This is a genomic window from Hungatella sp. SL.1.14, from assembly GCF_024460495.1.
Taxonomy (GTDB): domain Bacteria; phylum Bacillota; class Clostridia; order Lachnospirales; family Lachnospiraceae; genus Hungatella; species Hungatella hathewayi.
In genome coordinates, this window is record NZ_JANFYJ010000034.1 from 1 (window position 1) to 54,516 (window position 54,516).

The following is a 54,516-nucleotide window of genomic DNA, read 5'->3' on the forward strand; positions in this document are numbered from 1 at the left end:
GGCCTCCTGTATGTCCTCGCAGTTACGATAATAATATTTCCCAAAGAGATTATACTGGCTTTTCGGTACTTTGAGTTCCTGCTGTACTTTCAGCAACTTCTCATACACATTCATTACACGGCTATCGCCCATTACACATCTTTCCTCTCAAAATACAGTCCCAGACTGTTGAGCGCAGTTTCCAGTTCTTCCAGTTCCGATTCAGTACCGAGAACCGTATATATAACTTTTTTTGCTTCCGGTGCAACCGGCCAGACTCCGGCAAGTGATTCATCAACAGATTTCAACTCATCTACCGTCTCCCGGCGCGTCTCTTCTCTGATCTGCTGTTCCTGAGCTACCCGCTCACGTTCCTCACGGCGGATTCTCTCGATTTCAAGATCACGTTTTTTCTCTTCCTCTCTGCGGAGGATTTCGAGACGCTGGGATTCGTAATTGTTGATATATCTAACAGCGTTCGCAAGACTCAGGTCACGCTTGTACATTTCAAGCGCCTTCGGAACCACTTCGGAATCCATATTTTTAATGGTTGTAACCTCTTCGTATGACTTGCCGATCACCTCGATCATAGCCTTTTTAACCGCTGGTAATTTGACAGATGCATTTTCCCATTTTGGATCATAAATCTTTTCCAGGGGAAGGTATTCCAGCATCTCCCCGATCACGCTGTCATATAACGCCTGGATATCTGTCTTTCTCTTTGCCACCCTGACAGCTTCCATTTCCTTAAGCTGGCTGTCGATGAGATTGACCGGCTTGTCTACGATTTCAAGCAGCCCATCAACCCGTACCTTAAAGGCTTCATATGGCTTCATCCACTCTGCCTTAACCTGCTTCCGGCTGTCTTCGATCTCTTTTCTCAGCTTCCGGAGGTTCGCAAGCTCACCCTTCGCCGTGGTTCTCGATTCCTCGGTAAACACAGCGCCTTCATACTCGGAAAGCTTCTCCCGCAAGCCCTTTTCCAGTTCTTCAAAATTAACTTTTATAATTCCATTGGTCTGTGCGACCTCAAATTTTAATCCCTGCATAATAGCATATCCTCCATCTTCATTTCGTACTGGTTCCCGTTCAGCCGTATCCGTTCCGTGATCCTGTGCCGCTGCTCTGCTTTCCGCTGGCACTCGTCACACCTTCGGCCTTCTACGGGGTCGAGATAGCAACCACACTGGTCACACCGATATCTCATTTTTCTCACCCTCTTGATTTTCTGTGGCCCGTATGGTATCATGGGCCTGTAAAGTTTTTTCGTATTTGCCGCTGTGAGTTCGCACCTCACGCGGCTTTTTCCTTGCTTTTCCGTTTCCCCAGCCGTACGGGTTAAGCCCGGCCGCCGCAGCGGCTCTGTATGTACCGTTCTTTCTCTTGCTCATCCCACACCTCAAATCTGTGCCAGTGCACGGCACCCAATAATATTACCGCCCTCATCCCTCACCATCTCATCAACTATGTATAAGTCCTTGCGATCCGGCGCGGCCTGTGCAGTCAGTACAGATACAATGTAGGCAATTCCCGCTTTTGGATTCGGAAGATTGACCACCTTGCGTACCCTGTCTTAGATACCGGGATACCGCCGATGTCTCCGATCCGCTCCCGTGTCTGTTCCGCTCTGGCGATACCGGAAGAAGGAATTGTCAATATGACATTGTCGTCCTTGTCTAATATGGTAATTGCGTGTGGTGTCAGATTGATAAGCTCGGTATCGAGGAGACTCTCCAAATATCCGATCAACTCGTCCAGCCCCGTACCACCATCGTTTGTGAGTACGTCCATATAGTCGAGGCATCTAATCATGTCTGACGGAAAGCTTGATTCAGAATGAGCAAAAAATGTTATCCTAGCGTCTTCAACATCAAAGAAAAGGTATGCTCCGTCGGTGTCTCCGTCCGTATCATAGTCGTCATCGGCCTCGAGCAGTGTCTTAAAAATAGTCTGCTTGTCCCTCTTCCGCAGATCCGAAAAGTCCTTCGCGTCATCGGCCTGCATGATTTCCTTTGTTGCCTTCGCCCATTCCAGTACTCTGTTAATAGTCTCTTTCTTCATCTTTTTTCTCCTTTATTTTGTTAAAATAATAATTGCCATCAGTGCCACAATCACCACAGCCTCGACCTGCGCCGCCGTCCGGTAACTCCTACGGCCCTCGTACGCCTCGTGAAACATACGATTCCAATATCTGGCGCTAAATCCTGCAAAGTAGTTTTTCATATCCATTATCCTGCCTCCTGTTTTCCACGGCTTTTCTTCCACTCTTCGAACTCCCTCATATTATCCGGATTTTCAAAATATATCTTGATAATCTCACCGAGTGATCTTGCCATTGGATTTGTAGTGCTTTCCGGTATCTGTTCTATATTCACTTTAATCATTGTTATCGCATCCTTTCATTCCCCATATATTGCCATTTGGTTACAGATCTCCTATAATCTAAGTACAGGCGTTGCAGCGCCGAGTACAAAAGAGAGGGGATATTTGTATGGAAATAGATAAATTGGTTTCTTCACTTATCTGGACTACTTTGGATAAGAAAATCAATTGGGCTGAATCGTTATATGCACCACACCCATGCGTTGACTGCAACAGTTTTTCTTTTGAAACGCCGAACAAAAGAGTGATTATCTCAAAATGTTTTAATACTAATCCAATTTTTGATGATAATGCTGAAGCAGAATACTTTATATCAATAATGCCACTAAATTCTGAAAAAACAGATAATGCGTACACTTGTGAACAACTTGCAGAATTGTTTGATATCGTCACTGATTCAATGAAGCCAGATAAAGATATTGAAGAAATTATAAACTATCTAAATAATCTATAATCTCTTTGATATCATTTTTCTCTTCATCAGTTAATGGGCGACTACACTCTAATTTTCTACTCGTAATCTTCTCGTTTTTTTTCGGACCCTGATCCATTTTGCTATCAACTATTTTTGTGGTAACAGGAATATCCGTATTTTCTATTCGGGAAAGACCGCATTCAGTTCTTTTTTCAGCGATTGTGGTCTTTCCAGAATCGACATCGTCACAGTTTACAAACATCGTCTTCACCTCCTTTTCTTTTATGTAGTGTGTAGGCTTCGTATAAACTCACTAATTCACGATAGCAGGATTGATCTTTTAGTAAGTGCCAATCACTAGCAAATACACATATACGTATCTCTTTCATGCATATCTCGTTGTCTGCATAATAAGAAATTTCATGTATACCATTATCCCTTTACTGTCTATGTTGTTGCATATAAATACCTCCGTATAAACAGTTGTGGTAATTCTATCCAATCCGTTTATTGTATTTTTTTGTCATATCTCCTATAATCTAAGTACAGGCCATGCAGGGACAAGTACAAATGTGGAGGCTAACTATGGATAAACTTCAGGAGCATATCGTTCAGAATTGGCTTACATATTACAAGCAATAACGAAATTACTGAAACAAATAATGGAAAGCTGGGGTACCTGGACATAAAGTCAAGTTTATATCCCGGGTTTTCTTTTTTGAAGTTTCGTCGTTGCTCTTTAGATAGTGGTCTTTCAGGTACTACAACTATTCTGTGCTTCATCTCTATTCTCACCTCCTCGATTATCAACGTGCGCCGATCAGTTTGTTTTTTGCATAAGAAAATCTCTTGCGGTTTGAACCTGTCCATCGAAACGGCACTGCAATGTTTCTGGGAGTTCGTCCCAATGTTCAGCAATATAACGTAACTGCTCAAGACGTTTTTGCTCCTTAGTTTCTAGTACTCCTCTATGATCTTTCATATAGCTTCACCCCTTTCTTGTTGTTGTTAGCACTATTATAAGTCTTGTTAACACTCTTGTCAATACTTTTTTTGTTGTTGTTAGCACTTTTTGTTGACGTTAGCACATTTTTGTATTATAATAAAAGACATAAGAGAGGTGGTGTGAAAATGAAAGACAGAATAAAACAATTAAGAAAAGCGTTAGAATTAACCCAACAAGAATTTGCTGATAGAATAGGAATAAAGAGAAACTCGTTTGCCAATTATGAAACAGGACGCAATACGCCTATAGATGCAATAATCGTTTCCATGTGTAGAGAGTTTAATGTTAACGAGGAATGGTTACGAACCGGAGACGGCGAGATGTTTAATAAGTTGGATTCTATGGACATTACATATAATCATTTTGGGTATTTAATGGGAAATGGAACAGCACAAAAAAAAGCGGTGTTATCCGCTTTAGTCGAAATGGTTTATAGTGTGCCTGATGATAAATGGGATTATATTTTTAATCAGTTCGAAGGCTGCTTAAAAGAAGCCAGGGGAAGCAATGAATCTAGGGAGGATTAGAATTTCCTCCCCAATACCCCCATTGCTAACTGGTATATGCGTCTAGCAGAAATATTATCAAGTGTATCTACTAATTCATGTAACATTTTTTTATAGTCCATAAGAATCATAAATATGTACCTCCCTTTCCGAGAACATATGCCGTATGTATGTACTATACATATATTATAGCATATAGTCATTAAATTTGTGCATTTTATGCAAAATAATATATGGAAAAATCTGGCAATTGCCATTATTTTCCAATTAGTTGCAAATAAATCGCAAATATTCAAAGCGCCATGTATCAAACGCTCGGGAAAGGAAGCATGATACATTGTGGGATAACGCAATCGAACGTTTGTTCCTTTTATTCTATAAAAATTATATAACTATTAGGGCTAAAAATCAACCCCAAAAAAGAACATTTGTTCTATTGATAAATTATTTAGGAGGGAAATATAATGTCATATTATAGTGCTTATGATGTGAGTAAAAAAAGTCATTTTAAAACAGGAGTTCTCTGCCTAATTGGAGGCATAATAGGCATGCATCGGTTTTACATGGAAAAAGTATGGACAGGCCTTGCCATGGCTGCAATGTTAGTTGTAGGACTATGCCTCGTTCCAATTAATCTGACATGGGCTGGTATTGCATTTGGTGCTGATTTTTTGATGTTAGGTGTAGACTTCTTTTGCATTTGTCAAAACTTTGTGGAAGATGCAGATGGAAAAAAAATATCTCCAGATAATTTGAACAAGGATAAGGAACCTCTTTTTAATATGCTCTTAATGATAACATTTTCGGTATATAGCACTTTGTTATGTTACATATCTTATTATTTATTTATATTAACAGCGGTATTTACAGTTATTGCACTTATCTTTTTGATTATGGAGTTGAAATATATTAAAAATAACTGATTACATAAAGCCCCCTGTGCTGGTAACACAGAGGGCAAAAAGTAATATACCGGCAAGGCGCCGATACGATATAAAAGTGCACTTCTATTGTATCATTTCGCGACTTGTCTGTAAAGAAATACACAACATTTAAAGGAGGAAATGATACAGTGAACGCAGTAATATACGCACGCTACAGCGCCGGACCCGGCCAGAATGAACAATCCATCGAAGGGCAGTTAAGAGACTGCCGTGACTATGCCAAAAAGAACGATATCACCATCATAGATACTTACATAGACCGCCATATATCAGGTACAGACTTTGAAAACCGCACCGAGTTCAACCGACTTATTAAGGACTGCGAGCGCCATCAGTTTTCGGCTGTGATTGTATGGAAAGTGGATCGCTTTGGCAGGAACCGCGAGGAGATCGCCATGAACAAAGTCAAAATGAAAAAACATGGCGTGAAGCTGCTCTATGCGAAAGAGCATATTCCGAATGGCCCTGAGGGGATTATACTAGAATCACTGCTGGAAGGCATGGCTGAATATTACTCTGCGGAATTGTCGCAAAAGGTTAGACGTGGGCTGAGAGAGTCCATGCTTAAAGGACACGCACTGGGAGGTAATCTGATGCTTGGATATAAGATAATTAATAAGAAATATGTTGTAGATCCAGTAACATCTCCTATCGTTGTTGAGATTTTTGAGCGGTATGCTGCCGGAGAGACAGCAAAGGCCATAGCTACCGACCTTAATACCCGTGGTGTAGTTAATGCCAAGGGAGATCCCTTTAAAAATAATACCATATACTTTATTCTGCGGAATGAAAAATATATAGGCATATACCGTTACGGCGATATTGTTGTTAATGATGTGATACACCCCATTATAAATATGGAGTTGTGGGGGAAAGTCCAAATGATACTTGAAATGAATTCCCGCAACCGATCCAGGAGCCGATGCACTGCTCCGGAGGAGTTCCTTCTCACTGGAAAGATTTTTTGCGAATATTGCAAGCGGCCGATCATCGGGGAATCTGGGACAAGCCGGAATGGAGCAAGCCACTATTACTATAAGTGCTCTTCCAGGAAAAACAAGGGAGTAAAATGTGAAAAATCTACAGTCCGTAAAACTGATCTGGAGAATTTTATTATCTCTCAGACTATTGATAACGTGCTTCAGCCAGATACCATTGATTATCTGGCTAAAAAGGTTGTCGAAATTCAGAACTCGGATGCACAGGAATTACAGATGCAGTCACTCAGAAAGCAGCTCTCAGACGTACAGAAAGGCTTAAATAACCTTGTTAATGCTGTAGAGATGGGAATTATCACTGAGACAACGAAAGAGCGTATGATGGCCTTAGAAGAGCGTAAGGAAGAACTCAAAATCTGTATCGCCAAGGCAGAAATCAAACGCCCGAAACTCACAGAGGAGATGGTAGAGTACTGGCTCAATAAATTTAGAGATCAGGACGTTGACAGCACAGAGTTTAAGATACGGCTGATTAATACCTTTGTCAACTCAATTTATCTTCACAATGACTATGCTATCATTGTGTATAACTTCTGTGATGATGAGAGCGGACATCGTGCGGAAATCAGAGCTCAGCTTGATGATGCGTTAAGAGCAAAAAAAGAGGATCAAACGTGTTCGTCTGATCCTACTCAAGTGCCGGCGACCGGAATCGAACCGGTACGGGCGATTAGGCCCGCAGGATTTTAAGTCCTGTGCGTCTGCCAGTTCCGCCACGCCGGCATATGGATGGTGGTGGATTCGAACCACCGAAGCAATTTGCAGCAGATTTACAGTCTGTCCCCTTTGGCCACTCGGGAAACCATCCAGATTGCTTTGACAAGCAGTGATTATTTTATCACAGAGAACGTGAAAAATCAAGTAGTTTTCATCCGCTATCCCACATTTTTTCGTGCATTTTCTCCCAGCCCGTCATTTCGCCCGGCCCGGCGCTTTAATCTCTGCCGGACCAGTTTCATCCTACACCCGGTCCGTTGCAAGGAGTATGGCACTGTTGGCGGGCATAAAAACAGACACCTGGCCGTCTGCCACCTCATAGCTAATTTTCCCTACGTTGTATCCCGTCTCGTACGTCAGCATATGGCGTACCAGCGTATCGCCATCCGCCAGGCCCAGCTGCCATACAGGAAGCTGTACATCACGCTCTGCAGCCCGGTTATTGACTATCACGGCACAGACACTGTCTCCGCAGAAACGGCCGTACGCGATCAGCTGCCTTCCGGCCAGCAGCTGTTTTAAGGAACCGCGTCTCAGCGCTGCAATCCGGTGGTGAAGTCCCGTCATATATTTATGAAATTCAATCAGTTCCAGATTCTCATTGCCCCACGGATACGTTCTCCGGTTATCCGGATCCGTCCAGCCGCAGACTCCGGCCTCATCGCCATAGTAGATGGTAGGCGCTCCCGGCCAGGTCATCTGTATCAACACCGCCTCACGGAATACGCCGTAGTTGACGCCCTCGGAAGCTGCCTTCGCACCCTTCGTACTGATCCGTCCCACTGTCCGGTTCGTCCTCGTCAAAAATCGGGAGTGGTCATGATTTGACAGTTCGTTCATGGCCACCATCACTGAATTTGTCATCATACGGCTCATATGGTAATTCATGGAGCGAAAAAAGCTTTCTCCATCCCCGTAAAGACTGGGATTGCTCTCATCGCTGTGTTTCTCCATCCCTGTCAGGAACCAGGTCACAGGCTCCATAAATGCATCATAGTTCATCACGGTATCCCACTGGTCCCCTGCAAGCCAGCTGGAAGGATCTCCATAATGCTCGGCCAGCACGATCGCCTTGGGATTGGCCTCCTTTACCGCACTTCGGAAATCCCGCCAGAACTTGTGGTTGTATTCGCTGCTGTGCCCTAAATCAGCAGCTACATCAAGCCTCCAGCCGTCCACATTGTACGGCGGAGACACCCACTTACGGGCGATATTCATGATATATTCATACAGCTTCGGAGATTCCTCATAGTTCAGCTTCGGCAGTGTGGAATGGCCCCACCAGCCGTCATAGGAATCATTGCAGGGCCATGCATCATCTTTGTAAAATTTAAAAAACGTGTGGTACGGACTATCCTCCGACACATACGCCCCGGCTTCATAGTCGCCGGACATCTGATAAAGAAGCTCCCCGTCCAGCCATTTGTTAAAGGATCCGCAGTGGTTAAACACGCCATCCAGGATAATCTTCATCCCGCGGCGGTGAACCTCCTCTACAAACCGCGCAAAAAACGCGTCACTGGCCTCTAAATTCTCCTTCGCCGTGCTTCTCACCATATACTTGGTTGCCTGACGATTATCGGTGGCTCCGCTCTTTAAGGGTTCTCCGCCGTCCTTTACTATAACTCCGTAGTGCGGATCGATATGGTCGTAATCCTGACAGTCATACTTGTGGTTCGATGGCGACACGAAAATCGGGTTAAAATAGATGACATCCACACCCAGATTCTGGATATAATCCAGCTTATCCCATACTCCCTGCAAATCTCCGCCATAAAAACAGCCCACGTCCATCTGACTGGGATACCTGCTCCAATCCGATACGTGTTCCACATTCTGGTCAATATAAAAATACTCATTATCCACAACGTCGTTGGCCGGATCACCGTTGCAGAACCGGTCCACATAGATCTGATACATGACGGCGCCCTTGGCCCAGTCCGGAGTGCTGAACCCGGGAGCAATCCGGAAATGGAAGCTCTCCTGATTATCCATCGTCGCACCCAGCCGGTTGTAGTAACAGACCTCACTTCCTTTTACCACTTTAAAGCTATAGCTGAGTTTATCACTGCCAACTGTAATTTTATATTCATAGTAATCAAACTGGCCATCGGAGTCCGTCTTCTCCATAACGGCCTCTTTCAGGCTGCTGCCATCCTCTATATAACACACATAATCCACATTATTCCTGGCTGTTCGAAATCGTAAGTATACGTCGTCTCCGGCCTCGGGTTCTGTGGGAAATCGGAAATTTTCTGTCTCGTCGGTAAATAACGCCTCTCTGTTTAACGCCTCTGCCTGGAAGCACATATATTTATCCTTCCCTTTCTCAATTTACTCCTGTATCTATTTTATCTGATCAGGCCTGAATATACAACCCCGCAGGCTCTTAGTTTCTTCATTTTTTCATGCCCGTTCCCATGTTTTCTTCCAACCTTTTCAGTATTCCCGGCTATGGGCATAAAAAACGGTCAGCGGGGGAGCTGACCGTTTTTCGGAGAAGGTATTTCGTTTCTTATGGGGTGTAGCAAAAACTATATAATGTATTGGGGGGGGTTTACGATTATTAATATAGCATGCTTTCAGAAATAAGTGTGCACAAACATCATTTTTTTCATTCCTGTTTTTTAGTCATTTTTGATTTCTCCCCGTTTTACAGACAAAAAAATGCAGATACCAAGCGCCAATCTTAGGCATTTTACCGGGCATCTGCAAAATTCTGTTAAACAGGATCCATCTCTTAACCTTTAGATCTCCACAGGAAACAGGCTCTCAAACTCCTGCTGGCCGATCTTCTCTTTCTCAATTAAAAGCCTGGAGCACGCATGGAGTACCTCTTCATGCTTCATAATAATATCCTTTGCCTTGGTGTAGCAGTCGTCGATGATGCGCTTCACTTCGCTGTCAATCGCATTGGCCACCTCATTACCGTAGCTCTTGGTATGGGCCAGATCGCGGCCGATGAAAACCTCGTCTCCATCGTTATCATAGTTAATCATGCCTACACGGTCTGACATACCGTACTGTGTCACCATGGAACGGGCGGTCGCCGTCGCCTGCTTAATATCCTGGGAAGCCCCGGTAGTGATATCGCCGAAGACCAGTTCTTCCGCGATTCTGCCGCCTAAGTCCACCATGATATCCTGCAGCATCTTTCCCTTCGTGTTAAACATCCGGTCGCTCTCCGGCAGAGGCATGGTATACCCCGCCGCTCCGATACCCGTAGGGATAATGGAAATGGTGTGTACCGGTCCTTCATCCGGAAGTAAATGGAACAGGATTGCATGGCCAGCCTCGTGATAGGCAGTGATCTTTTTCTCCTTCTCGGAGATGACCTTGCTCTTCTTTTCCGCGCCGATCCCAACCTTGACAAATGCCTTGTTGATGTCGGCCTGGCTGATAAACTTCTTGTTGTCGCGGGCCGCATTGATGGCCGCCTCATTCATCAGATTCTCCAGATCGGCCCCTGTAAATCCTGCCGTAGTCTGAGCCACACGTTTTAAGTCCACATCCTCTCCCAGTGGTTTTTCCTTGGAATGGACCATCAAAATCTCTTCTCTTCCCTTAACATCAGGCGTGCCTACTCCCACCTTCCGGTCAAAACGGCCCGGACGCAGGATCGCAGGATCTAAGATATCCACGCGGTTGGTAGCCGCCATAACGATAATGCCTTCATTGACTCCAAATCCATCCATCTCTACCAGAAGCTGGTTTAAGGTCTGCTCCCTCTCATCGTGGCCGCCGCCCATACCGGTACCTCTCCGGCGGGCCACAGCGTCGATCTCATCGATAAAAATGATACAGGGCGCGTGTTTCTTGCCTTCTTCAAATAAATCACGGACTCTCGATGCGCCGACACCGACGAACATCTCTACGAAATCAGAACCTGAAATAGAGAAAAACGGAACACCCGCTTCCCCTGCCACCGCCTTTGCAAGCAGTGTCTTACCGGTTCCCGGAGGGCCCACAAGCAGAATCCCCTTGGGGATACGCGCTCCGACACTGGTGTATTTCTGCGGATTCTTTAAGAAGTCCACCACCTCGGCCAGTTCTTCCTTCTCTTCTTCCAGACCGGCTACCTTTCCAAAATTAACCTTATTGGTATCCTTGGCCATATGGGCCCGGCTGCGTCCGAAGTTCATCATCTTCGCGTTGGCGCTGCCCGCTCCCGCCCTGGCGTTCATCAGCATGAACATACCGACGAGAACCACGGCAGTCAGGATAATCGGAAGAACGATGGTCAGGAAATAATTCTCCTGAGGGACATTCTCCGTTGTATAGACGATTCCATTCCTGTCCAGCAGCTCCTGTGCTGCAATCACATCCGGAACATTCACGACTTTTGCCTGTTCTGTTGATCCGTCACTGATAATCAGCACGACCTGACCGGTAGGCGTCTGCTGGTTCTGCTTAACAGTGGCTGCGACTACGCTGCCATCCTCGATGGCCTTCATATATTCCTGGTTACTGATCTTCTCATTCTGCCTTGGAAACATGCTTGCTACGATCAGCATGATCACAAGAATCAGAACGAGACCTAACCCTCTAAATGGTTGCTGTTGTTTCAACGGGCTGCCTCCTTATTGCTGTTCTATTACTCCGATATACGGCAAATTCCTGTATTTCTGGTCATAATCAAGACCGTATCCCACGATGAACTGATCCGGTACGGTAAAGCAGGTGTATTTCACCGTAACCTGTTTCTTCACACGGCGTTCCGGTTTATCGAGCAGCGTGCACAGTTCAATGCTTTTCGGGTTTCTCTGCTTCAGGACCTCAATCAGATAAGAAAGCGTATTGCCGGAATCGATGATGTCTTCTACGATCAATACGTCCTTTCCTTCAATCGGTTCATCCAAATCCTTTACGATCTTAACAATTCCGCTGGATACAGTGCCTGCGCCATAGCTGGATACAGACATGAAATCCAGAGTCAGGGGCAGGCTGATCCTCTTGGACAGCTCGCAGGTGAAGAATACGCCTCCCTTTAAGATGCAGATCAGATGAAGGGGTCTGCCTTCGTAATCTCTGCTGATTTCATCGCCGATTTCCCTGATTCTCTTTGCTACTTCTTCTTCTGATAACAATACACGTATCTTATCATTCATCATTTTTTCCTCCGCCTATTTGTATTTGCAGTACCGTATGAGTATCGTCTGTAATTTTATAATATTCGCTGATCCGGTATCCGATGATCCAGAGAATGTGTGATCCGTCGGCCGCCAGCAGAATCTTATCGCGTTCTTCCTTCGGAATCTTTTCATCGATCATGAACGATTTGACTGTCTTTCTGCCGCCGCCGGCGAGTGTGATATAGTCTCCGGTTTCCCGATACCTCACAGAGAGCGTACTATTGATTTTATCATAATCAAACCATTTCGTATACCCGTTTTTGGGAATTTCCTGCCCTTTTTTGTAAGGAAATGTCGTTATAACGGGCGTTATTCCAGTTTCTTTGCCGCCGTTTTGAGAAAAAATCGTTTTTCCCTCTTTTTTAATCTGCAGTTCTCCATACGTCCGTAAGGCACAGCCTCCATCCGGCAGCTGAATCCGCCGTCCCACAGGCTTAAACAGAAGCTTCTCAGCCGCCTCCACGTGCACAGACGTAATATCCTTCAATGACTGATACGTCTCTCCAATCATCTGCCGGATGACGTACTGCCTGACAATGGAATCTTCCTGTTTCAGGATTTCTGCAGCAATTCCCACGGAACAAATGCCGCCCTCAGCCGTTTTCTCCCGAATACCGTGCTTCTCCAGAATCTGCTTTGCTGCCTCCTCAAAATAAGCATCCGCTGCCGCTGCCGTCTTCGCTGCCTGCAGAATATTGGAGACCGCCCCTTCATTAATCCGTTTCCTGACCGCCGGAATAATCTCATGGCGCAGACGGTTTCTGATGTAATCGGTCCCGCTGTTTGTAGAGTCCTCACAATATGATATCTCTTTTTCTTCCAGATATGCAAGAATCTCTTTTCTTGTGACGGAAAGCAAAGGGCGGATTATGGTATCCCGCACCGGCTTCATCCCGCCAATCCCCTTTAAGCCGCTTCCGCGAAACAGATTATAGAGCACCGTCTCTGCCTGATCATCCGCGTGGTGAGCTACGGCGATCTTCGACGCATGATGCGCAAGGCGCTGTTCCTCCAGGATCCGGTAACGCAGGTGCCTTCCTGCTTCCTCCTCTGACATTCCATTTACACGGGCGTATTCCGCCACATTTGCGTGCACACAAACAAAAGGCACTCCCAGATTCTCTGACAGTTCCTGTGCGTATGCGCTGTCACGGTCCGCCTCTTCTCCTCTTAATCCGTGGTGGACATGGACCGCGAAAAGCTCTATGTTCAGTTCGTTCTTCAGTTCATGAAGAATCATCAGAAGGCTCACGGAATCCGCTCCTCCGGACAGACCGATGATGACGCGGTCGCCGGGGACCAGCATATGGTTCTCCCCTATGAATTCCCTGATACTCTCCAGTATTTTTCTGTGCATGGATACACCGCCTTTGTAAATTTTTCCCGGTATAGTTATAAATATACCATAAAGAGGATAATCGTGAAAGTCCGACTCGAAATGTCTTCCTGAAATTTAAAAAGAATGCGGCAGGTACCGGAATAAAGAATTCAGAAGGCACAGCCTCTGCGCCTTCTGAATTCTTAATCTGATACCTGTCCGCACAGCTTCGGCTCCTGCCAGCGCTTTACAGGACGGGTCTGCTGTCACCGGTCCCAGATACCGGCTGTCAGTACGGTCATATCATCGCCTACAAATTCATGGAAGGAACGGGCAAAGAGAAGAATCCGGTCAGCCATGTCCTGAGGATTTTTTACAGGCATTCCGGCTATGAATTCCAGAAGCGACAGCTCCTTGTCCTCCCCGGGAAGAGCATCGAGGACGCCATCGCTGACCATGATGATCCGGTTGTCATCCCACAGTTTTTTGGATAGAAGAATCGGTTCTACCGGATTTAAGATGCCCATGGGCACCTCTCCGGCCTCCAGGAGCTCCACTCCGGTAGGTGTCAGTATATAGGTGGCCGCGGCTCCCAGCTTCATGGCTTCCAGAATTCCGGTATGTAAGTCAATGCAGGCCAGGTCAAGGGTTGCCGGATGCTGGACATTGCCGGTCAGCAGAAGAACCGTATTGACCAGTTTTAAGGCGGCCCGCGCAGAAAAACCGGTTTCCAGAAGTCTCTCTGTCAATTCTATGACCTGACGGCTCTCCTCTTCTGCGATTTCACCGCTTCCCATACCGTCGGAAAGACTCATAATGACCTGGCCCGGCATAATCTGGCTGAAGCTGTAGTTGTCTCCTGATACGGATTCTCCTGTCTTTATGGCCCGGGCCGCGCCGTAGACCATACGGTAACGGCCCTTTTCCACAAAGCGGATGGTGGCCGGCTGCTTCGTGATTAAGTTTCGGCCGTCGTGGGCGACACACCATTCATTTTCGTCCATGGCTTCCTCCAGAAGCTCCGCCGCCTCTTTCGCGGTCACGCAGCGTCCGTTTCCGGTCCGCATGGTGAGAAAGGCTTCTTTCTGGTGATTTTCATACTCCAGAATCAGCATTTTCTCGATTACGATGTGGCGGCGCCTGAATACTTTCTCTACGGCGTCAGCTTTCTCCGGGGTAATGTCCACCGCCTTTTCCATCTGGTGGGAAAATTCCTCCAGGATGACGGCAAGCTCCTTAAACTGTATGATCACCGCATCCCGGCTTTCCAGAAAACGGTTCTTCCAGGCTAAATTCATCGTTGCTTTTCCGAGACTGCGGTTCAGCTGGTCGACATACTCCTCCCGGCGTTTGCAGGTCTCAAGAAACATGCGGGGCATGTCCCCGTAATCCAGATTTCCCTTTTGCTCAAACGAGCGAATCAGATAATACAGATAGTAGTTGTTTTCCTGTTCCTGGCTGGAATAGATATTGCACTTGTTGCAGCCTGCGCATACCATGGCTGCGGCTGTCTGCATCGCCGCAATCCCATCTTCCTTCGTAAGTCCCTGTCCGGCGGACAATTCATCTGTACATGCTCTGGCCAGTTCCCCGAGAGAGCCTGCCATGTCATTTAATCTCTTCGCTGTATATACATTCACATCAGCCATATCGTGATGCTCCGCCTTACGTCTGAACACAAAAATTCCCTCCTGCCTGTTTTTATGCATACTGTTCCTAACGCACATTATATACAGGTTGGAGGGAAATATTTGTCAAATCTTAACACCCTGTCCCAAAAATATTACGACAGAATTCATTCTTTTTTTTTCGGTTTCAGCAGAATCTCGTCAGGGTTCACCAGTCCCAGCTTCTGCTTCGCCACCTCTTCTATGTACTGCTTCGTCTGGACATAGATCCGGTACTCTTCCAGCTCCTTCGAGCGTTCCAGTTCCTTGTCCCTCTGAGCGGTTAAATTCTCCTCACGTATCTGGTATTCCAGTTCCTTGTCCTTTAAGGAGGCGCCCTTGACCGTCACGATAACAGCCAGGCTGAATACCACGAAAGTGATACCAATCAGAGCCATACGGTTGCCCCATTTATCTTTTCGTCTTCTCCTAGATTTTCCAAAACTACTCATTCTTTTCATCACCAGCTATTCTATCGTTGCCGTTTTCTTCTGCGGCGGAAACACTTGTCTAGCTTCATTCTAAGATATTTCCACGTATTTTTCAAGAACTTTAGAAAAAACCTGCTGATCAGCCGGTCGTACAAAAACATTCCGGTAAAGACACCTGCGATGACGTATCCTCTTAAGCCTCCGTCATTCTGTTCATACAGCAGGGAGAAGGTCACCAGACTCGCATACACCCAGTATACCATGTCCTCCACGCCCATAATGACGGGAAGGTGAGGAATGAAGATGCGGAGGATTCTTAAAAAATCGTACGTCATCATAAGCCCTGCGCCCGTGGCAAAGCTGTAGAGCAGAAGTCTCACCTCATATAGAATATGGACGCTCATAGGACTCCTTTAGGCTCATTATTTGAATAATCTGGTAAACAGGGATTCCCCTGACTTTCTTAACGCCTCGTTGGAGGAATAGTTTAAACTGTCGATGGTACCGTCTAAATCCACCTCTCCTTTTTCCAGGGTCAGCCTGCTGACATGCAAGTCCTTCCCCTTGACAGTAAGAAGCCCCAGATCTGTATCAAGCACCACCTGATTCTCATCGAACGACACGACCTCCCGGATTCCCGTAACGGTTCCGGCCCCTCTGTTTTCCAGTGTAAGCTTATGCGGGCGGATATTCATCTTCTCTTCCATTAAAAAACCTCCTAATATACCTGTCTAAAGTATATTAGGAGGCGCGCCTCTTTATTCCTGTTAAATATAGCGATAAAGCTCTTTCGCTTCATCCTTTTTTACAGTCTCCGCCACATCCAGGACTTCCACCTTCACGGAGCTTGTCCCGAAATGAATTTCGATGATATCGCCTTCCTTAACATTTAAGGAGGCCTTCGCCGGTTTATCATTCACGACCACGCGGCCCGCATCGCAGGCTTCGTTGGCCACGGTTCTTCTCTTGATGAGCCGGGAAACCTTTAGGAATTTGTCAAGTCTCATGAATTATGCGTTCACCATATCCTTTAATGCCTTGCCAGCTTTGAACTTCGGTGTCTTGGAGGCCGGGATGTTCATCACTTCGCCGCTCTTCGGATTTCTTCCTTCTCTTGCTGCTCTTTCAGAAACTTCAAATGTACCAAAACCAACTAACTGGATTTTTCCGCCGTTAACTAATTCTTCAGATACTACATCTGTGAAAGCCTTAACTGCCTTCTCTGCATCCTTCTTGGACAGTTCTGCCTTCTCTGCTACTGCTGCGATTAATTCTGTTTTGTTCATTGATATCTTCCTCCTAGAATGTAGTATTTAACTACGATTTTTCTCGTTAATACGATACTATATCATTTATAGCTGTTTCTCCTGTTTTTGTCAAGGTTTTTTACGCCTATTTCTTTCCCATCTTCTCCCGGCATTTTATCTCATTCCACAATTCCAGACTTTCCTCTGGCGTAGCCGCTTTTGCATCACCAAATACATGCGGATGACGCCTCACCATCTTCTCGCAGATACCGTTTACCACATCAGCCACTGTGAACGCACCGTTTTCCTCCGCGATCCGGCTGTGTATCAATACCTGGAACAGCACATCTCCCAATTCCTCACAGAGATTTTCCATGTCCTGATTGTCAATGGCCGCCAGTACCTCTTCACTCTCTTCTTTCAGGCATGGTTTCAGACTCTCATGGGTCTGCTTCCTGTCCCACGGACAACCGTGCTCCGAGCGGAGTTCCGCCGTAATTCTTACCAGATCCTCAAATGAATACATAGATATCCCCCTTTTAACAAAAATCCGGGCCGGATGGGCTGCTGCACCATCCGGCCCGGGAACGATTTTCTCTACCAGAAAATTATACGCTTTTTTGTCAGAAAACACAAGCAAATGCCTGTTCCAGATCTTCAATAATATCATCCACATGCTCCGTTCCGATGGAGAGGCGAATGGTCTCCGGCGTGATACCGCTTGCCGCCAGTTCCTGCTCCGTCATCTGGGCGTGTGTGGTGCTGGCCGGATGGATTACCAGCGATTTGACGTCCGCCACATTGGCCAGCAGGGAAAATATCTTCAGGTGATCGATCAATTCCATTGCCTTCTCTGCTCCGCCCTCTATCTCAAAGGTGAAGATGGATCCGGCGCCTTCCGGAAAATACCGGTTGTAGAGTTCATGGTACGGACTCCCGGGGAGTGATGGATGGTTGACTTTCTTTACGTGGGGATTGGCGTTTAAATACTCCACAACCCGGAGGGCATTAAAAACGTGGCGTTCCACACGCAGGGACAGCGTTTCCAATCCCTGGAGCAGTAAAAAAGCATGCAGCGGCGCCAGTGTGGCTCCTGTGTCCCGCAGAAGTACTGCACGGATTTTCGTCACAAGAGCTGCCGGTCCGGCTGCTTTCGTAAAACTGACGCCATGGTAGCTGGGATTCGGCTCCACGAGCCCGGGGAATTTGCCGGATGCCTCCCAGTCGAAGCTTCCGCCTTCCACGATAACGCCTCCCAGCGCAGTACCGTGACCGCCCATAAATTTGGTTGCAGAATGTACCACGATATCAGCCCCATGCTCCAGCGGGCGGAAAAGATACGGGGTAGCAAAGGTATTATCCACAATCAGGGGAACTTTATGGGCATGAGCCACGGCGGCCACGGCTTCCATATCGATGATGCTGGAATTGGGGTTTCCCAGCGTTTCGATAAAGACGGCCTTTGTATTGGGGCGGATGGCCCGCTCAAACGCCCCGGGTTCGTCAGGATCAACAAAGGAAGCCGTCACACCGAATTCCGGAAGTGTGTGTGCAAGAAGATTATAGGTGCCTCCATAGATGGTGGAAGCTGCCACAATATGGTCGCCTTCCCTGGCAAGCGCCTGAAACGTATAAGTGATCGCTGCCGCTCCGCTGGCCACCGCCAGCGCCGCACTGCCTCCCTCTAAAGCTGCAACCCGCTGTTCCAGCACCTCCTCTGTCGGATTCGTCAGACGTCCGTAGATATTGCCTGCCGCCGAAAGACTGAAGCGGTCCGCCGCCTCTTTGCAGTTTTTAAATACGTACGATGTGGTCTGATAGATCGGAACCGCTCTGGCCCCTGTGGCCGGATCCGGTTCCTCCTGGCCGGCGTGGATCTGTAATGTTTCAAATCTTAACCCTTTTCTCTCTGACATATGCCTCCATCCTTTCCCCGTTCCTCATGCGGAACACGTTCGATTCATAGTATTCATATCTCTTTGCTATGTATTGCGTGTTATTGTACAGGAGACGGCATCGTCTGTCAATCTTTTTTTGAATATTTTTCCAATAAAACGGTATCCATATTACTTCATTTCCCTTATAATCAGAAGCATAAACAGGAGGAACAACACGATGAAACAATGGAACTTTTATTTTTCCGGAATTCTTTACGGTATCATCCGCGATCAGAACGGGGATGGAAAGGAACTGTATCACCGGACGCTGGATGTATTCACCAACACCTTTCACCCGGAGGAACCGCTTCACAACGATGATTTTTATGAAGTTCTGTGCCGTCGGAAACTGCGGGACTTCTTCGAATCACTTCCGGAGTATGAGATTCATGCCAAAGCAGGCGAAGAACGTTTTACGACCGCAGGCGGACAGGTCTTCACCCGCCGTTTAAGCGGTCACGGCGCTTCTGCCAGTGACTCTTACATTCAAAGGGAGGTCAAATTCCCTCTGGATTTGTATCTTTCAGACGGAAAGGTTTACGCAGTGCAGATGGCCGGGCGGGATTATACCGGTGTCCTGGTATTAAACGGGATGGAGGAACAGACGATCTTAAAAGAATGGACGGCTGATCCGGTCTGCGCGGTCCATTTTGCCGGTACTTACATGGTCCCGACGGCCGACGGCGAACAGCTGGCTACAGACGTCTATCTTCCCGCCACGACGGCTGACGGGCTCCAGCCGGAACCCACCCGCGGCTTCTCCGGGTCCTCCCCCCGGGTACCGGCGGTCCTGATCCGGACTCCCTACGGAAAGCACGACGGTGTCGAACAGTACTACCGGTTTGTTCAGCGCGGCTACGCGGTTGTCGTTCAGGATGTCCGAGGCCGGGAAGACAGCACCGGAGAGTGGATGCCGAATTACCATGAAGTTGAAGATGGAAGCGATACGCTGGACTGGATCGCGGACCAGCCGTGGAGCGATGGAAACGTTGGCATGACCGGCGGTTCCTACCTCGGATACGTTCAGTGGGCCGCGGCTGCCAGCGGCAATCCCCATCTGAAAGCCATGTTGAGCAGCGTCTGTGCGGGAAGTCCCTTTATCGATCTTCCCAGACGGGGCGGCTGCTTCACCTCCGGCTCCATGGCCTGGAACTTCGCCATGTCAGAAAAGCGGTTCCGTGAAGACCGCATGGTTCGCAGTGACTGGGAGGAGGTTTTAAAGCTGCGGCCTGTCAGAGACATGGCCAGAAAGGCACTTGGCATCGATGTTCCATTTTTAAATGAGTGGCTGAACCATCCCGACTACGATGATTTCTGGAGGAAGGCAAACTGGAGAGAGCGCAGCTGCGGTCATGTCGTTCCCGCCCTCGTCATGTCGGGCTGGTTTGACGACAACGGGATGGGAACGACCGAGGCCCTGGAACTGATCGATGCATTTTACCCCGCCGGAACGTACAAGGTTGTCCTCGGTCCCTGGAAACACAGCGGTAACGCCAATTACGACATTCACGGCATCTTTATGGGAGAACATGCGCTGCGGTACGATATGGATCTTCTGTGTTTTGCCTGGCTGGATCATTTTCTGAAGAATGAAGAGAATGGCATCGAGACAGGCGCACCTGTAGAATATTATACACTGGGTGATAACTGCTGGAAGCACGGGAAACACTGGCCTCTGCCGGAAGCAGTCTCCACCGTCTGGTATCTGGACCGGGAGGCTCTTACATTATGTAAACCCGCAATTCAGGAATCCGATTCCTACGACTATGATCCGGAATCTCCAGCTGCTCACATCATTGATGTTTCGGAAAATGAACTGGAGGTTCCGGAAGACTACACCGAGGAAGAAAAACGCAGTGATATCCTTTGTTACACTACGCCGGTGCTGGACCACGATTTAACCGTGACCGGAGACATCACTGCTGTCCTCTGCCTTTCATCCGACTGCCCCGACACCGATCTGTTTGTGCGGATTACGGATGTGGATGAAGCCGGAACCTCCATCAAGCTGGCAGATGGCGTCATCGATGTAAAATACAGAAACAGCTTTGAAAAACCGGAATTCATGGAACCGGGGCAAGTCTATGAAGTGCGCATTCGGACCACGAAGCTGTCCAACACATTTAAAGCCGGCCACCGGATGCGTTTTACCGTTACTTCCAGTGCAAAAAATTTCATGTTTCCAAACAGCAATACAGAAAACGGGTTCGACAGCGAAGTAAACCGAGTCGCCCACAACACCATATACCGCGGCGGAGCTCTGGCCTCCCACATCCTTGTGCCCGTGGAAAAAGATGTTTAATCCCCATATTTTCTCAATAGCAGCGGGAGCTTCCGCCATTTCTGACGATTTCCTGACAATTTACGTCACCGCCTGTTAAAAACAGGGACAATCTTATATAATAAGGATTAGTCAAAAAAGAAACCGGAGGGAAATATGAAATCATTTAATATCTGGAAGAAAATAGCCGCGGGAATCCTGTTTTTGAATATTGTTTTAACCAGTTTTATCGGACAGCCCGTGGCCGCAGAAGGAACGGAAGGACAGCCTGCCATACAGCGTATGGGGTTTTCCTCAAAACTGGCCATCGGACCGGGAAGCCAGCTCTTTGACGGCGGAAGCCTGTCTCTCTTAGCTGACCACGGCAACCGTCAGATGCTGTCCATGGTTATGCAGTCGAAGGATGGGACACTGGTCGTTATCGACGGCGGCTGGGACAGTGATTCTGCTCATTTGCTCGACGTGATCCGCTCCAGGGGCGGCCATGTGTCCGGCTGGTTCATCACCCATCCCCATTCCGATCATGCCGGCGCCCTGATTGAAATTTTAAATAATCCGGACAGCCAGATTACCATTGACAACGTCTATTACAAATTTACAGACCAGGAGTGGTATGATACCCATGGTTCCGGACGCGGTGACTTCGTGGTCAGCCTTCGGGATGCTCTGGCGGGGCTTCCTCCTGAGAAGCTTCATGGCGACATCACCAAAGGGCAGGAAATACAGCTGGGCGATATCCGGGCCGTCGTCATGAACGATCCCTATCTCCTGGATGTCACCTCCGTCAATAACAGCTCGGTCGTCTATAAATTTTATTTAAACGGCGTGAGCATCCTGGTCCTGGGGGACTTAGGGCCGGAAGGCGGTAACCTGTTGATGAGTGAATACACTCCCGCTGATTTAAAGAGCGATATCGTGCAGATGTCGCATCACGGACAGTACGGTGTAAACCGTGACGTCTATGCGGCCATCAATCCGCAGATTGCCTTATGGCCCTGCCCCCAGTGGCTCTGGGACAATGACAACGGCGGCGGAGTCGGAAGCGGAGACTGGAAGACACTGGAAACCCGCCAGTGGATGGAGGAACTGGGAGTTCGCGCCAACTACTGCATCAAGGATGGCGATCAGGTAATCTATTAATTCCCAATGTAAAAAACGAAAATAAAACGGCCTGTCGCCATGAAGCTGACAGGCCGTTTTATTTTCGTATCAGTCCCCGCCCGGGCCGTCCCTTCTGGGGCGTGTCGACTCGGGAAGCGGCTCCACATAGAAACCGTCCTTATATGGCTCTGTGTCCACTTCAGGAATATCTCTGTCACCGTAATCATCTTCTTTCGGATCATACAATGCCATTTCCGTCACCTCCTTCTCTGAGCTGTTATCAGCCTTCCATCTGTCTTCCAAGGAATCCTGCTGCCGTTGTAGCCAGCTTCGTTTCCATATCTCCAAATCTTGCTCTCGGCTCCCGGCTTAATAATGCAACCGCTCCTATGGCATCGCCTTCACAAATAATCGGCGCAATTACCTGAGCGGTGATTCCTTCCAGCGTTTCGCCGGTCAGCGGAATAAAATTCTTATCATCTTTTCCAGCCAGGACAACGGTTCTTTCGTTAATCACATTTTCCAGCTGCTTGCTGATCGTCTTCTGGAGCAGTTCCTTTTTCGATCCACCGGCCACTGCGATCACCTGATCCCGGTCGCTGATGCAGACGGTAAGTCCCGTGGTCTGTGCCATGGCTTCCGCATACTGAGATGCAAACGCTGTCAGTTCAACCATCGGTGAATATTTCTTTAAAATGATTTCGCCTTCCCTGTCTGTGAATATCTCTAACGGCGTCCCTTCTCTCAAACGAAGGGTTCTCCTGATTTCTTTCGGGATTACCACACGGCCAAGGTCATCAATTCTCCTTACAATACCTGTTGCTTTCATATAAAACTCCTCCATGGTGTACAATTTTATATCACTGATACTATTTTGCTACGAACGCTGAGATTTATACTCATGTCTGCCATTTTTCGTAATATATCCCTGTCGCTTTCCATTGAACGGAGTTTTTTTATATGAAAATGCGCCAGTTCTTATGAACTGGCGCCAGTGATATCAGGTTCTGCGATTGATGGCCCGTTCTGCCATACTTCTCCTTCCCTTCTACACTCTTTTATACGGTTCCGGTACTCCAACCAGGCACACCGGCGAGGCGCAGCTGATTTCCCGGTTCATATCGGTGATCGTACCATTTTCTTCATCAAAATGTAACATGGTAATCGTATGACTATCCTGATTGGCAGAAAGAAGTATGTCCCCGCACAGGCAGAAGTCTCTGGGCGTCTTTCCTTTTGTTCCGGTCCGTCCTGCCAACGTCAGAAGTCCCGTACCGGCGTCCACCGCATACACTGCGATGCTGTCGTGCCCCCGGTTGGAGGCACAGAGGTAACGCCCGTCTTCTGATAAATGAACAGCGGCACATGTGTTATTCTCCATAGATTCCGGCAGCGTGGAAACTCTCTGCAGAATTCGATTTTCCTCTGCGCCGCATTCCATCACAAAGAGTTCCGAGCTCAGTTCGCTCACCACATACATAAGCTCCCTTCTTTCCCGATTTAAGACAAAATGTCTCGGCCCCGTACCTTCCGGAAATATCATATCGTGTTTTTCGTCCGGAACCAGTTTTCCGTTCTCTTCATCAATCCGGTAATAGCGGATTCTGTCAATTCCTAAGTCTGCACACCAGAGTCCTGCTTCATCCGCTGAATATCCAACGTAATGTACATGCGGCCCTTCCTGCCTCTCTTCATTCGGCCCGTGACCGTAATGCTGTTTCAAATCACAAAGTTCTCCGACAGAGCCGTCTGCATTTAACCGGAACATGGATACGCTGCCGCTCAGATAGTTGGCTGCATACAGAAACCCTCTCTTCTCATCGGGAAGCAGATGGCACGGCAGAGTTCCAGCGGTTCCCTGCGTATTGAGAAGCGTCAGGGAGCCTTCGTCGATCCGGAACGCTGCCACGCCTCCGCCCTCCCTTCCTTCATAAGCCATATCCTCCATAACGGAATATAAAAACTTTCCATCGGCGGAAACCGCCAGATACGATGGATTCGACACTCCGGCGGCGGCAAAGACTTCTGTGAGCTGCGGCTCTCTGCCTTCTCTCCGCGTCAGCCTGTATCCGTGGATTCCAGCTTCCTCAGCCGGTCCATAGCATCCTGCGTATACGAAATAATTCTGCTTCATGATCGTTATCCTTTCCCTGTATGGTAATTTACTCTTTTCACCCCGATAAAAAGAAGCTGCGCACCGCCGATTTTACACAGCCGGTGCAGCAGCTCCCTTTCAAAATCTTTTAAGCATGCTCCTTACAGAATCCGGAACAGCCGCCTGCTTACGAAACTCTCACTACTCTTTCGCAGTCTTCATTGTCTGAATCAGAACGCTCCTTCCGTGACCCTTGGTGATACGTCCTTTGAGGAACATACATATGCCTCATGCGTCACCCTTGCCGCCGTGCTGTCAGGAACCGGAGCAACAAATCTGTTCTCAAACGATTCATTCCTTTGAATGGTCAGCTCATTCGAAACTCTCTGCAGAAGATACATACCTAAAACGTCCATGGTTACCACCTTTCTCTTGTTTTATGATTATGGAAATATAGCATGCATTGGGGATTTTCATCCCTTCTTCTACTATTATTATATCATAAAATAGGCTAATAGCAACCACTGTAAGCTTAATTTTTTATAAACACTTTTCAGAATACTCTTTATTTTTCTGTCAATTCATACAACTGTTTCAACAGTTCCTCTGCCTGCTCCATCATGCCGGCAGTGGTCTGGTTTTTCCGCCTGTCGATGAACGTAAAATACGGTTCTTCTGCCATATGGAACTTCAAATCCCCTCGGTACTGATCCACCATAGCCGGTATACCGGCCACACTCAGCTTCGCTTTTTGATACATGGTAAGGCGAATCTCCTGGCTGTTGATATTTACCTCGGTGACATAAGCACTGTGAGCCAGCGCCTTGATCCCAGCCACACGCAGAAGATTTTCCACCGGTTTTGGAATATCCCCGAAACGGTCCATCAGCTCATCCTGCATATCCATGTATTCATCTTCATTCTCAATACTGGAAATCCTCTTATAGATATCCAGCTTCTGATATTCATTCTTAATATAGGAAGTGGGAATATAGGCGTCGATGTCGCAGTCCACTACCGTTTCATACGTATCCTCTTCCCTGCGCTGGCCCTTTAACTCTAATACCGCCTGATTCAACAGCTTACAATAAAGATCATAACCGACCGCTTCCATGTGGCCATGCTGTTCCGCTCCCAGAACGTTGCCTGCCCCGCGGATCTCCAGATCCCGCATGGCAATCTTGATGCCGGACCCCAGCTCCGTAAATTCCCGAATAGCCTGAAGACGCTTCTCCGCCTCTTCCCGAAGCATCTTGTCGCGTTTATACATGAGAAACGCATAGGAGGTACGGCTCGACCGGCCCACGCGTCCTCTTAACTGGTACAGCTGCGAAAGCCCCATACGGTCCGCATCCTGTATAATCATGGTATTGGCATTGGGAATATCGAGCCCCGTCTCAATAATGGTGGTACAAACCAGCACATCGATCTCTCCGTTCACGAAATCAAACATGATGCGTTCCAGTTCATGCTCATGCATCTGTCCATGGGCAAAGGTGACTGTGGCTTCCGGTACGAGACTGGCAATGTGGCCTGCCACCTCGTCGATGTTGCTGACACGGTTATATACATAATATACCTGTCCGCCACGGGAAAGCTCCCGGTTAATGGCCTCCCGTACCATCTCGTCATTATACTCCATCACGTACGTCTGGATCGGCATACGGTCCACCGGCGGTTCCTCCAGAACGCTCATATCACGAATTCCCACCAGACTCATGTGCAGTGTCCTGGGAATCGGAGTCGCCGTCAACGTGAGAACATCTATATTTTCCTTCAGCTTCTTGATCTTCTCTTTATGTGCCACACCGAACCGCTGTTCCTCATCGATAATCAGAAGCCCTAAATCTTTAAACTGGACATCCTTTGACAGCACACGGTGGGTACCGATCACAATATCCACAAGTCCGCGTTTCAAATCCTCAAGCGTCTTTTTCACCTGAGACGGTGTACGGAACCTGGACATTAGATCCACACGCACCGGAAAATCCTTCATGCGCTGGACGAAGGTGTTGTAATGCTGCTGCGCCAGAATGGTAGTCGGAACCAGATACACCACCTGCTTTTCATCCTGAACCGCTTTGAAGGCGGCGCGCAGGGCGATCTCTGTCTTTCCATAGCCCACGTCACCGCAGATCAGACGATCCATGATCTTCCGGCTTTCCATATCACTCTTGGTGGAATCGATGGCATCCAGCTGGTCCTCCGTCTCCTCATAGGGAAACATCTCTTCAAACTCCTTCTGCCATACGGTATCCGGTCCGTACTGAAAGCCCTGCGTATCCTGTCTGGCCGCGTAAAGCTGTACTAAATCTTTCGCAATCTCTCTTACAGCGCCCTTTACCCGGGTTTTGGTCTTATTCCATTGATCTCCTCCCAGGCGGTTTAATTTGGGCTTCTTCGCCTCGGCACCAGCATACTTCTGAATTCCGTCCAGACGGGTAGCAGGCAGATAGAGATTGCCTCCGTCTCCGTATTCCACCTTTAAGTAATCTTTTATCACCCCGTCCTGTTCGATTTTCTCAATTCCGCGGTATATACCGAGGCCATGGTCCTCATGAACCACATAGTCTCCCACTGCCAGGTCGGAAAAGCTCTGAATCTTCGTTCCCTCGTAAGTGGTTTTCTTCCTCTTCCGTTTCTTTTTCTCCACACCGAACATGTCGCCTTCCGTGATCACGATAAACTTAATCATCGGATACTCGAAACCACGGTGCAGGTTTCCGTAGGTCACCAGAATCTCGCCCGGCTTCACCTCCACCTCTTCCCGGCTCTCATCCGGGCACCAGGCCCACAGGCTGTACTCCCGCAAATCGCTGGCAAGACGGCTGGATCTGGTTCTGGAAGCGGAGAGAAGAATGACACGGTATCCCTCCCGTTTCCATCTGGTTAAATCCTTTATTAGAAGCTCAAATCCATTCTGGTAGGAGTTTACATTTTTCACGGAAAGGCTGTACCGTTCCTTTACCGTAAAGCCGGAAAGTTTCTGCTCCAGTCCGGTTAAATACGCAGTCCGGTCTCTCTGAGCCTTCGCCAGCATTTCCTTCGCGGGATAGAGAAGTCCCGTTTGTCCGGGAAGCAGATAGCCGTGTTCGAGGCGGGATATCATACTCTCCCGAAACTCTTCCTCCACCGTGGCCCCCTTTTCCTTCAGCCGCTCCGGCTCATCTAAGTAGATAACCGTGTTATCTTCCGGAAAATAATCAAGAAACGACACGCTGTCCCTGCAGAAATAGTGGATATATCCGTCCAGTCCATGCTGCTTCCAGCCTTCCCTTAAGCCGTCCAACAGTTCCGAGACAATAGAATGGATCCGGGCCGCTTCCTCGGTTTTCAACTGGTTCCTTAGCTCTTTCTCGTATTTCTTAGCCTCTTTTTCAATGGCTTCCCGTCCGTCTGTGATCTGCTGCTTCGTCAGCACCATCTCCGTTGCCGGGTAGACCAGGACCCGTTCCAGTTCTTCAATGGAACGCTGGCTCTCGATATCAAAGGTACGAATGGAGTCCACTTCGTCGTCCCAAAGCTCGATGCGGACAGGCAGCTCCTCTGTCAGCGGAAAGACATCGATAATTCCGCCGCGGATCGAGAACTGGCCCATGCCATCTACCTGGGCCACGCGCTCGTATCCCAGTTCCACCAGTTTTTCCTTCCACTCTGCGATATCTAAGGTCTGTCCGCTCTCCACCTCGAGAATCTGTTTCTGTAAAAAAGACAGCGGAAGCAAATGATCCATCAATCCGTCAAAGGTAGTGACGACCACGCCGGACTTCTCCTCCATCAGCCGGCGGAACACAGCCATACGCTGTTTGGTCAAAAGATTACCGTGAATATCCGCATTAAAGAACAGTAAGTCCCTGGCCGGATACAGGGAGACTCCCGGTTCGAAATTGCGGAAGTCCTCGTAGATCTCCCTGGCTCTGGTATCATCATACGTAACCACCAGCTTCCAGGGCACCTCCTTCGCCGCCTCGTACATTAGGTGAACTTTCTGGGAATCCATACAGCCGCTTATTAAAACCGGCCCTTTTTTCCGGTTTAAATCACGGTCTAAGTCTTCAAATTCCTTCAGCTCTCTTAATGGACTTTCAAACACATCGCTCATGAATTCTCCTTATGCTTTCTGTTATAATGGTTCATCGCCGCATCGGCCCCCTCCTCGATCATCATGCAGGCCGCATCGGCTGCGTCCCGGTATGCCTCTTCCATGACAGCCTGCTGCTCTTTCGGAAATCTCCCCAGCACATAATCCGCTAAGTCCATGCCGCGCGGTTTTTCACCAACTCCGATGCGGATTCTTGGAAATTCCTGGGTTCCCAGATGGCTGATGATATTTTTTAAACCATTATGGCCGCCTGCGCTTCCTTTTAAACGGATGCGCAGCTGCCCTTCAGAAAGATTAATATCATCACAGAGAATAATAATGTTCTCCGGTTCTATTTTATAAAAATCCGCTATTTCCCGAATACTTTCCCCACTTAAGTTCATATACGTCTGCGGCTTTGCCAGAATCACTTTCTGGCCGCCAATATAACCTTTACCGTACAGCGCTTTATGCTTCTTCTCCGTCACCGTCGTTCCGGCCTTGTCCGCCAGAATATCGATGGCTTCAAAGCCTACATTATGTCTCGTCTTTTCATATTCCCTTGTTGGGTTTCCCAGTCCTGCGATCAGATACATATATTTCGCTCCTTATTATGTTCTATATTAATACATCTCCAAGTTCATACCAATTATTTCCGTGAATAATGCCGCACGAAAATTTTTTGTTCATAATCATGTCAAACCCTCTGCGCCTATAGCGGAGTATTTGACTTCAGAACGCCCGAAAAGCGCTAGATTTCCTGATAGGGGGCATCTAACGCTGGCTGGTTTACTCATTTTAACAGTTTGGAACCTTAATGTAAAGGGGGACGAGAGATTTATCATGATGGTTTTAAAAAGTACTTGAAAAATGGGTAAAATTCGATTATAATAGACTTAAAGAAAGCACCCACTCCAAAAGTGGATGCTCCAGGGGTTGTTAAATGTCCTTACGGACACCGCCCATCCTGTTGGCAGACAGGATGGGCATTTTATTTGCGCTTATTTCTCTTATCGAGAAAGGCGATTACCGCTACAAGCAGGCTTCCAAAGGACATCAATAGTGCTAATATCCCTGTAAAGATCGATATAATCTCATATGCTGTCATAGACGATACCTCCTTTCCTATGTATTCCCCAAAGGGGGTTACCAGTTCTGGAGGCGGCCACTCCTGTCATGAGTGCTTTCCTGTTGTTTATTTTACCACAATCAGATGTATTTTTCAATTGTTTTGAAATCACTTCATAACTGCTTATTACCGTTTACCAAATTTCTCCCGCCGCACCTTGCGGTGCCCCGTTCAATATGGTAAAATGCAAGTGTCACTGAATCACACCTTATATAGGTTCAAAATAGGTTGAACGTTTCTACCAACTACCGGAATAGTTGACTATAAGGCTGGTTGGTATTTTTATGGGAAAAGGAGTGTTGTTCATGAGTTCAAATTCAAGTAACTATGATGTGATCATCATCGGGGCGGGGCCTTCCGGTATTTTCTGTGCCTATGAACTGATTCAGCAAAAGCCGGATTTAAAGATCCTGATGGTCGAAAAGGGGCGCAGAATCGAAAACAGGACATGTCCGAAACGGACGACCAAGACCTGTGTCGGATGCAAACCGTGTTCCATTACCACCGGCTTTGCCGGAGCGGGAGCATTTTCCGACGGCAAGCTGTCACTTTCCCCGGATGTTGGGGGGAATCTCCCGGAGATTCTGGGATATGATAAGACGGTAGAGCTCTTAAAGGAGTCTGATAATATCTATCTGAAATTCGGCGCCGACACGAATGTATACGGCATTGACAAGCAGAAAGAGATTCAGGAAATCCGGAGAAAGGCGATTAACGCCAACTTAAAACTGATTGAATGTCCGATCCGCCATCTCGGCACAGAGGAAGGCTACAAGATCTATACGCGCCTTCAGGAGCATTTACTGGCTCAGGGCATAGAGATGGAATTCAACACCATGGTAAAAGACATTATTATAGAGGACAATGAGGCAAAGGCCATCGTTACCGACAAAGGCGAAACGTATTACGCGCCGGAGATTGTATCCGCCATCGGCCGTGAAGGCTCTGACTGGTTCAGCCACATCTGTGACGCCCACGGCATCGAAACCCGCGTCGGAACAGTGGATATCGGGGTCCGTGTAGAAGTCCGCGACGAGATCATGGAATTCTTAAACAAGAACCTCTATGAGGCAAAGCTGGTTTACTACACCCCGACCTTTGACGACAAGGTGCGTACCTTCTGTACCAACCCTTCCGGCGAGGTCGCTACAGAGTATTACGAAAATGGTCTGGCTGTCGTCAACGGTCACGCCTATAAGTCCAAGGAATATAAGACTAACAATACGAATTTCGCAATCCTTGTCTCCAAAAACTTCACGAAACCATTTAAGACACCGATCGAATACGGCAAACACATTGCCCAGCTCAGCAACATGCTCTGCGACGGCAAGATTCTGGTTCAGACCTTTGGTGATTTCCAGCGCGGCAGACGTACCACGGAAGAGCGTCTCTGCCGCAATAACTTAATCCCAACCTTAAAAGACGCGGTTCCCGGCGATTTATCTCTGGTATTCCCGCACCGCATCATGGTCGATATCAAGGAAATGCTGCTGGCTCTGGACAAGGTTACTCCAGGTATTGCCAGCGACGAGACGCTGCTTTACGGTGTGGAAGTGAAATTCTACTCCAACAAGGTTGTGGTTAACTCTGATTTTGAGACCAGCGTTACAGGTCTTCGTGCCATTGGCGACGGTGCCTCTGTGACTCGCGGACTTCAGCAGGCGTCCGCCAACGGAATCAGCGTGGCGAGAAGTATTCTTAAAAAATTAGAGAGTCAGAAAAAGGAATAGAACAGAAAAAGCGCGGAAACGCCGGCCAGAATTGCTGTCGGCTTTTCCACGCTTTTTTAATTTAATTATTTACATTTAAACCGAAGGGTCTCCCCATGCACCGATTCACATTTTATTCAAACAAAACATACTCATAATCACAGTATCCCGCTGATTCTTCATTTTCACGCGAGCAGGACCACAGACAGAGCTTGGCTCCCGTCCAGGTAGCCCGGCAAAGTGTAAATACCGGCTCCAGTTTCTGAAAAACAGTTCCGTCGGCAGACCAGGTAAAACGGTATGTCTTATCCCCGGAAACAGAGAGCTTTAACCACAGGCAGCTGCCTTCGGCCGGTACCTTAAGGATACACCGTTCTTCTGCTTCTCCCTGAAACATCTTATCCGACACCGTTCCCTCGTAACAGCGAAGCTCCGGTCCCTCTGGCCCCTGGTAAATGCCTGCATACCCATAGGAATGACCGACCATGCCGATACCGCCAAAATCTCCGGTCTTCTCCCCATGAAGTTCCAATTTGACAATCATGGAAAACTCCTTTTGCTGCGGAATCTGTGTCAGCACATTAGGGGCGTACCACAGGAGATTATCTCTGTCCGGGTTTCTGCGGCAGTAGAGCCTCAAATGTCCCGGAGCAGCGGTCAATGAATAGTTTTCCCGATTCGGATTCGCCTGCCACTGCCACTGAAGTCCCAGCTTCTCCGAGGAGAAATCATCCCCACGCACAATCTCATATTCCGGCATGTCCTCCGCAGGCATATTCCATTCTGCTACGGGTTCGCCGATTCCGTCTCCGTCCGTATCCTGCCCCATAAACGGCCAGCCGTCTACAAAGCACACTGGCTGGAGATGAATGATTCTTCCCAGTTCAATGACATCCTGGAAATGGAGAAACCAGTCTCTCCCATCCGTGGAGGTCACCCAGCCCCCCTGGTGAGGGCCATTAACCGGAGAATTTCCCTGGCGCATGACAATCTTATACTCATAGGGTCCATATACCGATTTGGATCTTAAGCAGGACTGCCAGCCGTTTTCCACTCCGCCGGACGGCATCAGAACGTAATAATATCCGTCTTTTTTATACATCTTGGGTCCCTCTGTGGTTGGGGCAATCTGCTCGCCGTCGAATATCAGAACCGGTTCCCCGATGAGCTCCCGGCAGTCCGGGTCGATCTCCACCAGCATCAGACGGTGCTTAATCCCGGCCCTGCTGCCCGCATAGGCAAATATCATATAAGCTTTCCCGTCCTCGTCCCAGAACGGGCACGAATCGATCCAGCCCTTCCGTTCGCACAGCATATTCAGCTGAAATTCTCCGTATGGATCGCTGCTTCTGGCTACCAGAATCCCCTCATCCACCAATGGGATAAATACAAAAAAGGTCCCGTTATGGTACCGGATGGCCGGCGCCCAGGTTCCTGAACCGTGAGAAGGCACCGCATATTTTTCATAAGGGAGCTCCTTCACACAGTAGTTAATCAGTTCCCAGTGCACCAGGTCCTTCGAATGAAGGAGAGGTACCCCAGGCAGATAAGTAAAAGAAGACGCCACCATATAGTAGTCTTCTCCCACCCGAATCACATCGGGATCCGAATAGTCCGCATACAATACCGGGTTTTTGTAAGTCTGCATAAAATCCTCCGTTTCTGCCCTGCCGTTCTTGTTCACAGCCTGCCCCTGCGGCCCGCTCCGGCAGGAGCAGGCTGTGAACAAGATGTTACTACAGGCCATGTATTCTCATAAAGTTCGTTAAATTCTGTGCAATCATGGTATGACCCGCGTCCGAAGGATGCAGTCCGTCTGAAGACAGCCCCCGGAAAGTTCCCATGATCTCTGTTCCCTTCTTATAATACAACCGATCATACTTTTTTTCCAGTACAGATACACACTCTTCTATCTTTTTTCTGAATGCGTCAGACCGTTCGTCTCCCTCAAAATCGTAATGATTGTAATACATGTCGGTCACGATAACGGTCTTTTCCGGATGGGCATGTTTAACAGTATCGATCCACTGATAAGCCCGTTCGTAAAGCTGGCCGTCGGTCCATTCTTCAATCACATTCACTCCCAGCTCAAACACGGCGGCATCCCAGTCTGTCAGGCCTGCAATATATTCTGCCATCGCACAGTCCATAAATGCGCTGCCGGCACTTCCCAGATTGATGAAATCGTATCCCAGCTCCCACGCCGTCTGAAACGCATATGTCCTCGATGGAACGGAAGCGTTGCCGCCGTGGGTGATGGATGAACCGTAAAACAGCAGGCGCTTTTCCGGCATTTCCTCCGTCTTGGGCAGCCGGATCGCCCCCCGGATCTCCCGGATACAGCAGCCCCAGTCGTAGGGAAGCAGGACTCTCGTCACCTGGGGAGCAAATCCGCCCGGGTTACGCGGGAAACGGCAGATATGGCTCCAGTCCTGTCTGCGAATGGTGATCTCCGTCACATTCACGTCTATAACCTCCGGGCTGATCTCACAGCTCCCCTGGTAATCTCCCGAAAAGACCTCCAGGATTCCCCTGGACTTAATCTGCCCGCTTACCGGCAGTCTTCTGAGAACAATGGTAACCGCATCCTCTTCCATTACAAAACGCAGCTCACTGTTGCTTACAAACAGCATGTTGCTCTGTGCTTTTGGATTCAGCTGGCGCCTGACGGCCTCCGGAATGCGGCCGATGATATAATCCCCATATGTATCGTCCTGTTCGAGACTCTCCACATGGTACAGCAATCCCCGATCAAATTCCATGGCTGTCTCCTATCCTTTCATACCAGTGGTTGCAATCCCTTCCACAAAATACTTCTGCGCCGCAAAAAACAGCAGAATCAGCGGAAGAATGGATACCAGCGCCATCGACATCACCTGGTTCCACTGAATGTTGGAGGTGACATCGATGCTGACCCGGAGTGCCAGAGACAACGGAAACTTGGAAACCGTATTGATATAAATATTGGTATTGAAGAAATCATTCCACGTCCATAAGAACTGAAACAGTCCTGCGGAAAAGAGAGCCGGCTTCAGCAGCGGAAGCAGAATCTGGATAAAACACTGAAACGGGCCGCAACCGTCGATATAAGCCGATTCGTCCAAATCCCTCGGGAGCCCCCTTAAAAACTGTACCAGCATAAATACGAAGAACGGGTAGCAGCCTGCCGCCGCCGGAGCAAAGAAGGTCATATAGGAGTCCAGCCAGCCCAGCTTGTTAAACAGCGCGTATCTCGGTATGATGATCACCGCATTGGGAAGCATAAGCGTCGCGATCAAAACCATGAACAGAAACTGGTTTCCCGGAAAATCAAACCTGGCGAACCCGTAGGCCACCAGCGAACAGGATGCCAGCGTGAGCAGCGTCGTGGGAACTACCAGGGCAAAGGTATTAATGAAGTACTGGGCATACGTATAGGTCCCTGTGGTCTTCCATCCCTTCACAAAAGCTTCCAGGCTCCAGCCCTGAGGCAGAATGCTTAAGCTGCCGAATATCTCATTGTTGGTCTTAAAACACGCGAAGAACATCCAGATGACCGGAAACAGCATGACGATGCCGAACAGGCCCAGAAACACGTAGGTCAGACCCTTTTTTACTGCTTTATTTTTCATCCCGATTTCCTCCTAGTTATCATAGTAAACCCATTTCCTGGATGTTGCAAACAAGATCAGGGTCATGATCATGATGATGACAAACAGGATCCACGATGTCGCACAGGCGTATCCCATCTTAAAATATTTAAACGCATCCGTATAAAGCTTCATCCCCAGCACGTAGGTCGCCTTGTTGGGACCTCCGTTCGTCACGACAAACGCCGAGGTGAAATTCTGAAGCGCCGTGATCAGCTGCATTATGATGTTAAAGAATGCGATGGACGTGATCATCGGAAGCGTGATCTTAAAAAAGATTCTTACCCTGGAAGCGCCGTCGATCCTGGCCGCCTCGTAAAGCGACTGGGGAACCTGTTTCAGTGCGGACAAGAATAAAACCATGGAAGAGCCGAACTGCCAAATCTCCAGCATACAGATGGTGGTCAGAGCCATCTCCGGCCTGCCCAGCCATTTGACCGGCGCAATATGGATCACGCCCAGAAGACTGTTAATGAAGCCGTCATTCATAAACAGCACCTTCCATAGAATAGCGACCGCCACAGAGCCGCTGAGCAGCGACGGAATATAGTATACGGTCCTGATAAAATTGATCCCCTTCAGTTCCCGGTTTAAGATCATGGCAATGATCAGAGCCAGCACCACCTTGCCGGGGACCGTAATAAACGTATATTTTAAGGTAACGGTTAAAGAATTCCAGAATTCCTTGTCCTTTGTAAACAGCCGCACGTAATTGTCCAGACCTACAAACTCAGGTTTGTGGAAAATGTCGTAGCTGGTAAAGGAATAAAGTAATGAACTCACAAAGGGATACAGCTGAAATACCAGGAAACCAAAAATCCAGATACACACGTAAAGGAATCCAATCCGGTTCCTCTTGGTCCAGCCGCCGTGGTTTGGCCGCGGCTTCACACTCACATTCGCCATAATAGCTTCCTCCTGCCTCTTAAAACGGCCCGGAATCGTTCTCTATCCGGGCCGCACATCTCATTTCAGGGCGTATTCAAACTCTTTCTTAATTCAAACCGCTTAAGTAATCATTGATTAAATCAATGGCATTCTCTGCCGCCTCCTCAGGCGTACTCTGACCATAGGCAACGCTCTCGATCATGTCTTCCTGAATCGCATAGACCTCGGCGCTCGTCGTATAGCCCTTATCACTTTTACCGTTTAACCCTGCCGCCAGATCAACAGCCTCCACTACGGTTGCATTTAACAGACCTTTCTCTGCGCAGAGTGTTCTGGCTGAAGCGGTAGGCGGTACGGATCTTACATCCTTTAAGGTCTCCTGGGCCTGCGGGTCATTATAGAAGTAATCCATGAACTTTACAGCCTCTTCCACATGATCGGAATTCTTGTTCACCGTCATGTACTGAGGTGTGTCTGCAAAGTAGCCGTCGCTTACCCGGTTCTCCGCCATCGGCATCTGGACTACGCTGCATTTCGTTTCCGGAATCGCATCCATTAAAAGGCTGATACTGGAAGACGGTCCATAAGCAAATACAAATTTGCCGTCGATCCATTTTGGATTGGTATGGATCTGTCCTTTAAAGGTTGCACTGTCCTCGGCCGGTTCAAAGACACCGCCGTCGTAGCAGTCTTTGATGTACTGAAGCACTTCCACCAGCTGCTCCTTCGTAAAGCTGATCTTCTTTTCACTGTCAATAATAAACGATTCACCTGTCATCTGACGTAAATACGGTCTCAATACATACTCACACAGAATCTTGGTATCCACGTTCATATAATAATAGTCCGGATTCTGGGCGTGAAGGGCTTTTCCATCCTCCAGCATGGAATCCCAGGTAATCTGCTTTGTCAAATCCACGCCGTTAGCCTCTGCCGCCGCCGTGTTGGCTACCGTCGCCAGACATGACATACCGGTCGGAAGCGCTAACAGCTTACCGTCGAATGTTCCAAACTGGCTGATAAAGGTCTCATCAAATCCGGACGGATCAAATAAATCCGGATAATCCTTAAAATTCACAAAGAAATCGCCTCTCGAGATAAAGTCCGGGAGAGAGTCCACATTCTGCTGAAGAATATCAGGAGCTGTTCCATTGGCCAGCATGGTGGAAACCTTATCGATATATCCCTGATCGGAGTTCATCTCAGCTTCGATCCTAATCTCCGGATGGAGTTTTTCATACTGATCGATAACGGCCAGAGTCGCCTCATTTCTGGCATCGCCGCCCCACCACATAAACCGCAGGGTAATCTGGTCTCCGGAAGCCTTTTCCGTCGTTTTCTCCGCTGCCTTCTCTGTTGACTGTCCTCCTTCCGGCGCATTTGATGCGGCCGGAGCCGGTTCATTGGTACAGGCCGTCAGTGACGACGCTGCCATCAGTCCTGTCATAAGCAGACAGGTAAGTTTCTTTCCTTTTCTCATATCTGTTACCTCCGTTTATTGTTAACGGTACCGTTAACTGATTAATCCCAGTATAACGAATTTTTTACAAAGAGAGAAGAAACTTCAATTACGGAATCGTATCATTTCTTACAAAGTTGTGGAAAAAGGTATCATTTCTTATGATATTTCTTCATTATCATGGAAGAATGGCTTTGTTGAAAAAATACGGATGCTTTTTCTCCTTTTTTTCTATATAATAACAATCAATAGAAGCAAACAGAAACCATACGTTCAGAGAAAGGGGTCACTTCGTATGTATCAGGTCATCATTGTCGACGATGAAGCCAAGATTCGCAACGGAATCGCCGGGCTGTTCCCGTGGAGCCAGCTGGGCTTTGAGATTGCCGGCTGTTTTTCCAATGGAAAAGCCGCCTACGAATACACACTTGCCAACCATGTGGATCTGGTACTGTCTGATATCCGCATGCCCATCATGGATGGCCTGGAGCTCTCCGAAAAGCTCCTCGAGAAAAGGGACATAAAAATCATCTTCTTCAGCGGCTACCAGGACTTCGAGTATGTCCGCCGGGCGCTGCGCACCGGAGTCGTCGATTACCTGCTGAAACCGGTAAAATACGAGGATCTGGTGGACTGCCTCACCCGCATCCGGGATCGCTTAAACAGCGAAACCCACGCGGCCCCCGCCAGGGAGGAAGAGAATCTGACCTATTACGAAAAAATCATCAGCCTGGTTAAGAATTACCTGGACACCGACTATCAGAATGCCACGCTCGAACAGGCGGCCCGGCTCGTAAATCTAAGCCCCAACTACTTATCGAGAATCATGAAGGAACACTCTGATGTCAATTTTTCCGATTATCTCTTAAAAACCCGCATGGAAAATGCCGCGCGGATGTTAAAGGATATCGGCTGCAAACAGTATGAGATCGCCTATCGGGTGGGCTACGACAATCCCAAAAACTTTTCCAGGGCCTTTCACCAGTATTTTCACATGACGCCTTCGCAGTATCGGAAAAGCAGCGGCGCAGATCATGATTACGGGGGGATATCATGAGAAAACGCAATTTTATCAAACGTTTTTTATACTATACGGGAATCATCACCATTCCCATTATTACGCTGTGCTTTATCTTCATGGCCGTCATCGTATACCGAAAACAGCAGGACATCGAGACTGAGGCCATCAAATCGGCTCAGGCTGTAAGGGATAACTATTCTCTTGTGCTGGACAGCGCCGCGACCCAATACGAGCTTCTGGCCCGAAATCCCAGGATGTCCATCTCCCTGCGCAATTACATATCCCATAAACAGATTGGCTATCTGGATGTGATTCTCACCAACAGCATCCTGTCCAATTTTGCCTCGCTGACCAACCATGCCTCCTACATTGCTTCGGTCTACTACTATCTGGACGGTTACGATTCCCTCCTAACCTCCAATACAGGAGGCCTCACCAGTCTGGCCCAGTACTCCGATTTAAACTGGCTGCCCTCCTATGCCGAATCAGATCAGAATGAATGGATCGAGAAACGGAATATGCACTTATACTCTTATACCAATCCGGTCCCGGTGCTGACCTATTATAAAAAGCTCAGCATGTTCCGTGGCGTCGTCATGGTAAATATCTACGAGGACCAGTTAAAACAGATGCTGGAATCAAATTCCAGCCTGGATCAGTTCTTTATCATCGATTCGGACGGCAATTTTCTTCTTCAGGGAAAAGGGACGGAGGAACCGGATCCGGAATCGAAAGAGGCCCTTATAGAGGCGGTACATGCCGCTTCCGGAACTCCCTTCCAGGACTGGCTCTCACTCGGACGCACCAGATATCTGGTGCGGATCATTCCCGCGGACTGCGGCACCTACATCGCTGCATGCACCAGCCGTTCCAGCTATTACCAGGCATTGTACACGCTTCTTTTACAGCTGTTTATCGTACTGGCAGTCATCATCTGCACCGTAGTGTGGATCGCATACACCATTACCAAAAAGAACTTTCAGCAGATTGATTACTTTGTCACCGTATTTTCCGATGCCGAGCGGGGAACCTATAATAATGAAAAACCGGCGTTTATCAAAGATGAATATGACCTCATCCTGAACAATATCGTACAGCTTTTTATCAACCAGACATTCCTGAAGAACAAGCTGGCCTTAAAGGAGCAGGAACAGAAGCTGGCGGAAATGACGGCCCTCCAGCTGCAGATCAACCCCCATTTTCTGTTTAATACGCTTCAGACCCTGGATTTCAAGGCACTGGAGTATACCCGGATGCCTACAGCCTTAAACAGAATCATCGAGGCCCTGTCGGATATTCTCAAATACTCGCTCCAAAACACAATGTCCATGGTCACGCTGAAAGACGAAATCGAATATCTGAAAAAATACGATCACATCCAGCAGTACCGGTACGAGGACAAATACATCCTCTACTACGACTACGAGGAAGAGCTGGAAAGCACTCCTATTATCCGGCTCATTCTTCAGCCCCTCATTGAAAACAGTCTGTATCACGGAATCAAACCGTTAGACGGTTCCGGTTTTATCAAGTTAAAGATCACGGAACGGGATAACTGGCTGACAGTCACTGTGATAGATACCGGTGTTGGTATGGAAAAAGCGGAAATAACAGCGCTTTACGAAAAAATAAACCATCCCGGAAATGAGAACATCGGACTAGCCAACGTAAACAGCAGGCTGGTCATGCAGTACGGGGAGGAATCCAGACTGAAAATACTGAGCAAGAAGCATATGGGAACCTGTATTTCGTTCCGGATCCCATTTTCACAGTCTTTATAAAATCTTTATATCCGAAATGCAAAACCTTCCTTGTGTTTTTTCTATTTTGCAATATAATAATACTATTACTATTTTTATTTCCACTCAATATTTCTTAAAAGGGAGTTTCGCATGAAGAAAAAAACAAAGCTACTCTTAAACCTTGCTCTGACCCTGTTTTTTGCGGTCATGATCATTGTCAAGGGCCCCAACTTAAATCCGCTGTATTCAGACGGCGCATTTGCCTGGTGTTTTATATTCAGCGCCTACGTCGTCTTAAATTTCCTGATCGGGCTCGGCGGAATCCGTATTACCACGGATCAGGCTTCTCATATGTCCGTCAGTGTGGACAAGAACGTCAAGGGAATTAAAACAGGATTTACGCTGCTCATTATTTTCTGGGTGCTGTATTTTGCAGCTACGGTTATATCCATGCCTCTGTTTAATTATAAGGCCTACCGTGACCAGCTGGGACAGCCGGAAATTTCAGAATTCACCGATACCGTGCAGCCGCTGGCCTTAAACCAGCTTCCGGTCGTGGACAAGGCTCTGGCAAGGGAGCTGGCCGATAAGAAGGTCGGTGAAAACCCCGGACTGGGAAGCCAGGTCGTACTGGGCACACCAGTCATCCAGAAGGTCAATGATAAGCTGGTATGGGTTGTACCGCTGGAGCACTCCGGCTTCTTCAAATGGTTAAAGAATCTGGACGGTTCCGCCGGATACATTATCGTTTCCGCAACCGACGTCAGCGATGTAGATCTGGTGACAGACCACAAGATCAAGTATCAGGAGAATGCCTATCTGCTGGATGACTTAAACCGTCACGTTCGCCTGTTCGAAGGCGGTCTCTTCCGGGGTATGACAGATTACTCCTTCGAGCTGGATGATGACGGTGTTCCGTACTGGGTCATCACTACCTATAAGAACCGCTGGCTGTTCAGCCTGCCCGAAGCAAGCGGAGTGGCGATCGTCAACGCCACCACCGGTGAGACCAACTACTACGATGTCGATAATCTGCCGGAATGGGTCGACCGTGTTCAGCCGGAAGCCTTCATCATGCAGCAGATTCAGAATCAGGGCGCATACGTTCACGGCATTTTCAACTTCTCCAACCAGGATAAGTTCCGTACCAGCCAGGGCAATATCATCGTTTACAACGGTTCTGACTGCTACCTCTTCACAGGACTCACCAGCGTGGGCTCCGACGAATCGGCCATCGGCTTCATCATGGTAGACATGGTGACAAAGGAGCCGAAGATGTACCAGATGAGCGGTGCCACGGAGATGGCGGCCCAGCAGTCTGCCCAGGGTAAGGTTCAGCAGTATGGCTATACCGCCTCCTTCCCGATGATTATCAATCTGGATGGAAAAGCCACGTATTTCATGACATTGAAGGACAGAGCGGGTCTGATCAAGCAGTACGCATTCGTCTCCGTATCCAACTATACAAATGTAGGCACCGGGGAGACCATCGACAGTGCTCTTCGGAATTTCAGGCAGGTAATGGGAAGCAGCAACGACGGCATCATCACTGGTCAGGGTGCGAAGGAAGCGGAAGGAAAGGTCTACCGGATCGCCAGCGAGGCATTGGGTGAGAGTATCACCTACAAGCTGATCCTGAAGGAAAAACCGAACCAGATCTTCACCATTTCCTACGATTTAAGCAATGAACTGGCCCTCACAGAGCCGGGTGACCGTGTAAAGATCAGCTATATGGCAAGCGGTACCGGAATCTGCATCGCCACCGCATTCGACAATCTGGAGTTTAAACAGATATCCGAGGATGAAGAAACGGCTCCGGCTGAACCGCCTGTTCCTTTACCACCATCTTCACCGGGCAGTGAGGTGCCGGATGGAGATGAAGCTGAAGGCGCCAGCGGCATTCAGGACAGCGATGAACCTGCGGTGGCTGAGAGCAGCGAGGCCATGGAATCGGGAAGCAGTGCAGAATAAGATTGTACAGGACAGATTCATTTTAAAATTATAAGGTTAAAAAAAGCTTTGGAATTACTGCCGACAGTAGTTCCAAAGCTTTTTAATTTCCTTGTTTATTCTGTGATTCCCTGCCGCCCAGCCATGTCATTCCCAGAATCAGCACGGCTCCGGCCATCTGTGGGCCGCTCATGGTCTCTCCGAGGATCACGGCAGATAAGATAATCGCCGTCACCGGATCGATATAGCTTAAGACTGCCACTGTCTGCGCAGGCAGCTTCTTCATGGCTGAAAAATAAAGAAGATATCCCACCCCGGTATGCACAATTCCGACAAATACCAGCAGAATCCATGAGACCGCCGGGACCGCCGCAAACACCGCAGAGAACGGCTCAGCCGAAGTCAACAGTGTATAAGGAAGCAGGATGACTGCCGCCACCCCCAGCTGTGCAGCGGTGGTCTCCAGGCCGGTCAGTCCTTTCATAAATTTATTAAGTATCATAACACTGGCATAGAGAACCGCCGCCATCAGGCCGAAGAATATGCCAATCAGGCCATTTTCTCCCTGATCCAGAAAGAGTACATTGGATACCAGTATCATTCCAATGACCGCTCCTGCCGCACAGCAGAGCTTTCGCTTTGTCAGTTTCTCCCCCAACACAACCGGAGACACCAGAATCACAAACACCGGCGCGAAATAATAGCTGAGCGTCGCGCAGGACACCGTCGTATAGCGATATGCCTCAAACAGAAAAATCCAGTTAAACCCGATTGCCGCTCCCGATAAAACCAGCACCAGCCAGTTGCTCTTAACCGCCTTCCAGTTAACCGGCTGTTTCATCAGACTCCCCGCCGTTACCAGAAAGAAGCAGCCAATCACTCCCCGCACCAGTGCGATCACACTGGAGGGGAGCGCGATTCCCCGTACAAACAGCCCGATGCTTCCAAACATCAGCATGGCCGCGATCACATTTATCTTTGCTTTCATACTTTAACCCATTCCTTTGTTAAACTACGATTAACTTTAGTTGTTTTTCCTGGGAATGTCAACCTCTTTTCTTACAGAAAACAGGCGCCACTCCAAATATCCGGCAGTGGCGCCTGTTCTCAACTCTTACTTTTGTCTTTGCAGCCCGCTTAAATCAGTTTCAGCTTCTTCATGGCATACTCGATTCCGTCATCCTCCACATTCTTTGTAAAGAACGTGGCATACGGTTCCAGTTCCACATCATGGTGTCCCATAAGAATACAGTTCTTCGCATGTTCGAACATAGGAAGATCATTGGTGCTGTCACCGAACACATAAGCATCCTCCAGCGCCATGCCGTACTTCTCAAGAACCACATCGATAGCAGTCGCCTTGGAATAATCCGCCGGAACACATTCATAGAATCCGTCTCCGCGGTCAATGATGTTGTATTCCAGTCCCAGAGCCCTTGAAAATCCGGCCAGATCGCTCTGCTCATCTGCAAACACACAGAACTTATCAAAATCAAAGCAGTCGTCTTCCCAGGTATAAGGGGCCCCATGGCCGTCTCTCTCGATATTCTCCCGAATCTGCTCCAGCTGGGTAAATCTGGTTCTTTCTTTTCTGAAATAGCAGTGCTCCGTGCCTTCCAGAATTCCTCCCAGATTGTATTTTATAATATCTTTCTTAATCTGAAGACCGCGTTCATGAGGAATGGTAAAGGAGAACAGCACTTCATCTCCCACGATCACCCTCGTGCCGCATCCGCAGCAATAGCCGTCCACTTCAACCAGGTCCCTGATCGGGCCGATCAGGCTGTATGTACGGCCGGAATTGATAAATACCAGATGTCCGGCCGCCCGTGCTCCCGCAACAGCCTTTCTGGCACTCTCCGGTACATTCCGGTTCACTTCCGAGAGAAGCGTACCATCTATATCAAAAAATAATGCCTTTCTGTTACTTGTCATTCATCACCCCGAAAACGGATACTGCCCGTTTTTTCATCCATGCTTTCTACGATTGCAAGGGATTCGACACGGATTCCATCTGCGCGCAGACGGTCTCCTCCAGGCTGAAACCCTTTCTCGATCACAATCCCGGCACCGATCAATTCTGCTCCCGAATCCTTCACCACGGCTGCCAGGCCCTCTAAAGCCTTGCCGTTAGCCAGGAAATCATCGATCAGCAGCACCTTGTCTCCGGCACCTAAAAACTCTTTGGCAACCATGATATCATAGACTTTTCCATGTGTAAAAGATTCCACCTTGGTGGTGTAGACATCTCCGGCGATATTCTTCGTCTTGGACTTCTTCGCAAAAACTACCGGAACATCGAAATACTGGGCAACAATACATGCGATGCCGATTCCGGATGCCTCAATTGTAAGGATCTTATTGATGTCAGCATCAGAAAAGCGTCTTTTAAACTCCTTTCCGATCTCTTCGAACAGCTTAATATCCATCTGATGGTTTAAAAAGCTGTCTACCTTCAATACATCGCCGGATTTAATCTTTCCGTCTTTCCGTATCCTGTCCTTTAAAAGCTGCATAAAGGTTCCCCCTACTCGTAAAATTATTTTATTTGATTACTGCATTATCAACTAAAAATTTCATGGTCTTGGTAGAAATCAGATAATCGTCCACATTGTAAGCTCCGGCTGACTCAATCATCTGATCCTTACTCTCGTATCCCATCTCAGCGGCAAGATTATCACGGTCTTCATCCGATACGGTAATGCCTTCCTTATCCGCAATCGCATGGAATACCAGTCTCTGCTCAACCGCAGATTTTGCGATATTCTTCACGTAGTTTTCTTTAAAGGTCTCCTCATCCACACCGTAAAATGCAGATGTAAATGTATTTAAATCAATCCCATACATTGCGGCCTGATTCGTATAATTAAGCAGATAGTTATTGAAGTTCGCATCAACAGCTTCCTGTGTCGTCTCAATCTGGCTGTTTTCAACGACTGCTTTCAGAATATCATTCTCAACAGCGGCCTGCGCCTGTCCTTCCTTCTGCTCCAGAATGGTCTGCTTTTTGCTCTCCTTGTATTCATCAACCGTCTTGAAATCAGATACTTCCTGAACGAACGCGTCGTCTAATTCCGGCATGTTCTTTTCCTGTACGTTGTTGACGGTTACCTTAAATTCCACTGCCTGACCGGCTAAGTCAGCATTGCCGTAGTTTTCCGGGAAGGTTAAGTCGAGCGTTACTTCATCGCCCTTCTTCGCACCGATCAGTCCGCTCTCAAAACCGTCGATAAACTGGCCGGAGCCAATCACAAGATCCTGTCCCTGTGCAGTACCGCCGTCAAATGCCACGCCGTCCTTCGTTCCAACGTAATCGATATTTACCTTATCCGTATCCTGAACGGCACGGTCTACATCGTCGTAGGTGGTCTTGCTCTCACGCTCTGATAAGATTGCCGCGTCTACTTCTTCATCAGATACTTCCACCGGTGTCTTGGTCACTTCAATGCCCTTATATTCGCCGAGTGTCACGGTACCGTTATCAATTCCGGATAAATCCATCATCTCCAGCTGTTCAGATGCTTCCGTCTCTGAACCTGCCTCTGCAGTAGTCTCCGTGGTAGTTTCCGCAGGTGTCGTCTCTTCTGCCGCCTTCTTGGAGCAGCCAGTCACAACTGCCGCCATAATCAGTCCGCAGGCAGCAACTTTTAAAAATTTTCTCATAATACGTTCCTTTTCCTTTAATCAAAATAATAAAAATATAAAATGCTTCCTGACAGTTATACCATATCGGAGCATGTAAAAAAAGCTTTTTACCGAAATTAACAAAAATTTCAGAATAGGCGGTTACTGTTCGCAGAGTTTTAGGAAGCCCGGTAAAATGCCAGAAAGGCCTTGTATGTATTGTATACATCCAGCTTGGAGGCCAGTTCAAACGGAGAATGCATGGAAAGAATCGGCACTCCCAAATCAACTACATCTACATTCATATGAGCCACATACTGGGCGATCGTTCCGCCGCCGCCCACATCGACCGCGCCAAGCTCGCCGATCTGCCAGTACACGCCTTCCTGATCCATCATGGCGATAACCTTTGCCATCACTTCAGCGCTGGCATCATTGGAAGAAGACTTTCCGCGGCTTCCTGTATACTTCGTCAGTACACAGCCCTTATTTAAGAAGCAGGAATTCCGCTCCTCATAGACTTCCGGGAACGTCGGATCATAAGCTGCATTTACATCGGAGGATAAACAGATGGAATTCTTCAGCGCGCGCTTCACATCCGCTCCCTGCGTCTCTGCCAGTTCCTCCACATAATGAAGCACATAATCGGAATTCAGTCCGGTATTTCCCACGGAACCGATCTCTTCCTTGTCTGTCAGAATCGTCACCGTCGTATAAACCGGATTCTTCGTTTCCACTTCCGCCATAAGCGCCGTATAGGCACACACCCTGTCATCCTGTCCATAAGCGCCGATCATGCTGCGGTCCAGACCTACGTCGCTGGCCTTATGAGCCGGAACCAGCTCGATCTCTGCACGGAAGAAATCAGCCTCGGTAATTCCATAGCGCTCATTTAACAGCTGAAGCGCCAGGAGCTTAACCGGCTCCTTGATTTTGGCTTCATCAACATAGGGAATGGAACCGATGATTACATTCAGCTCTTCGCCCTTCAGCCCATCCTTTAAGGGGCGCATATTCTGGTCGGCCGCCAGATGAGGGAGTAAATCAGTCACACAGAAGACCGGATCACCTTCCTGCTCGCCGATATTCACTTCTACTATCTCGCCGTTTTTCTTCACGATCACTCCATGCATGGATAACGGAGTGGCTCCCCACTGGTATTTGCGGATTCCGCCATAATAGTGAGTCTTAAAATACGCCAGATCCTTCTTTTCATAAACAGGATTCGGCTTCAAATCGAGACGCGGGGAATCGATATGCGCTCCATTGAAACGAAGCCCCTCTTCCACGGATTTGCTGCCAAAGGTAGTCGCTATCACTGCTTTTTTCCGGTTCACCATGTATACCTTGTCTCCAGCCGCATACTTCTTACCGGCTTCGAAAGGCTCATAACCTGCCGCTTCCAGTATTTTAACGGTTTCCTTTACACATTCCCGCTCTGTTTTTCCCTTATCCAGAAATGCTTTGTAGCCTGCACAGAACATCTCCGCAGCCTCTCTCTGTTCCGGTGCTTCCTTTGCAATATTGGGGAATTCCCAGGTTAATTCTTCTGCTAAAAGTTCTCCTTTAGTCTTTTCCATCGTGTCAATAACCTCCATATTTGTCTATTGTACTATTCGTTTATTAAAGTTCTTCGCTGTCGAGTACCAGGGTAAACGGTCCGTCATTTTCCAGATCAATGATCATGTGTGCACCGAAGCTTCCATGTTCCACCATCTGTACGCGCTCGCGGCACCGTGAAATCACATATTCATACAGTTCCTCCGCCAGCTTCGGGCCTCCAGCCTTTATAAAGCTGGGACGGTTGCCTTTTTTACAGTCGGCATACAGCGTAAACTGGCTTACCACCAGAAGCGCTCCGCCGACATCCGCCAGCGAAAGATTTGTCTTTCCATTCTCATCTTCAAAGATACGCAGTTTGCATATCTTATCCACCATCCGGTCCGCCGTCTGCTCTGTGTCCGTATCCGAAACACCCAGCAGAAGCAGAAATCCTTTTCCGATGGCGCCAATCACTTCCCCATCCACGGACACCGCCGCGCGGGACACTCTCTGCAGTACCACCTTCATGTCGTTCACTCCTGTCTATTGGCAGCAGTTTCCTGAACTGCTGCGTCTATTTTAATACCAGCCGGAGATATTCAAACAGCGTCTCCGTCGCTCTTTCCCGATAGACAATCTCTCTCGCCAGTACCGGGTAATCCGTAATGATGTTGTCAACTCCCAGCATCTTCATCCGCTCCATCTCACTCTTGTTGTTCACGGTCCATGCATGGATCGCTTTTCCTTTTTCATGAGCGGCTTCCACCAGCTTTCCGCTGACAAAGCTGGAGCGGATACTGATAAAATCCACATCATCATCCGAGTAATAATCGCCGTATGCGGCAGAAATAATATATCCGGTTCGTATATCCGGATCCAATTCCTTCACCCTGGACAGATAGGAGAGGCGCGTGGACGTCACCACACACTGTTCCTTCATCTGATGGTCCGTAATTAACTGCACCACTTTATCCGGCAGCGGACTGTCCTTCCCCAGATTTTTAATTTCAATATTCATCTTGATCCGGCCCTTGCAGTAATCCATAACCTCTGTAAGCGTCGGAATCCTCTCCCCTTCAAACTCCCTGGAAAACCATTTGCCCACATCCAGATCCTGCAGATCCTTCAGCGTATAGGAGCCAATCGTCCGGTTCACACCTGCCACCCGCTTCAATGTGGAATCATGGCCCAGAACCACCACGCCGTCGGCCGTCTCCTGCACATCGATCTCCACAAAATCGGCCATATTCTCCACGGCCAGTTCCATCGCCGCCATGGTATTCTCCGGTGCAGATTTAGAGCTGCCACGGTGCGCGGTAATCTGAATCTCCGTCAGGATATCGTCTGTAATGGCGGAACCATTTCTCACAAGGTTGAAGAGAAAGAAGAGGCTGAGCGCTGCCGCCACAGCCACTCCCGCGCCCAGGATCCGTCCGCGGAACGATTTTCTGGAGGGATAGGAAAAATCCCACCGGGGTTCCCGGCTCAGCCGGTTGCTGTATTGGTAATACTGAACGCTGAGCGCCGCAAAATTCCCCAGGGCCAGCCCCATGCTGGCCAGGAAGATAAGCACCAGCTCGATCCTGTCTCCAACCGCCGGCAGTATGGCCAGCGCCAGGCGGTTGTCCGTAAACAGGCTCATACCAACCGCCGCTACCAGGATACAGAAAATATAGATCACATGAAGCAGTAGAATCAGTCCGGCATAATATCCGCCCAGCAAAACCACCGTGTTTGCCAAATGCCCCTTCAGCAGCCTCCGGCTTCGCCTGTATCCATCCCGGAAATTCTTCTGTTCGATCATACAGGCGTGAAAGGTGTACAGCCCCGGTACAACGGCCAGGAGGATGAGCACCACCGCAGCACAGACTGCCAGCCGTCCCGCGTTCTGCCTCATCAGTTCCGACATGACAAAATTCAGCGGCTTAACATGGGTTAAAACCCGGTAGATCAGATACAGGTTGGAGATCCCGTAATCAGCCAGTATCAGGAGCCCCAGCTTCCAGTTTTTCTTCTTAACCTCATCAGACAGCTTCGATAAGCCGCCTAAAAAGATCTCTCCCACACGGAGCTTCCTGAAATACGCCGCCCCCTGAAACAAGGTCAGCAGACAGCCGGTCTCCAGCGCGAGAAAGAGGACACCAACAATCCCTATCAGAAGAATCATGAGGATCGTCCCCGGCTTCAGCAGGAAATAACCGAAATTGCCCGCAGTTAAATAGCTGTATCCGGCCATCTTTAGGGACCACTTTAACCCCTTATTAAGCAGAAAGAGATAAAGCGGCCCGGTGAGCAGGCGGTACAGGACTTCAAAAAGCAATGCATTCTTCTGATTAAATTTAAGAATCTGGCATGTTTCCTTCGTCAACGTCCTCATATACAACCTTCTTCTACAGGGTTATTCGTTCCATTCACTGTCCTGTTAAAAAGCAGCCCGAACGGATGGAATCCGCTCTGGCTGCCCACGTTCTACGGTAATTCTTCCTCTGCCACTTCCTCGTCATCGGGCATCTCCTGATCCTGCATCCGCTGTGCCTCAGCAAGTTCCAGAATAGCCTGATTAAGGGAAAACATCTTTACATCCAGCATATTCACCACGTCTGCACAGGCCTTTAACTCCTGCTGTAAATACGCCGGGGCATTTCCTTCAAATTTGTAATAAATCTTATGTTCCAGACTTGCCCAGAAATCCATGGCAATCGTTCTGATCTGAATCTCAACCTTTGTATCAACAGGCCCGTCAGTCAGATATATGGGAATCGTCACCACCATGTGATAGCTCTTATAGCCATTGGGCTTGGGATTCTTAATGTAATCTTTTACATAGAGCACCGTAACATCGCTCTGTTTCGTAATCATCTCAGCAATCTGATAAATATCTGATGTAAAGGAACAGATAATCCTGATTCCTGCGATATCGCTTAACTTTTCCACCATGTTGTCGATCGTCACTTCAAAACCGTAGCGCTTCAGCTTCTTAACGATGCTGTCCGGCGTCTTAAGACGGGACTTGATGTGTTCAATCGGATTGTAATTGTAGATGTGCACAAACTCATTATTGAGTATCTCAATCTTCGTATTGATTTCTTTTAATGCCGAGTCATACAAAAACATCACAGATTTCCACTGGTCAACCTGGTTAAATGAATTGGGAATATTCATCTTCATTCCTCCCTTCCTCACCACGTGTCCGCATTCTAGTCAGTCCGGGCAGAGCCGCGTCAAAACGCCTCTGCCCGTTAGAATTAGTATACCATAGAAACCCGGCATTTTATATTCTTTTTCCTGACTTTCTAAAATTTTAATCCTTTTAACAGTGCGCCCAGGCCTGTAGTCACTTCTCCGTCGCCCTTGTAATCAAATCCTTCCAGGTCGATTTCCTCATCCGGTTCAAGAGCCTTCATGCTTAAGCTGATCTTATTGTCCTTGATGGAGATAATCTTTACTTTTACAGTCTGGCCTTCCTTTAAGACAGCTCCCGGATGCTTGATTCTCTGATTGCTGATCTGTGAAATGTGCAGAAGTCCGGATAAGCCATTTTCCAGATTGATAAACGCGCCATACTCTTTTAACGTATCTACGGTTCCATCCATAACGGCGCCCACTTCGCACCTGGCAATCTTCTTATTCTTTTCTTCCTGAAGCTTTGCACGCGCAGGTTCTTTACCGGAAAGCACCAGTTTCTTCGCTTCCGCATCGGCGGTAATGACAGTGGCTTCTATCGTCTTTCCATTATATTCCTCTAAGTTCTCAACATATTCCGCCGCAAGCTTGGAAGCCGGAATAAATGCTCTGACGCCCTCGAGATAGGCAACCGCTCCGCCTTTGACGATCTCGGCGATCTTAACGTTTACAATGGTGCGGTCAGCCATCATCGCGGCAAACTTATCCCATAACCGATTCTCATTGGCCTCCTTCATGGAAAGCTCGATATTGCCCTCCCCGTCGTCGGTGCTGATGACTGTGGCTGTAATCTCATCGCCGGGATGGATCTCCGCCTGAAGCTGGAAATCAGGATCACCGTTGATGTTCTCTTTGTTGATGACTCCGCCTGCGTAGTACTTTAAATCAACAAGAACCTGATCTTCTGTCACTCCTGCTACCGTTCCGGTCAGGATATCGCCTTCCTTAACGCGTTTGAAGGAAGCTTCCAGTTCTTTGGCATAGTCTTCCATAGTCTCAACGCGGGCTTCCGGCTGGGGAGCCGGGGTCTCCGTCTCCGGGGCTGCCGCCTCCTCTGATGCGGTCTCTGCAGTGTCCACTACTGCGTCTGCTGTTTCAGTCACTGCATCCGCTGCTGCAGCCTGCTCCAAAATTTCATTTCTTTCTTCACTCATGTTTCTCTCCTCCAGTGTGTTAGATTATATGTAAATTTAATGATTTTCTTTTACAGTATACCATAAACAGGGGATTCGTGGAAGCCCTGCCTTTACTGCAAATTTCTTAAATATTGGTTAAATATCCGGCAATTGCAAAAACAGGCATTTTTCGGACTGAAAAACCCGGGAACCATATTTCTTCCCGGGCATTTTATCTTGATCAGCGGAGCTTAAAACAGGCCGTTTTTTGATCAGGCACGTACTGTACGTTTTCTTAAAAACCATCTCTGAGGATCACGAATCTGTATCTGATAACAGAGCCATAATGGTATACATGCCGCGATCCAGGCCAGCGGACTCGCCATACAAATCGCCATATATCCCCATTTTCCAGTCAGTGTAAAGGCGATGATTGTTCTCACCACCATCTCAGCCACACCACACAGCATTGGCAGAATTCCATTGCCAAGCCCCTGAAGGACATTGCGGTATAAAAACAGGAACGCCAAAAATACGAAATACCATGAAATCGTATGCAGATAAGTTGTCGCATACGCCAGCACCTCCTCAGATGGGTTGGATATAAACCAGCGGACAATGCTTTCGCCGCACACGGCCGAGACAAACACTGCAACACCTACCGCTCCCAGTACAATTATGTAGGACTGGCGTACCCCTTCTTTCACCCGGTCAAACCGCCCGGCTCCCATATTTTGTCCGCAATACGTCGCCATCGCCGCCCCCAGCGTAATCATGATCTGTGTAGACAGGTTCTCCACCTTAGACGCTGCTGTATAGGAAGCCACCACGGTGGAGCCGAAATCATTGATTGCACTCTGCAATATCATAACGCCAACAGCAGTAATGGAAAATTGAAGCGCCATGGGAAGGCCAACACTGAACATCTGAACTACCGTGTACCACCGGCATCGGAAATCTGATTTTTCCAGTCTCAGCATCGGAAACTTTTTAAACATATAAATCAGGCACAGCACTGCTGAAACTCCCTGAGCGATTACCGTAGCCAGCCCGGCACCGGTCACCCCCATATGGAAGGTAATAACAAACAGCAGATCCAGCACTACATTTAAAAGAGAAGACACGATCAGGAAATAGAGCGGTGTCCTGCTGTCCCCCACGCCTCTGAGTATGCAGGAAAGCACATTATAATAAAGCGTTGCGCCTAGACCGCCGTAAATTATCATTAAATAAGAAGAAGCACCATCCATAATATTTTCAGGCGTTCTCATGAGGTGCAGAAGCGGCTCCGTTGTCACCATGGTCACTCCGGTTAAAACCACCATTACCACAGCGCTGAGCATCAGTGCCACAGCGACGTAGTTTCGCAGACGCTTTTTATCTCCTGCTCCAAAGGCCTGGGATATCATAACCCCAAAACCGCTGGCAATTCCGTTGCAGAAACCGATGACAAGAAATACCATGGAGCCGGTCGCACCCACGGCTGCCAGCGCTTCCTCTCCGATAAACTGCCCTACTATAATGGAATCCACCATATTATAAAACTGCTGAAAAATATTACCGATCAGCAGAGGAATGGAAAAAGCCAGAATCAGCTTCAGCGGCTTTCCCTGTGTCATATCCTTTGTCATTTTTCTATACTCCTCATCTCACAATTCAACTACTAAAATCAACTATATAATCTATCACATCTGTTCTGTGATTACCAGTGATTTCTTCAGAAATGGGGGAATAACCAAAAATAAAAAGCGTCCGCCCGGCAGACTGTACATTCTGCCGGGCGGACGCCACTTTACTGCTTATTCATCTGTTTCTTAATTACTTGTTTTCTTCCTTTTTCTTATTATTCAGCATTGAGAATGCCGCCAACAAGAATCCGGAAAGAATTGCTGCTAATCCTGCCTGTGCACCTGCGCGGTCGCCAGTCTTTGGAAGACCTGCCAACGGCACATTGCCATCGTCAATCAGGATTAAGTTGTCTGTCGGACTGCCATCAACCGGTGCATTGGCTAACGGAACTGCGTCCGGATCGATGGTTACGGTAGGACCATTGTTGTCCCCAGGACCTCCTGGCTGGTATGGTTTGTTTTCATTCGGGGTGCTGCCACCGCCGTTACCACCCGGGTTGCCGCCGCTATTGCCACCCACTGATGTCACGGTTAATACGCCATCAATATAGGTTATTGCATAGTTTGCAGTAACATCCGTATTACCGGATTTAATCATTGCATTGCTTGCAACATTGGCACTGGTTCCTGTCGATCTCTGAGCTCCTGTTACCGTTACGCTTTCAAGTGTCTGGCCTTCCGCCAGTGTTCCACCCGTAATCGTTGCTGTCGGGGCGGTTAAATCAGTTCCATCATAACGTTTCTCAGCACTGTCGGCAGTGATTGTAATTTCACGTTTGCCGATTACTACGGTTCCTTCTGCTACCTGAGTCTCGTTATAATTCGGATTTGTGGCTTTTACATATACGGTATAGGTACCGGCTTCGGTGAAGGTTGGGGCTGTTTCACTAAATTCAATCTTATTAGTTGAATAAAGGAGTTTAGAGCCTTCTTTCAAAGCTATGGCATTCTTTAATCCATGATTTAATCCATCATATACGAGTGCCTGCCCCTCAACATTTACACCATTGTCAGTTGCTGCCACAATTGTTAGATGTCCTTCATATACAACTACATGGTAATTGGAATTCTCGGTGTAATTTGCCGTCAATCTAACCTTATCCCCTACATTATTCTTTCTTTCATCTCCTGATTGTCTTACAAAAGTCACTGTTCCAAGGTCATCTGATCCTATTAGTTCACTTATACTGCCTGTAAATAGAGGATCTTCATATCCATAAACCTTAGTTACATTATCAACAATAATTACTGCTTCTTTTTTGTTAATAACAATAGTTGCATTTACTACAGGTGTCTCTTTATAATTTGGATTTGTGGCCTTTACATAAACCGTATAGCTTCCAGCATCTGTAAATGACGGCGCTGTCTCGCTGAATTCTTTATTGTCTGTTGAATACCACAGGGTCGATCCCTCTTTCAGCGCTTCCGCTCTCTTTAATCCATGACCGGTTCCGTCATACGTTACCGTCTGCCCTTCCGCACTTACTTCATTGTCACCTGCAGCCACAATTGTCAGCATTCCCGGTATGATTTCCACCCTATAGTTCGGGTTTTTTGTATACTCTGCCGTCAGGCTGATCTCGTCTCCAACGTTGTTCTTATTCTCGTCTCCGGCTGCCCTTACATAGCTTACCTTTCCAAGGTCGCCTTCCTTTACCAC

General features: G+C 48.1%; 52 protein-coding genes, 2 tRNA genes, 1 pseudogene and 1 riboswitch. Of the genes and pseudogenes, 10 read left to right on the top strand and 45 right to left on the bottom strand.

From position 1 onward, the window contains the following. The 7 genes from NE473_RS26440 to NE473_RS26470 all read right to left on the bottom strand — a co-directional run. Positions 1 to 132, bottom strand: a 132-nt coding sequence (locus NE473_RS26440) for an ERF family protein (protein ID WP_349769252.1), incomplete at its 3' end; no start/stop codon positions are given. After that, complete coding sequence (locus tag NE473_RS26445; RefSeq protein ID WP_070102843.1) at positions 132 to 1,028, bottom strand: DUF1351 domain-containing protein; 897 nt, start codon at positions 1,026 to 1,028, stop codon at positions 132 to 134. The genes NE473_RS26440 and NE473_RS26445, both read right to left, overlap by 1 nt. Beyond that, a complete protein-coding gene (locus tag NE473_RS26450) occupies positions 1,016 to 1,186 on the bottom strand; it encodes a hypothetical protein (protein WP_172682295.1) in 171 nt (56 codons plus the stop codon). Before NE473_RS26450 ends, NE473_RS26445 begins: the two co-directional genes overlap by 13 nt. After that, a complete protein-coding gene (locus NE473_RS26455; RefSeq protein WP_055651865.1) occupies positions 1,170 to 1,370 on the bottom strand; it encodes a hypothetical protein in 201 nt (66 codons plus the stop codon). The genes NE473_RS26450 and NE473_RS26455 overlap by 17 nt, the downstream gene beginning before the upstream one ends. A gap of 112 nt (positions 1,371 to 1,482) precedes the next feature. Next, positions 1,483 to 2,040: a hypothetical protein gene (locus tag NE473_RS26460; RefSeq protein WP_055651864.1), complete on the bottom strand. Its 558-nt coding sequence runs from the start codon at positions 2,038 to 2,040 to the stop codon at positions 1,483 to 1,485. Between the two features lie 12 nt (positions 2,041 to 2,052). Then, positions 2,053 to 2,208, bottom strand: a complete 156-nt coding sequence (locus tag NE473_RS26465) for a hypothetical protein (RefSeq protein ID WP_155521624.1) — start codon at positions 2,206 to 2,208, stop codon at positions 2,053 to 2,055. Next, positions 2,208 to 2,363 (bottom strand): hypothetical protein, encoded by a 156-nt coding sequence (locus NE473_RS26470; protein ID WP_155521623.1) that lies wholly within the window; start codon positions 2,361 to 2,363, stop codon positions 2,208 to 2,210. Before NE473_RS26470 ends, NE473_RS26465 begins: the two co-directional genes overlap by 1 nt. 107 nt (positions 2,364 to 2,470) lie before the next feature. Between NE473_RS26470 and NE473_RS26475 the strand changes: the two genes are divergently transcribed. Beyond that, entirely contained in the window at positions 2,471 to 2,815 is a 345-nt protein-coding gene (locus NE473_RS26475; protein WP_055651863.1) for a hypothetical protein, read from the top strand. On the opposite strand, the gene NE473_RS26480 is transcribed toward NE473_RS26475, so the two are convergent. After that, positions 2,790 to 3,038 (bottom strand): hypothetical protein, encoded by a 249-nt coding sequence (locus tag NE473_RS26480; protein ID WP_055651862.1) that lies wholly within the window; start codon positions 3,036 to 3,038, stop codon positions 2,790 to 2,792. The genes NE473_RS26475 and NE473_RS26480 overlap by 26 nt on opposite strands. Before the next feature lie 558 nt (positions 3,039 to 3,596). Beyond that, the gene (locus tag NE473_RS26485; protein ID WP_155521622.1) at positions 3,597 to 3,758 is read right to left on the bottom strand and encodes a hypothetical protein; all 162 of its coding nucleotides are present in this window, start codon (positions 3,756 to 3,758) and stop codon (positions 3,597 to 3,599) included. Positions 3,759 to 3,907: 149 nt separating this feature from the next. On the opposite strand from NE473_RS26485, the gene NE473_RS26490 reads away from it, so the two are divergent. From NE473_RS26490 to NE473_RS33240, 3 genes and pseudogenes are all read left to right on the top strand, one after another. Beyond that, a complete protein-coding gene (locus NE473_RS26490) occupies positions 3,908 to 4,309 on the top strand; it encodes a helix-turn-helix domain-containing protein (protein ID WP_055651860.1) in 402 nt (133 codons plus the stop codon). A 443-nt stretch (positions 4,310 to 4,752) separates the two neighbouring features. After that, positions 4,753 to 5,211 carry an NINE protein gene (locus tag NE473_RS26495; RefSeq protein ID WP_055651859.1) on the top strand — a complete coding sequence of 153 codons (459 nt, stop codon included), beginning with the start codon at positions 4,753 to 4,755 and terminating at the stop codon, positions 5,209 to 5,211. 149 nt (positions 5,212 to 5,360) lie between these two features. Continuing rightward, a pseudogene (locus NE473_RS33240) lies at positions 5,361 to 6,341 on the top strand (recombinase family protein); the annotation flags it as partial. A 526-nt stretch (positions 6,342 to 6,867) separates the two neighbouring features. On the opposite strand, the gene NE473_RS26500 reads toward NE473_RS33240, so the two are convergent. From NE473_RS26500 to NE473_RS26565, 14 genes are all read right to left on the bottom strand, one after another. After that, positions 6,868 to 6,953: transfer RNA gene (locus tag NE473_RS26500), tRNA-Leu, on the bottom strand. A gap of 3 nt (positions 6,954 to 6,956) precedes the next feature. Next, positions 6,957 to 7,038 (bottom strand) — tRNA-Tyr (locus tag NE473_RS26505). Between the two features lie 152 nt (positions 7,039 to 7,190). Further along, on the bottom strand, positions 7,191 to 9,257 hold the full coding sequence (locus NE473_RS26510) for a glycoside hydrolase family 13 protein (RefSeq protein ID WP_055651857.1): 2,067 nt from the start codon (positions 9,255 to 9,257) through the stop codon (positions 7,191 to 7,193). Between the two features lie 437 nt (positions 9,258 to 9,694). After that, positions 9,695 to 11,515, bottom strand: coding sequence for an ATP-dependent zinc metalloprotease FtsH (gene ftsH, locus NE473_RS26515; RefSeq protein WP_006771431.1), 1,821 nt, complete (start codon positions 11,513 to 11,515; stop codon positions 9,695 to 9,697). Between the two features lie 12 nt (positions 11,516 to 11,527). After that, a complete protein-coding gene (hpt, locus tag NE473_RS26520) occupies positions 11,528 to 12,055 on the bottom strand; it encodes a hypoxanthine phosphoribosyltransferase (protein WP_039890643.1) in 528 nt (175 codons plus the stop codon). Next, the gene (tilS, locus tag NE473_RS26525) at positions 12,048 to 13,436 is read right to left on the bottom strand and encodes a tRNA lysidine(34) synthetase TilS (RefSeq protein WP_055651855.1); all 1,389 of its coding nucleotides are present in this window, start codon (positions 13,434 to 13,436) and stop codon (positions 12,048 to 12,050) included. The genes hpt and tilS overlap by 8 nt, the downstream gene beginning before the upstream one ends. A gap of 227 nt (positions 13,437 to 13,663) precedes the next feature. Next, on the bottom strand, positions 13,664 to 15,076 hold the full coding sequence (locus tag NE473_RS26530; RefSeq protein ID WP_039890659.1) for a SpoIIE family protein phosphatase: 1,413 nt from the start codon (positions 15,074 to 15,076) through the stop codon (positions 13,664 to 13,666). Positions 15,077 to 15,192: 116 nt separating this feature from the next. Next, the gene (locus NE473_RS26535) at positions 15,193 to 15,516 is read right to left on the bottom strand and encodes a septum formation initiator (protein WP_039890642.1); all 324 of its coding nucleotides are present in this window, start codon (positions 15,514 to 15,516) and stop codon (positions 15,193 to 15,195) included. Positions 15,517 to 15,536: 20 nt separating this feature from the next. Beyond that, positions 15,537 to 15,899: a spore cortex biosynthesis protein YabQ gene (gene yabQ / locus NE473_RS26540; RefSeq protein WP_006771426.1), complete on the bottom strand. Its 363-nt coding sequence runs from the start codon at positions 15,897 to 15,899 to the stop codon at positions 15,537 to 15,539. An 18-nt stretch (positions 15,900 to 15,917) separates the two neighbouring features. Beyond that, complete coding sequence (gene yabP, locus NE473_RS26545) at positions 15,918 to 16,202, bottom strand: sporulation protein YabP (RefSeq protein WP_002605177.1); 285 nt, start codon at positions 16,200 to 16,202, stop codon at positions 15,918 to 15,920. A gap of 60 nt (positions 16,203 to 16,262) precedes the next feature. Further along, complete coding sequence (locus NE473_RS26550) at positions 16,263 to 16,502, bottom strand: RNA-binding S4 domain-containing protein (protein ID WP_002605178.1); 240 nt, start codon at positions 16,500 to 16,502, stop codon at positions 16,263 to 16,265. Positions 16,503 to 16,505: 3 nt separating this feature from the next. Then, positions 16,506 to 16,781, bottom strand: coding sequence for a non-specific DNA-binding protein Hbs (hbs, locus tag NE473_RS26555; protein WP_002605179.1), 276 nt, complete (start codon positions 16,779 to 16,781; stop codon positions 16,506 to 16,508). 106 nt (positions 16,782 to 16,887) lie between these two features. Further along, positions 16,888 to 17,268, bottom strand: a complete 381-nt coding sequence (locus NE473_RS26560; protein ID WP_055651878.1) for a MazG family protein — start codon at positions 17,266 to 17,268, stop codon at positions 16,888 to 16,890. 97 nt (positions 17,269 to 17,365) lie between these two features. Further along, positions 17,366 to 18,658: an O-acetylhomoserine aminocarboxypropyltransferase/cysteine synthase family protein gene (locus NE473_RS26565; RefSeq protein WP_039890639.1), complete on the bottom strand. Its 1,293-nt coding sequence runs from the start codon at positions 18,656 to 18,658 to the stop codon at positions 17,366 to 17,368. Positions 18,659 to 18,857: 199 nt separating this feature from the next. Here NE473_RS26565 and NE473_RS26570 point away from each other — a divergent pair, with 199 nt between their 5' ends. Beyond that, positions 18,858 to 20,981 (top strand): CocE/NonD family hydrolase, encoded by a 2,124-nt coding sequence (locus NE473_RS26570; RefSeq protein WP_055651854.1) that lies wholly within the window; start codon positions 18,858 to 18,860, stop codon positions 20,979 to 20,981. A 135-nt stretch (positions 20,982 to 21,116) separates the two neighbouring features. Next, a complete protein-coding gene (locus NE473_RS26575) occupies positions 21,117 to 22,100 on the top strand; it encodes a ComEC/Rec2 family competence protein (protein ID WP_006771421.1) in 984 nt (327 codons plus the stop codon). 69 nt (positions 22,101 to 22,169) lie between these two features. On the opposite strand, the gene NE473_RS26580 is transcribed toward NE473_RS26575, so the two are convergent. The 6 genes from NE473_RS26580 to pth all read right to left on the bottom strand — a co-directional run bounded on the left by NE473_RS26580 (position 22,170) and on the right by pth (position 28,833). Then, entirely contained in the window at positions 22,170 to 22,313 is a 144-nt protein-coding gene (locus NE473_RS26580; protein ID WP_022032440.1) for a hypothetical protein, read from the bottom strand. Positions 22,314 to 22,341: 28 nt separating this feature from the next. After that, positions 22,342 to 22,890 (bottom strand): stage V sporulation protein T, encoded by a 549-nt coding sequence (gene spoVT, locus NE473_RS26585; RefSeq protein WP_022032441.1) that lies wholly within the window; start codon positions 22,888 to 22,890, stop codon positions 22,342 to 22,344. 219 nt (positions 22,891 to 23,109) lie between these two features. Further along, a complete protein-coding gene (locus NE473_RS26590; RefSeq protein WP_055651853.1) occupies positions 23,110 to 24,195 on the bottom strand; it encodes a lactonase family protein in 1,086 nt (361 codons plus the stop codon). A gap of 191 nt (positions 24,196 to 24,386) precedes the next feature. Further along, positions 24,387 to 24,572, bottom strand: coding sequence for a hypothetical protein (locus NE473_RS26595; protein WP_022032443.1), 186 nt, complete (start codon positions 24,570 to 24,572; stop codon positions 24,387 to 24,389). Positions 24,573 to 24,721: 149 nt separating this feature from the next. Further along, complete coding sequence (gene mfd, locus NE473_RS26600; RefSeq protein ID WP_055651852.1) at positions 24,722 to 28,258, bottom strand: transcription-repair coupling factor; 3,537 nt, start codon at positions 28,256 to 28,258, stop codon at positions 24,722 to 24,724. Next, positions 28,255 to 28,833: an aminoacyl-tRNA hydrolase gene (pth, locus tag NE473_RS26605; RefSeq protein WP_006771414.1), complete on the bottom strand. Its 579-nt coding sequence runs from the start codon at positions 28,831 to 28,833 to the stop codon at positions 28,255 to 28,257. Before pth ends, mfd begins: the two co-directional genes overlap by 4 nt. Positions 28,834 to 29,554: 721 nt before the next feature. Further along, a riboswitch (purine riboswitch) is annotated at positions 29,555 to 29,650 on the top strand. 21 nt (positions 29,651 to 29,671) lie between these two features. Between pth and NE473_RS26610 the strand changes: the two genes are divergently transcribed. Further along, positions 29,672 to 31,096: an NAD(P)/FAD-dependent oxidoreductase gene (locus tag NE473_RS26610; protein ID WP_055651851.1), complete on the top strand. Its 1,425-nt coding sequence runs from the start codon at positions 29,672 to 29,674 to the stop codon at positions 31,094 to 31,096. 112 nt (positions 31,097 to 31,208) lie between these two features. On the opposite strand, the gene NE473_RS26615 is transcribed toward NE473_RS26610, so the two are convergent. The 5 genes from NE473_RS26615 to NE473_RS26635 form a co-directional block, all read right to left on the bottom strand. Beyond that, positions 31,209 to 32,723 carry a glycoside hydrolase family 43 protein gene (locus tag NE473_RS26615; protein ID WP_055651877.1) on the bottom strand — a complete coding sequence of 505 codons (1,515 nt, stop codon included), beginning with the start codon at positions 32,721 to 32,723 and terminating at the stop codon, positions 31,209 to 31,211. Between the two features lie 88 nt (positions 32,724 to 32,811). Then, entirely contained in the window at positions 32,812 to 33,837 is a 1,026-nt protein-coding gene (locus NE473_RS26620) for an SGNH/GDSL hydrolase family protein (protein ID WP_055651850.1), read from the bottom strand. Positions 33,838 to 33,846: 9 nt separating this feature from the next. Beyond that, positions 33,847 to 34,686, bottom strand: a complete 840-nt coding sequence (locus tag NE473_RS26625; RefSeq protein ID WP_006771409.1) for a carbohydrate ABC transporter permease — start codon at positions 34,684 to 34,686, stop codon at positions 33,847 to 33,849. A gap of 12 nt (positions 34,687 to 34,698) precedes the next feature. Next, a complete protein-coding gene (locus NE473_RS26630; protein WP_055651849.1) occupies positions 34,699 to 35,610 on the bottom strand; it encodes a carbohydrate ABC transporter permease in 912 nt (303 codons plus the stop codon). 88 nt (positions 35,611 to 35,698) lie between these two features. Further along, positions 35,699 to 37,072 (bottom strand): ABC transporter substrate-binding protein, encoded by a 1,374-nt coding sequence (locus NE473_RS26635; protein WP_006771407.1) that lies wholly within the window; start codon positions 37,070 to 37,072, stop codon positions 35,699 to 35,701. A 274-nt stretch (positions 37,073 to 37,346) separates the two neighbouring features. Between NE473_RS26635 and NE473_RS26640 the strand changes: the two genes are divergently transcribed. The 3 genes from NE473_RS26640 to NE473_RS26650 all read left to right on the top strand — a co-directional run bounded on the left by NE473_RS26640 (position 37,347) and on the right by NE473_RS26650 (position 41,785). Next, positions 37,347 to 38,108: a response regulator transcription factor gene (locus tag NE473_RS26640; RefSeq protein ID WP_022032450.1), complete on the top strand. Its 762-nt coding sequence runs from the start codon at positions 37,347 to 37,349 to the stop codon at positions 38,106 to 38,108. Next, positions 38,105 to 39,853, top strand: coding sequence for a cache domain-containing sensor histidine kinase (locus NE473_RS26645; RefSeq protein ID WP_055651848.1), 1,749 nt, complete (start codon positions 38,105 to 38,107; stop codon positions 39,851 to 39,853). The genes NE473_RS26640 and NE473_RS26645 overlap by 4 nt, the downstream gene beginning before the upstream one ends. A 111-nt stretch (positions 39,854 to 39,964) precedes the next feature. Next, entirely contained in the window at positions 39,965 to 41,785 is a 1,821-nt protein-coding gene (locus NE473_RS26650; protein WP_242866243.1) for a hypothetical protein, read from the top strand. A gap of 82 nt (positions 41,786 to 41,867) precedes the next feature. Here the strand turns inward: NE473_RS26650 and NE473_RS26655 are convergent, their stop codons facing one another. The 11 genes from NE473_RS26655 to NE473_RS26705 all read right to left on the bottom strand — a co-directional run. Next, complete coding sequence (locus tag NE473_RS26655; RefSeq protein WP_055651847.1) at positions 41,868 to 42,752, bottom strand: DMT family transporter; 885 nt, start codon at positions 42,750 to 42,752, stop codon at positions 41,868 to 41,870. A gap of 149 nt (positions 42,753 to 42,901) precedes the next feature. Continuing rightward, positions 42,902 to 43,699, bottom strand: coding sequence for an HAD-IIB family hydrolase (locus NE473_RS26660; protein WP_055651846.1), 798 nt, complete (start codon positions 43,697 to 43,699; stop codon positions 42,902 to 42,904). Continuing rightward, the gene (locus NE473_RS26665) at positions 43,696 to 44,280 is read right to left on the bottom strand and encodes a xanthine phosphoribosyltransferase (RefSeq protein ID WP_006771401.1); all 585 of its coding nucleotides are present in this window, start codon (positions 44,278 to 44,280) and stop codon (positions 43,696 to 43,698) included. Before NE473_RS26665 ends, NE473_RS26660 begins: the two co-directional genes overlap by 4 nt. Before the next feature lie 28 nt (positions 44,281 to 44,308). Continuing rightward, a complete protein-coding gene (tig, locus tag NE473_RS26670; RefSeq protein ID WP_006771400.1) occupies positions 44,309 to 45,427 on the bottom strand; it encodes a trigger factor in 1,119 nt (372 codons plus the stop codon). A gap of 140 nt (positions 45,428 to 45,567) precedes the next feature. Next, complete coding sequence (locus NE473_RS26675; protein ID WP_055651845.1) at positions 45,568 to 46,968, bottom strand: aminopeptidase; 1,401 nt, start codon at positions 46,966 to 46,968, stop codon at positions 45,568 to 45,570. 43 nt (positions 46,969 to 47,011) lie between these two features. Further along, the gene (gene dtd / locus NE473_RS26680) at positions 47,012 to 47,458 is read right to left on the bottom strand and encodes a D-aminoacyl-tRNA deacylase (RefSeq protein WP_006771398.1); all 447 of its coding nucleotides are present in this window, start codon (positions 47,456 to 47,458) and stop codon (positions 47,012 to 47,014) included. Positions 47,459 to 47,504: 46 nt separating this feature from the next. Then, the gene (locus NE473_RS26685) at positions 47,505 to 49,307 is read right to left on the bottom strand and encodes a glycerophosphodiester phosphodiesterase (RefSeq protein WP_006771397.1); all 1,803 of its coding nucleotides are present in this window, start codon (positions 49,305 to 49,307) and stop codon (positions 47,505 to 47,507) included. Positions 49,308 to 49,399: 92 nt separating this feature from the next. After that, positions 49,400 to 50,092 carry a GTP pyrophosphokinase gene (locus tag NE473_RS26690; RefSeq protein ID WP_022032223.1) on the bottom strand — a complete coding sequence of 231 codons (693 nt, stop codon included), beginning with the start codon at positions 50,090 to 50,092 and terminating at the stop codon, positions 49,400 to 49,402. 131 nt (positions 50,093 to 50,223) lie between these two features. After that, entirely contained in the window at positions 50,224 to 51,267 is a 1,044-nt protein-coding gene (locus tag NE473_RS26695; RefSeq protein ID WP_172682294.1) for a S1 RNA-binding domain-containing protein, read from the bottom strand. Between the two features lie 233 nt (positions 51,268 to 51,500). Continuing rightward, positions 51,501 to 52,859: an MATE family efflux transporter gene (locus NE473_RS26700; protein WP_256265435.1), complete on the bottom strand. Its 1,359-nt coding sequence runs from the start codon at positions 52,857 to 52,859 to the stop codon at positions 51,501 to 51,503. Positions 52,860 to 53,046: 187 nt separating this feature from the next. Then, on the bottom strand, positions 53,047 to 54,516 hold a 1,470-nt coding region (locus tag NE473_RS26705), incomplete at its 5' end, for a doubled motif LPXTG anchor domain-containing protein (protein WP_256265436.1).

Excerpts from the sequence above, each read along its gene's own strand:
- NE473_RS26445 (WP_070102843.1), bottom strand. The coding sequence starts at position 1,028 with ATGCAGGGATTAAAATTTGAGGTCGCACAGACCAATGGAATTATAAAA.
- NE473_RS26450 (WP_172682295.1), bottom strand. The coding sequence starts at position 1,186 with ATGAGATATCGGTGTGACCAGTGTGGTTGCTATCTCGACCCCGTAGAA.
- NE473_RS26455 (WP_055651865.1), bottom strand. The coding sequence starts at position 1,370 with ATGAGCAAGAGAAAGAACGGTACATACAGAGCCGCTGCGGCGGCCGGG.
- NE473_RS26460 (WP_055651864.1), bottom strand. The coding sequence starts at position 2,040 with ATGAAGAAAGAGACTATTAACAGAGTACTGGAATGGGCGAAGGCAACA.
- NE473_RS26465 (WP_155521624.1), bottom strand. The coding sequence starts at position 2,208 with ATGGATATGAAAAACTACTTTGCAGGATTTAGCGCCAGATATTGGAAT.
- NE473_RS26470 (WP_155521623.1), bottom strand. The coding sequence starts at position 2,363 with ATGATTAAAGTGAATATAGAACAGATACCGGAAAGCACTACAAATCCA.
- NE473_RS26475 (WP_055651863.1), top strand. The coding sequence starts at position 2,471 with ATGGAAATAGATAAATTGGTTTCTTCACTTATCTGGACTACTTTGGAT.
- NE473_RS26480 (WP_055651862.1), bottom strand. The coding sequence starts at position 3,038 with ATGTTTGTAAACTGTGACGATGTCGATTCTGGAAAGACCACAATCGCT.
- NE473_RS26485 (WP_155521622.1), bottom strand. The coding sequence starts at position 3,758 with ATGAAAGATCATAGAGGAGTACTAGAAACTAAGGAGCAAAAACGTCTT.
- NE473_RS26490 (WP_055651860.1), top strand. The coding sequence starts at position 3,908 with ATGAAAGACAGAATAAAACAATTAAGAAAAGCGTTAGAATTAACCCAA.
- NE473_RS26495 (WP_055651859.1), top strand. The coding sequence starts at position 4,753 with ATGTCATATTATAGTGCTTATGATGTGAGTAAAAAAAGTCATTTTAAA.
- NE473_RS26510 (WP_055651857.1), bottom strand. The coding sequence starts at position 9,257 with ATGTGCTTCCAGGCAGAGGCGTTAAACAGAGAGGCGTTATTTACCGAC.
- hpt (WP_039890643.1), bottom strand. The coding sequence starts at position 12,055 with ATGAATGATAAGATACGTGTATTGTTATCAGAAGAAGAAGTAGCAAAG.
- tilS (WP_055651855.1), bottom strand. The coding sequence starts at position 13,436 with ATGCACAGAAAAATACTGGAGAGTATCAGGGAATTCATAGGGGAGAAC.
- NE473_RS26535 (WP_039890642.1), bottom strand. The coding sequence starts at position 15,516 with ATGAGTAGTTTTGGAAAATCTAGGAGAAGACGAAAAGATAAATGGGGC.
- yabQ (WP_006771426.1), bottom strand. The coding sequence starts at position 15,899 with ATGAGCGTCCATATTCTATATGAGGTGAGACTTCTGCTCTACAGCTTT.
- yabP (WP_002605177.1), bottom strand. The coding sequence starts at position 16,202 with ATGGAAGAGAAGATGAATATCCGCCCGCATAAGCTTACACTGGAAAAC.
- NE473_RS26550 (WP_002605178.1), bottom strand. The coding sequence starts at position 16,502 with ATGAGACTTGACAAATTCCTAAAGGTTTCCCGGCTCATCAAGAGAAGA.
- hbs (WP_002605179.1), bottom strand. The coding sequence starts at position 16,781 with ATGAACAAAACAGAATTAATCGCAGCAGTAGCAGAGAAGGCAGAACTG.
- NE473_RS26560 (WP_055651878.1), bottom strand. The coding sequence starts at position 17,268 with ATGTATTCATTTGAGGATCTGGTAAGAATTACGGCGGAACTCCGCTCG.
- NE473_RS26565 (WP_039890639.1), bottom strand. The coding sequence starts at position 18,658 with ATGTCAGAGAGAAAAGGGTTAAGATTTGAAACATTACAGATCCACGCC.
- NE473_RS26570 (WP_055651854.1), top strand. The coding sequence starts at position 18,858 with ATGAAACAATGGAACTTTTATTTTTCCGGAATTCTTTACGGTATCATC.
- NE473_RS26575 (WP_006771421.1), top strand. The coding sequence starts at position 21,117 with ATGAAATCATTTAATATCTGGAAGAAAATAGCCGCGGGAATCCTGTTT.
- NE473_RS26580 (WP_022032440.1), bottom strand. The coding sequence starts at position 22,313 with ATGGCATTGTATGATCCGAAAGAAGATGATTACGGTGACAGAGATATT.
- spoVT (WP_022032441.1), bottom strand. The coding sequence starts at position 22,890 with ATGAAAGCAACAGGTATTGTAAGGAGAATTGATGACCTTGGCCGTGTG.
- NE473_RS26590 (WP_055651853.1), bottom strand. The coding sequence starts at position 24,195 with ATGAAGCAGAATTATTTCGTATACGCAGGATGCTATGGACCGGCTGAG.
- NE473_RS26595 (WP_022032443.1), bottom strand. The coding sequence starts at position 24,572 with ATGGACGTTTTAGGTATGTATCTTCTGCAGAGAGTTTCGAATGAGCTG.
- mfd (WP_055651852.1), bottom strand. The coding sequence starts at position 28,258 with ATGAGCGATGTGTTTGAAAGTCCATTAAGAGAGCTGAAGGAATTTGAA.
- pth (WP_006771414.1), bottom strand. The coding sequence starts at position 28,833 with ATGTATCTGATCGCAGGACTGGGAAACCCAACAAGGGAATATGAAAAG.
- NE473_RS26610 (WP_055651851.1), top strand. The coding sequence starts at position 29,672 with ATGAGTTCAAATTCAAGTAACTATGATGTGATCATCATCGGGGCGGGG.
- NE473_RS26615 (WP_055651877.1), bottom strand. The coding sequence starts at position 32,723 with ATGCAGACTTACAAAAACCCGGTATTGTATGCGGACTATTCGGATCCC.
- NE473_RS26620 (WP_055651850.1), bottom strand. The coding sequence starts at position 33,837 with ATGGAATTTGATCGGGGATTGCTGTACCATGTGGAGAGTCTCGAACAG.
- NE473_RS26625 (WP_006771409.1), bottom strand. The coding sequence starts at position 34,686 with ATGAAAAATAAAGCAGTAAAAAAGGGTCTGACCTACGTGTTTCTGGGC.
- NE473_RS26630 (WP_055651849.1), bottom strand. The coding sequence starts at position 35,610 with ATGGCGAATGTGAGTGTGAAGCCGCGGCCAAACCACGGCGGCTGGACC.
- NE473_RS26635 (WP_006771407.1), bottom strand. The coding sequence starts at position 37,072 with ATGAGAAAAGGAAAGAAACTTACCTGTCTGCTTATGACAGGACTGATG.
- NE473_RS26640 (WP_022032450.1), top strand. The coding sequence starts at position 37,347 with ATGTATCAGGTCATCATTGTCGACGATGAAGCCAAGATTCGCAACGGA.
- NE473_RS26645 (WP_055651848.1), top strand. The coding sequence starts at position 38,105 with ATGAGAAAACGCAATTTTATCAAACGTTTTTTATACTATACGGGAATC.
- NE473_RS26650 (WP_242866243.1), top strand. The coding sequence starts at position 39,965 with ATGAAGAAAAAAACAAAGCTACTCTTAAACCTTGCTCTGACCCTGTTT.
- NE473_RS26655 (WP_055651847.1), bottom strand. The coding sequence starts at position 42,752 with ATGAAAGCAAAGATAAATGTGATCGCGGCCATGCTGATGTTTGGAAGC.
- NE473_RS26660 (WP_055651846.1), bottom strand. The coding sequence starts at position 43,699 with ATGACAAGTAACAGAAAGGCATTATTTTTTGATATAGATGGTACGCTT.
- NE473_RS26665 (WP_006771401.1), bottom strand. The coding sequence starts at position 44,280 with ATGCAGCTTTTAAAGGACAGGATACGGAAAGACGGAAAGATTAAATCC.
- tig (WP_006771400.1), bottom strand. The coding sequence starts at position 45,427 with ATGAGAAAATTTTTAAAAGTTGCTGCCTGCGGACTGATTATGGCGGCA.
- NE473_RS26675 (WP_055651845.1), bottom strand. The coding sequence starts at position 46,968 with ATGGAAAAGACTAAAGGAGAACTTTTAGCAGAAGAATTAACCTGGGAA.
- dtd (WP_006771398.1), bottom strand. The coding sequence starts at position 47,458 with ATGAAGGTGGTACTGCAGAGAGTGTCCCGCGCGGCGGTGTCCGTGGAT.
- NE473_RS26685 (WP_006771397.1), bottom strand. The coding sequence starts at position 49,307 with ATGAGGACGTTGACGAAGGAAACATGCCAGATTCTTAAATTTAATCAG.
- NE473_RS26690 (WP_022032223.1), bottom strand. The coding sequence starts at position 50,092 with ATGAATATTCCCAATTCATTTAACCAGGTTGACCAGTGGAAATCTGTG.
- NE473_RS26695 (WP_172682294.1), bottom strand. The coding sequence starts at position 51,267 with ATGAGTGAAGAAAGAAATGAAATTTTGGAGCAGGCTGCAGCAGCGGAT.
- NE473_RS26700 (WP_256265435.1), bottom strand. The coding sequence starts at position 52,859 with ATGACAAAGGATATGACACAGGGAAAGCCGCTGAAGCTGATTCTGGCT.